General features: G+C 65.4%; 48 protein-coding genes and 1 tRNA gene (1 of these 49 cut by a window edge). 17 read left to right on the top strand and 32 right to left on the bottom strand.

Annotated elements, in window-relative coordinates:
• The 6 genes from J1M81_RS23430 to ssd all read right to left on the bottom strand — a co-directional run.
• On the bottom strand, positions 1–91 hold the 5' end (the start) of the coding sequence (locus J1M81_RS23430) for a TadE family type IV pilus minor pilin (protein ID WP_032392769.1). It extends 221 nt beyond the left edge of the window; the window shows 91 of its 312 coding nt (coding positions 1–91); the start codon lies at positions 89–91; its stop codon lies off the left edge, out of view.
• A 23-nt stretch (positions 92–114) separates the two neighbouring features.
• Positions 115–318 carry a DUF4244 domain-containing protein gene (locus J1M81_RS23425; RefSeq protein WP_176456762.1) on the bottom strand — a complete coding sequence of 68 codons (204 nt, stop codon included), beginning with the start codon at positions 316–318 and terminating at the stop codon, positions 115–117.
• Between the two features lie 63 nt (positions 319–381).
• Positions 382–954 (bottom strand): type II secretion system F family protein, encoded by a 573-nt coding sequence (locus J1M81_RS23420; RefSeq protein ID WP_206498944.1) that lies wholly within the window; start codon positions 952–954, stop codon positions 382–384.
• On the bottom strand, positions 951–1,730 hold the full coding sequence (locus J1M81_RS23415; RefSeq protein ID WP_206498943.1) for a type II secretion system F family protein: 780 nt from the start codon (positions 1,728–1,730) through the stop codon (positions 951–953). The genes J1M81_RS23420 and J1M81_RS23415 overlap by 4 nt, the downstream gene beginning before the upstream one ends.
• Positions 1,727–2,911: a TadA family conjugal transfer-associated ATPase gene (locus J1M81_RS23410; RefSeq protein ID WP_241258401.1), complete on the bottom strand. Its 1,185-nt coding sequence runs from the start codon at positions 2,909–2,911 to the stop codon at positions 1,727–1,729. Before J1M81_RS23410 ends, J1M81_RS23415 begins: the two co-directional genes overlap by 4 nt.
• On the bottom strand, positions 2,908–4,023 hold the full coding sequence (ssd, locus tag J1M81_RS23405; RefSeq protein ID WP_081701518.1) for a septum site-determining protein Ssd: 1,116 nt from the start codon (positions 4,021–4,023) through the stop codon (positions 2,908–2,910). The genes J1M81_RS23410 and ssd overlap by 4 nt, the downstream gene beginning before the upstream one ends.
• A 335-nt stretch (positions 4,024–4,358) precedes the next feature.
• Here ssd and J1M81_RS23400 point away from each other — a divergent pair, with 335 nt between their 5' ends.
• Positions 4,359–5,204 carry an HAD-IB family hydrolase gene (locus J1M81_RS23400; RefSeq protein ID WP_205914341.1) on the top strand — a complete coding sequence of 282 codons (846 nt, stop codon included), beginning with the start codon at positions 4,359–4,361 and terminating at the stop codon, positions 5,202–5,204.
• Between the two features lie 365 nt (positions 5,205–5,569).
• Here J1M81_RS23400 and J1M81_RS23395 read toward each other — a convergent pair whose 3' ends face one another.
• The 5 genes from J1M81_RS23395 to J1M81_RS23375 all read right to left on the bottom strand — a co-directional run bounded on the left by J1M81_RS23395 (position 5,570) and on the right by J1M81_RS23375 (position 11,647).
• Positions 5,570–6,316 (bottom strand): hypothetical protein, encoded by a 747-nt coding sequence (locus J1M81_RS23395; protein ID WP_032364740.1) that lies wholly within the window; start codon positions 6,314–6,316, stop codon positions 5,570–5,572.
• A gap of 31 nt (positions 6,317–6,347) precedes the next feature.
• Positions 6,348–8,021, bottom strand: coding sequence for an ABC transporter ATP-binding protein (locus tag J1M81_RS23390; protein WP_032369309.1), 1,674 nt, complete (start codon positions 8,019–8,021; stop codon positions 6,348–6,350).
• Position 8,022: 1 nt separating this feature from the next.
• A complete protein-coding gene (locus J1M81_RS23385) occupies positions 8,023–8,961 on the bottom strand; it encodes an ABC transporter permease (protein WP_032369308.1) in 939 nt (312 codons plus the stop codon).
• On the bottom strand, positions 8,954–9,877 hold the full coding sequence (locus J1M81_RS23380) for an ABC transporter permease (protein WP_032369307.1): 924 nt from the start codon (positions 9,875–9,877) through the stop codon (positions 8,954–8,956). Before J1M81_RS23380 ends, J1M81_RS23385 begins: the two co-directional genes overlap by 8 nt.
• 147 nt (positions 9,878–10,024) lie before the next feature.
• Positions 10,025–11,647 carry an ABC transporter substrate-binding protein gene (locus tag J1M81_RS23375; RefSeq protein ID WP_032369306.1) on the bottom strand — a complete coding sequence of 541 codons (1,623 nt, stop codon included), beginning with the start codon at positions 11,645–11,647 and terminating at the stop codon, positions 10,025–10,027.
• 444 nt (positions 11,648–12,091) lie between these two features.
• Here J1M81_RS23375 and acs point away from each other — a divergent pair, with 444 nt between their 5' ends.
• The gene (acs, locus tag J1M81_RS23370; RefSeq protein WP_206498941.1) at positions 12,092–14,035 is read left to right on the top strand and encodes an acetate--CoA ligase; all 1,944 of its coding nucleotides are present in this window, start codon (positions 12,092–12,094) and stop codon (positions 14,033–14,035) included.
• A gap of 64 nt (positions 14,036–14,099) precedes the next feature.
• Here acs and J1M81_RS23365 read toward each other — a convergent pair whose 3' ends face one another.
• Positions 14,100–15,470 (bottom strand): MFS transporter, encoded by a 1,371-nt coding sequence (locus J1M81_RS23365; RefSeq protein ID WP_027494486.1) that lies wholly within the window; start codon positions 15,468–15,470, stop codon positions 14,100–14,102.
• Between the two features lie 267 nt (positions 15,471–15,737).
• Between J1M81_RS23365 and J1M81_RS23360 the strand changes: the two genes are divergently transcribed.
• Positions 15,738–16,232: a phage holin family protein gene (locus tag J1M81_RS23360; RefSeq protein WP_032373800.1), complete on the top strand. Its 495-nt coding sequence runs from the start codon at positions 15,738–15,740 to the stop codon at positions 16,230–16,232.
• Positions 16,233–16,256: 24 nt separating this feature from the next.
• On the top strand, positions 16,257–17,189 hold the full coding sequence (locus J1M81_RS23355; RefSeq protein WP_206498940.1) for an alpha/beta fold hydrolase: 933 nt from the start codon (positions 16,257–16,259) through the stop codon (positions 17,187–17,189).
• Positions 17,190–17,199: 10 nt separating this feature from the next.
• On the opposite strand, the gene marP is transcribed toward J1M81_RS23355, so the two are convergent.
• The 4 genes from marP to nth are packed head-to-tail and all read right to left on the bottom strand — an operon-like array spanning position 17,200 to position 20,523.
• Positions 17,200–18,390 (bottom strand): acid resistance serine protease MarP, encoded by a 1,191-nt coding sequence (marP, locus tag J1M81_RS23350; RefSeq protein ID WP_032386009.1) that lies wholly within the window; start codon positions 18,388–18,390, stop codon positions 17,200–17,202.
• Entirely contained in the window at positions 18,387–19,073 is a 687-nt protein-coding gene (locus J1M81_RS23345) for a CoA pyrophosphatase (protein ID WP_032364742.1), read from the bottom strand. The genes marP and J1M81_RS23345 overlap by 4 nt, the downstream gene beginning before the upstream one ends.
• Positions 19,074–19,096: 23 nt before the next feature.
• Complete coding sequence (locus J1M81_RS23340; RefSeq protein WP_051365293.1) at positions 19,097–19,705, bottom strand: TlpA disulfide reductase family protein; 609 nt, start codon at positions 19,703–19,705, stop codon at positions 19,097–19,099.
• Positions 19,706–19,755: 50 nt separating this feature from the next.
• Positions 19,756–20,523 (bottom strand): endonuclease III, encoded by a 768-nt coding sequence (nth, locus tag J1M81_RS23335; protein ID WP_027494492.1) that lies wholly within the window; start codon positions 20,521–20,523, stop codon positions 19,756–19,758.
• A gap of 92 nt (positions 20,524–20,615) precedes the next feature.
• Between nth and J1M81_RS23330 the strand changes: the two genes are divergently transcribed.
• Both J1M81_RS23330 and J1M81_RS23325 read left to right on the top strand, forming a co-directional pair.
• Positions 20,616–20,885, top strand: coding sequence for a hypothetical protein (locus J1M81_RS23330; RefSeq protein ID WP_032364550.1), 270 nt, complete (start codon positions 20,616–20,618; stop codon positions 20,883–20,885).
• Positions 20,886–21,141: 256 nt separating this feature from the next.
• On the top strand, positions 21,142–21,816 hold the full coding sequence (locus J1M81_RS23325) for a Crp/Fnr family transcriptional regulator (protein WP_027494494.1): 675 nt from the start codon (positions 21,142–21,144) through the stop codon (positions 21,814–21,816).
• Between the two features lie 27 nt (positions 21,817–21,843).
• Here the strand turns inward: J1M81_RS23325 and J1M81_RS23320 are convergent, their stop codons facing one another.
• A complete protein-coding gene (locus tag J1M81_RS23320) occupies positions 21,844–22,635 on the bottom strand; it encodes an MBL fold metallo-hydrolase (RefSeq protein ID WP_032392776.1) in 792 nt (263 codons plus the stop codon).
• A 71-nt stretch (positions 22,636–22,706) separates the two neighbouring features.
• On the opposite strand from J1M81_RS23320, the gene J1M81_RS23315 reads away from it, so the two are divergent.
• Together J1M81_RS23315 and J1M81_RS23310 are read left to right on the top strand one after the other, a co-directional pair.
• Positions 22,707–23,567 carry a Gfo/Idh/MocA family protein gene (locus tag J1M81_RS23315; protein ID WP_206498939.1) on the top strand — a complete coding sequence of 287 codons (861 nt, stop codon included), beginning with the start codon at positions 22,707–22,709 and terminating at the stop codon, positions 23,565–23,567.
• A gap of 13 nt (positions 23,568–23,580) precedes the next feature.
• Positions 23,581–24,969: a wax ester/triacylglycerol synthase domain-containing protein gene (locus tag J1M81_RS23310; protein ID WP_241258414.1), complete on the top strand. Its 1,389-nt coding sequence runs from the start codon at positions 23,581–23,583 to the stop codon at positions 24,967–24,969.
• Here the strand turns inward: J1M81_RS23310 and J1M81_RS23305 are convergent.
• Both J1M81_RS23305 and J1M81_RS23300 read right to left on the bottom strand, forming a co-directional pair.
• Positions 24,950–25,408 (bottom strand): RidA family protein, encoded by a 459-nt coding sequence (locus J1M81_RS23305; protein ID WP_027494498.1) that lies wholly within the window; start codon positions 25,406–25,408, stop codon positions 24,950–24,952. The two genes, J1M81_RS23310 and J1M81_RS23305, sit on opposite strands and share 20 nt — an antisense overlap.
• A gap of 4 nt (positions 25,409–25,412) precedes the next feature.
• Positions 25,413–25,580 (bottom strand): DUF4177 domain-containing protein, encoded by a 168-nt coding sequence (locus J1M81_RS23300; protein ID WP_072691993.1) that lies wholly within the window; start codon positions 25,578–25,580, stop codon positions 25,413–25,415.
• 105 nt (positions 25,581–25,685) lie between these two features.
• Here J1M81_RS23300 and J1M81_RS23295 point away from each other — a divergent pair, with 105 nt between their 5' ends.
• Both J1M81_RS23295 and J1M81_RS23290 read left to right on the top strand, forming a co-directional pair.
• Positions 25,686–26,693, top strand: coding sequence for an ArsA-related P-loop ATPase (locus tag J1M81_RS23295; protein WP_027494499.1), 1,008 nt, complete (start codon positions 25,686–25,688; stop codon positions 26,691–26,693).
• Positions 26,690–27,820, top strand: a complete 1,131-nt coding sequence (locus J1M81_RS23290; RefSeq protein ID WP_027494500.1) for an ArsA family ATPase — start codon at positions 26,690–26,692, stop codon at positions 27,818–27,820. The genes J1M81_RS23295 and J1M81_RS23290 overlap by 4 nt, the downstream gene beginning before the upstream one ends.
• 20 nt (positions 27,821–27,840) lie before the next feature.
• On the opposite strand, the gene J1M81_RS23285 is transcribed toward J1M81_RS23290, so the two are convergent.
• Positions 27,841–28,164: a WhiB family transcriptional regulator gene (locus tag J1M81_RS23285; RefSeq protein WP_008712729.1), complete on the bottom strand. Its 324-nt coding sequence runs from the start codon at positions 28,162–28,164 to the stop codon at positions 27,841–27,843.
• 293 nt (positions 28,165–28,457) lie between these two features.
• Between J1M81_RS23285 and J1M81_RS23280 the strand changes: the two genes are divergently transcribed.
• Complete coding sequence (locus J1M81_RS23280; RefSeq protein ID WP_308051307.1) at positions 28,458–30,809, top strand: penicillin-binding protein; 2,352 nt, start codon at positions 28,458–28,460, stop codon at positions 30,807–30,809.
• A gap of 66 nt (positions 30,810–30,875) precedes the next feature.
• Here J1M81_RS23280 and J1M81_RS23275 read toward each other — a convergent pair whose 3' ends face one another.
• Positions 30,876–31,340, bottom strand: a complete 465-nt coding sequence (locus J1M81_RS23275) for a GatB/YqeY domain-containing protein (RefSeq protein ID WP_027494503.1) — start codon at positions 31,338–31,340, stop codon at positions 30,876–30,878.
• Between the two features lie 197 nt (positions 31,341–31,537).
• On the opposite strand from J1M81_RS23275, the gene J1M81_RS23270 reads away from it, so the two are divergent.
• The 3 genes from J1M81_RS23270 (at position 31,538) to J1M81_RS23260 (ending at position 33,061) form a co-directional block, all read left to right on the top strand.
• Complete coding sequence (locus J1M81_RS23270; RefSeq protein ID WP_308051306.1) at positions 31,538–32,464, top strand: metallophosphoesterase; 927 nt, start codon at positions 31,538–31,540, stop codon at positions 32,462–32,464.
• A 17-nt stretch (positions 32,465–32,481) separates the two neighbouring features.
• A tRNA-Pro gene (locus tag J1M81_RS23265) sits at positions 32,482–32,555 on the top strand.
• A gap of 80 nt (positions 32,556–32,635) precedes the next feature.
• Positions 32,636–33,061: an SRPBCC family protein gene (locus J1M81_RS23260; RefSeq protein WP_206498935.1), complete on the top strand. Its 426-nt coding sequence runs from the start codon at positions 32,636–32,638 to the stop codon at positions 33,059–33,061.
• 61 nt (positions 33,062–33,122) lie between these two features.
• Here the strand turns inward: J1M81_RS23260 and J1M81_RS23255 are convergent, their stop codons facing one another.
• The 11 genes from J1M81_RS23255 to J1M81_RS23205 form a co-directional block, all read right to left on the bottom strand.
• Positions 33,123–34,094 carry an LLM class F420-dependent oxidoreductase gene (locus tag J1M81_RS23255; protein WP_206498934.1) on the bottom strand — a complete coding sequence of 324 codons (972 nt, stop codon included), beginning with the start codon at positions 34,092–34,094 and terminating at the stop codon, positions 33,123–33,125.
• Between the two features lie 9 nt (positions 34,095–34,103).
• Positions 34,104–34,904: an SDR family NAD(P)-dependent oxidoreductase gene (locus tag J1M81_RS23250; RefSeq protein WP_027494507.1), complete on the bottom strand. Its 801-nt coding sequence runs from the start codon at positions 34,902–34,904 to the stop codon at positions 34,104–34,106.
• Between the two features lie 30 nt (positions 34,905–34,934).
• Positions 34,935–36,734 carry a glycoside hydrolase family 15 protein gene (locus tag J1M81_RS23245; protein ID WP_206498933.1) on the bottom strand — a complete coding sequence of 600 codons (1,800 nt, stop codon included), beginning with the start codon at positions 36,732–36,734 and terminating at the stop codon, positions 34,935–34,937.
• Entirely contained in the window at positions 36,731–37,420 is a 690-nt protein-coding gene (locus tag J1M81_RS23240; RefSeq protein WP_206498932.1) for an HAD family hydrolase, read from the bottom strand. Before J1M81_RS23240 ends, J1M81_RS23245 begins: the two co-directional genes overlap by 4 nt.
• Before the next feature lie 83 nt (positions 37,421–37,503).
• Positions 37,504–37,977: a Dps family protein gene (locus J1M81_RS23235; protein ID WP_027494510.1), complete on the bottom strand. Its 474-nt coding sequence runs from the start codon at positions 37,975–37,977 to the stop codon at positions 37,504–37,506.
• A gap of 139 nt (positions 37,978–38,116) precedes the next feature.
• On the bottom strand, positions 38,117–39,649 hold the full coding sequence (locus tag J1M81_RS23230; protein WP_027494511.1) for a catalase: 1,533 nt from the start codon (positions 39,647–39,649) through the stop codon (positions 38,117–38,119).
• Positions 39,650–39,823: 174 nt separating this feature from the next.
• Positions 39,824–40,459: a hypothetical protein gene (locus J1M81_RS23225; protein WP_032400321.1), complete on the bottom strand. Its 636-nt coding sequence runs from the start codon at positions 40,457–40,459 to the stop codon at positions 39,824–39,826.
• Positions 40,459–42,150, bottom strand: a complete 1,692-nt coding sequence (locus J1M81_RS23220; protein ID WP_032364560.1) for a GMC oxidoreductase — start codon at positions 42,148–42,150, stop codon at positions 40,459–40,461. Before J1M81_RS23220 ends, J1M81_RS23225 begins: the two co-directional genes overlap by 1 nt.
• A complete protein-coding gene (locus tag J1M81_RS23215; RefSeq protein WP_308051304.1) occupies positions 42,147–43,655 on the bottom strand; it encodes an NAD(P)/FAD-dependent oxidoreductase in 1,509 nt (502 codons plus the stop codon). Before J1M81_RS23215 ends, J1M81_RS23220 begins: the two co-directional genes overlap by 4 nt.
• The gene (locus tag J1M81_RS23210; protein WP_057472567.1) at positions 43,652–44,248 is read right to left on the bottom strand and encodes a TetR/AcrR family transcriptional regulator; all 597 of its coding nucleotides are present in this window, start codon (positions 44,246–44,248) and stop codon (positions 43,652–43,654) included. The genes J1M81_RS23215 and J1M81_RS23210 overlap by 4 nt, the downstream gene beginning before the upstream one ends.
• A gap of 44 nt (positions 44,249–44,292) precedes the next feature.
• Positions 44,293–45,471: an epoxide hydrolase family protein gene (locus J1M81_RS23205; RefSeq protein ID WP_057472897.1), complete on the bottom strand. Its 1,179-nt coding sequence runs from the start codon at positions 45,469–45,471 to the stop codon at positions 44,293–44,295.
• 84 nt (positions 45,472–45,555) lie between these two features.
• On the opposite strand from J1M81_RS23205, the gene J1M81_RS23200 reads away from it, so the two are divergent.
• From J1M81_RS23200 to J1M81_RS23190, 3 genes are read left to right on the top strand one after another with little or no spacing between them, the layout of a single operon-like run.
• Positions 45,556–46,125, top strand: a complete 570-nt coding sequence (locus tag J1M81_RS23200) for an ABATE domain-containing protein (RefSeq protein ID WP_206498931.1) — start codon at positions 45,556–45,558, stop codon at positions 46,123–46,125.
• Between the two features lie 49 nt (positions 46,126–46,174).
• Complete coding sequence (locus tag J1M81_RS23195; RefSeq protein WP_094693706.1) at positions 46,175–46,453, top strand: hypothetical protein; 279 nt, start codon at positions 46,175–46,177, stop codon at positions 46,451–46,453.
• A gap of 41 nt (positions 46,454–46,494) precedes the next feature.
• On the top strand, positions 46,495–47,382 hold the full coding sequence (locus tag J1M81_RS23190; RefSeq protein ID WP_206498930.1) for a polysaccharide deacetylase family protein: 888 nt from the start codon (positions 46,495–46,497) through the stop codon (positions 47,380–47,382).
• Positions 47,383–47,500: the final 118 nt, after the last annotated feature.

Below are 47,500 nucleotides of genomic sequence, written 5' to 3'. Positions count from 1 at the left end.
CGATGTGCATCGTCACCGACACGATCGCACCGATGCACACCACGATCACTGCGACGATGGACGCGACGGCGATCGCCGCCTCCACCGTCACAGCCCCGTCCTCACCGCCCGGAATCAGACGGCTGTGTTGAGCGCTCGATCGATGATCCCCGTCAGCGCGGTCACAATGCTGTCCCCGGTCACCACCGTGTAGAGCACCGCGCCGAATGCCGCGGCGGCGATGGTGCCGATTGCGTACTCCGCGGTCGACATACCGTCGTCCTCCACACCGAACAATGCGATTCGAGTCTTGATCTCCTGCAGTGCATTTCCCATCATGACGCTTCCCCTCCCAGTATTCCGGCGCGGCGTGTCCGCACCGGACGATTCGTTGTTCGGCGGTCACATCAGACCGCCGCCCAGAACATTGCCCGCAAGGCCGATCACCACGGGGACGATGCCCAGGCAAATGAAGGCGGGCAGAAAACACAGACCCAGCGGTCCGCTGATCAGCACACCGGCCCGTTCGGCCGCAGCCGCCGACGCGTCCTCGGCCCGAGTTCGTTGGGTGGCAGCCAGTTCCGTCATCGCCGACGCCATGGACGACCCGGCCCGGGCGGATCGTCGCGCCATCCGTGCCAGCGCCTCGGTCTCCGGATCCTTTGCCACTGCATCCCACGCCGTCGCTGCATCGGCCCCCAGCTCGAGCAGATCGGCAGCCTTGCGTAGAGCGACACCGAATGCGGGCGGAGCGGAGTGGGCTGCGGCCGCCGCGGCAGTCGAGATCGGGAGTCCGGAACGCAGACACGCTGCGAGAAGGTCGAAGGTCGTCGCCACGGCGAGCGGATCGGGTCCGGAGTCGTCGACGGCTTCTGCCGTCGAAAGCCCTGCAACCTCTACTCGCGCCAAACCGCCACGGGCAGCGGGGACGACGACCAAAGCCATTGCCAGACAGAGCGTGATCGCCCACGTCATGTCGTCACCTTGCCGGTGATCGCATCGGTCCACAGCAGACCTGCGCAGCCGAGAGCGGTGCCGATGAGGAGCAGAATTCCGCCCAATCCGCCGCCCAGCAGTATGCGCAGCGGATCTGCCCCCATCAGTTGCCCGAGCGCGACCCCGAGGACGGGCAGTCCAGCCAACACCAATGCAGTAGCGCGGGCCCCTGCGAGCGACGCCTCGGTTCGTTCCCGGAATCGCCGACGTCCGAGCAGATCCTCGCGCACGGCGTCGAGCAACTCGGCGAGTGCGAGGCCGTGTTCGTCGGCCACCCGCCATGCCGCGGCCAAGCGGTCCAGTTCGGGGTTCAACAGCGCATCCGACGCGGCTATCCCGTCGGCAGCGCGTCCACCGAGCCGCGATCTGGACGCAGCACCGCGCAGCGCCTCCGAGGCGATCCCGCCGCACTCGTCGGCAGCCACCTCGCCGGCCGTCGCCGGGTGCGCACCGACCCGCAGTTCACCGATGACCACTTCGACTCCGGTTGCCAACCAATCCAATTCGGCCGTCCGACGGGCGCGTACGGTGCGACGGCCATGTCGGTACCATCCGGTACCGGCCGCCACGAACAGAGCCGCCGCGCCCCACGGACCGCCGATCCAGAACATGCCCACGGCCAACACCGACGCTACAGCCACAGGGAACGCCCACCCAGGAACCCCGACGGCACTTCGACCGCTGCGCGGTAGTCGGCGAGAGCGGCTGGGCCACAGCATGAATGCAGCGGCCAGGACACACAGTGCCGCCGTCATCGCATCTCGCCACAGCGCCGAGCGAGCAGTTCGTGCAGCCCGCGCTGACCGGGCACGGCGTCGGAATCAGCGGACCACGCCGGCACGATATGAACACGACCCGTCGAATCCACCTCCACCAATCCGATCTCCCGCAATCGCCGCGTACCGTCGGCGCTCCGGTGGACGTGCAGGACGACCTGGACGGCCGCCGCGAGTTGACTGTGCAAGGCGTCGCGACCCATTCCGCCCAGTGCGGCAAGGGCTTCGAGGCGAGCGGGGACTTCCGAGGGCGAATTGGCGTGAATAGTTCCGGCACCGCCGTCGTGCCCGGTGTTGAGAGCCGTCATCAGGTCGATCACCTCGGCCCCGCGCACCTCACCGACGACGAGCCGATCGGGTCGCATCCGCAGTGCCTGGCGAACCAATTGCCGAACCGACACCTCGCCCACACCTTCGACGTTCGGAGCACGGGCCACCAGACGCACCACATGAGGATGAGCCGGTGCCAACTCGGCCGCGTCCTCCACGCAGACGATTCGTTCGGCCGGGTCGACCTCGCCCAGCAGAGCAGCCAGAAGCGTAGTCTTTCCAGCGCCGGTACCTCCGACGACCAGAAACGCCAAGCGCGCGAGCACAATCCGCGCGAGCAGATCGTAGCCCTCCTCGGTCACCGCACCGGACGCCCGGAGCGCGGCGAGCCCCTGGGTAGCAGGGCGGAGCACTCGCAACGACAGGCAGGTTCCACCGCTCGCCACCGGTGCCAGCACCGCGTGCAGACGGACCCCGAACGCTCCCTGTCCGACGCCGGGTAATCGGCCGTCGACCCACGGCTGCGCATCGTCCAATCGCCGACCGGCCGAGAGCGCGAGCCGCTGCGCCAGCCGCCTGACCGCGGCTTCGTCGACGAACTGAACTCCGGTGCGTTCCAGTCCTCTACCGCGATCGATCCACACCTGATCCGGCGCCGTAACCAGAACATCGGTCACCCCTGGCTCGGACAGAAGCGGCTCCAACGGGCCTGCGCCGGTGAGCTCGGTCTGCAGAATACGCAGTGCCGCAAGCATATCGGTGTCACCGATGACTCCCCCTGCCTCGGTGCGGATGGCCGCGGCAACGGTCGCCGGCATTGGAGACTGCGCCGAGGCAGCCAGCCGATCTCGTACGCGGTCGAGCAGATCGGCGGTGACGACTGCGCTCATGCGGCCCACCGCTGACCACCGGGCTTGTGCGCGAACGTATCCAGTACCACGGTTGCCGCCGCCGCCAGCGGTGACCGGCGGCCGAGAGCAAGCCCGCCACGCTCGAGACGCTCGGCCAATCCAGGCTCGGCCCGCATCGACGTCAGCAGCGACAGGTCGAGGGCGGCCGCGATGTCCGCGGCCCGCAGTCCCCCGGGGGCGGGGCCACGAACGACCAATCCGACGTTCGCATTTCGACTCGAGATCTCGTCCGCTACTGCTTCTGCCGACGTCACGGCCCGCAATTCCGCAGGCAGCACCAGTACGACGAGGTCGGCCGCGGCGTACAGGGCGTCCGAGAGGTCATCGGAGTGGCGCGGGGCGTCGCACACCACGAGATCGCCTCCAGCGCGCCCTGCGTCGAGCACAGCCGCCGCGGAAACGGCCGAGAGTCCGGTTCGCCGGTCGTCGGTTCGCCCGAGTGCCAGCACCGACAATCCGTTCTTCGACGGCAGCGCGCCGTGGAGTGCGTCGCCGGATACTCGCCCGCCCTCGACGACGAGGCCGGACCATCGCAAACCTGGGGCGTTCTCCCAGCCGAGCAGCAGATCGAGGCCGCTGCCGTACCGGTCGGCTTCGACCATGAGTGTGCGTTGCCCCGTGCGACTGCTGCACAGGCCCAGCGCCGCCGCAAACGTGGAGGCACCCGCACCTCCGCGGGCACCGACGACCACGATGACGCCACCGCCGCCCGGCGATGTGGCGACGGGTTCACCGAGGATGCGAACGAGCGTGTCCTCGTCCGAGGGTAACGAGACGACGTGTTCGGCACCGAGCGCTGTGGCCGTCCGCCAATCGTCGAGTGTCGGCGAGGCGGCCGTGACCAGAACGACGCCGGGCCGCCGCGGAAATCCGCCTGCGAGCGCCGACTCGGCAGAAGAAAAATCGATCAAAATAATTCCTTGGAATTCCCAAATCGGGCGCGCCGATCCGATACCGACCAGTAAGTTCTGCTCTTCCACAACACAATCCGCGGCTGCGGCGATTCGATACACGTCCTGACGCAGTCCGTGATGGTCGATCGACATCGACGCGTTCGCATTCGTCCGCCGTGAAATCGGATCCGTTTTCATGGACCCAAGCGTGCGCGAGAATCCGCTCGCGCGGCGCGCGACTTGGGGAAATGTGGATAGATCGGCCCCTGTGGATGAATACCGGTACCGCGGTACCAGTTTTCGGCCTACCCCGAAAAAGAGGACGACCCTCGCCAGGGGGGGAGGAGGCGAGGGTCGTCTGGTTCAGCCCCGGGGGGTCGGGCTGAACACCGCCCGGAATGAACCGGGCTCGTGGAAAATACTACACCCGTGGACGTCCTTGTTTGCAAGTTCAACCGTCTCAATTTGTGGACATGTTCGGAGCGAGTCGAGAAGAGAAGTTGCGCGACATCCACCGGTCACCACCGGCCACTATGGTGACAATCGTGACCCTCAGCGCAGACACCGACGACGCCCCCGCCGGCCGACGCGCAGCGCGCGTCGCCGCCTTCTTCGACCTCGACAAAACGATCATCGCGAAGTCCAGCACTCTGGCCTTCAGCAAGCCGTTCTTCGACCAAGGTCTGATCAACCGGCGAGCGGTACTCAAGAGCAGCTATGCGCAGTTCTTGTTCCTGCTCTCCGGTGCCGATCACGACCAGATGGAACGCATGCGCGCACACATCGCCGGTATGACCGCCGGGTGGGACGTCGAACAGGTGCGAGCAGTGGTGGCCGAAACCCTGCACGACATCGTCGATCCCCTCGTCTTCGCCGAAGCGGCCGATCTGATCGCGGACCACAAGCTCCGCGGACACGACGTGGTGGTCGTCTCAGCGTCGGGCGACGAGATCGTGCATCCCATCGCCGAACTGCTGGGTGCCGACCACAGCATGGCCACGACGATGGTGACTGTCGACGGCAAGTACATCGGCGAGGTCGACTTCTACTGCTACGGCGAGGGCAAGGTCGACGCCATGAAGTCCCTGGCGGCACAACATGATTACGACCTGTCCAAGAGCTACGCCTACTCGGATTCGATCACCGACGTGCCGATGCTGCGGGCGGTCGGGCACCCCACCGCCGTCAATCCAGACCGCGCGCTCCGCAAAGAGGCCTCGTCCCTCGGCTGGCCGATTCTGACATTCTCGAACCCCGTTTCGCTGCGCTCCCGCATTCCGAATCCGTCCGGGAAGACCGTAGTAGCCAGTGCTGCAGCAGGTTTCAGCGCAATAGCGGCCGGCGCGATCACCTACGGACTACTCCGCAGAAAACGATGAGCCCAAACCCTTGATGTGAGCGGCGTCACGGGGTACAAATGACGTACGGAAGAACGGAAGGCCAAGAACGAACCGGAAGAGAAGGTTCGCTTCTCCCGACCGCGATTCCCAGCACGGACACCGGCACCCACGCGGAGCTTGCCACCTAATGGCAGAAGCGCTGTGGGCCTGCGATATTCGTGGGTGATCAGCAAGAACCCTGCACCGGTTGCAGGGATGACCTCATCACCGTCGAGTTCTCGCCGAGGCCACGTGGTAGTCCATCACAGCCCACCTGTGCACGCTTGGTAACCAGGCGCTCCGTGCTAACGGGCGGCGACGTCGACGCAAGTCGGCATCGCCGCCCTTTTACGTGTGCACAACTCCTACTGTGCAGCTTCGGCAATCGAAGTCGCTTCTGCCGCACCAGCTTCGAATGCTCCTAGGCAGAGGATCACCCAACTGCCGACTCCCGTCGCCGTACCCTCGGCGAACCCGGCGGCTCCATCCCGGTACGCGTTCGCTCGACGCATCCAGCTCACCTCGGGCACGCCCAGGTTGTGCGGATCGAATCCCGACGATGCGGCCACCAACCTCGATGCAGCACGCGCCACGATGCCGTCGGCAGTTCCGAAAGGCCGCAGCGTCAACAGTTCACCGTGCACGACTGCCGCGATCACCGGAGCCGGCGCGGAAGTTCCACCCGTCACCAACTGCGCAAGCAGATCGAGCCGCTCGCCGATGCCCGCGTCCGTGCGCGGCCGACCGAGCGAGGAAGCGTCGTCGACGAGATCCGCGGCGGCCAACAGATGTAGGCGGGCCAGCGTCTGCAGTGGGGCGCGCTTCCACGTCGACAACGTGTTCTGCAGGGCGTCACCGTCGAGAGCAGCGGCCACTCGCAGCGCACCCGCCAGAATCGGGTCGCCCTCCTCGCCTTCGCGAGGGAAATCCATCGAACCGCCCTCCAGCGCAGAGGACGAACGAGCCGCCCGAACAGCGGCCTCGGCCGCGGTCGCCGGCCACCCACGACGATTGGCCTTGTGCCGATGCACGGCACCGAGGGCATCGCGTGCCCGTTCGGCGGAATCGACAACTCCGGGCAATTCCAGCAGCGGGGCGAGGGGGTCCGTCACGACAGACGACGGTACCCCCTCACCTCACGCTCTACTTCGCCCCTGCCGCCAACAACTCGGCGCGGGCCTGACGACGCTTGGCCTGTTCGGCCGGGTCGGGCACCGGGACGGCTGCGAGCAGCCGCTTGGTGTATTCGTTGGTCGGACGACGCAGAATCTGGTCCGTCGTACCGAACTCGGCCAACTTGCCCTTGTTCAGCACCGCGATGCGCTTGGCCAGCACCTCCACGACAGCGAGGTCGTGACTGATGAACAAGCACGCGAACCCGTACTCACGCTGCAGCTCTTTGAACAGCTCGAGTACCTTCGCCTGCACCGATACATCGAGTGCCGACGTCGGTTCGTCGGCCACCAGCAACGTCGGCTCCAAGGCGAGCGCCCGCGCGATACCGACTCGCTGACGCTGACCGCCGGACAGCTGGTGCGGATAGCGGTTACGCATGGTCCGCGACAGGTGGACCCGGTCGAGAAGCTCCTCGACCTTTCGATTTCGATCTGCCGCACTGTGCTCGGTGTGCAACAGCATCGGTTCGGCGATCGACTGTCCAATCGGCCAGCGTGGGTTCAGCGAAGAACCCGGGTCCTGAAACACGATGCCGACCTTGCTGCGCACCGACCGCAGTTCGCGATTCGACATGTTCGTGATATCGACACCACCGATCGACAACGAGCCGCCGGTGAGCTTGTTGAGCCCCACCACGGCCTTGCCGATCGTGGACTTACCCGAGCCGGATTCACCGACCAGACCGACGACCTCACCCATCTCGATATCGAGGCTGACGCCGTCGACAGCCCGGAACACGGTACGGCCCGGGTACTCGATGACACCGTCGACGATGCTCAGTGCGCGAGTGTCCTCGGCCGCCTTCGGTGCGGCGACGGTCCCCGCGGCCACGGACTCGATGCTGCTGCCGAGGTGCGGAACCGACGCGAGCAACTGCTGTGTGTACGGATGCGACGCGTTCTTGAATATTGTTTGCGCCGCATCGGTTTCGACGATGACGCCGTCCTTCATCACCGCGATGCGGTCGGCCATGTCGGCCACCACACCCATGTCGTGGGTGATCAACACGATCGACGCGTCGATGCGGTTCCGGAGATCGCGCATCAGGTCGAGAATCTCGGCCTGCACCGTGACGTCCAGGGCCGTGGTCGGCTCGTCCGCTATCAGTAGCGACGGATCCGAGGACAGCGCCTGTGCGATCATGGCGCGCTGACGCTGACCACCGGAGAGCTGGTGCGGGTAGTAGTCCACCCGAGTCTCCGGATCAGGCATCTCGACAAGCTTGAGGAGCTCGACGGCCCGTGCCTTCGCTTCCTTCTTCGACAAAGAAGTGTGCGCCCGGATGGCCTCGGTGATCTGCCAGCCGATCGAGTAGACCGGATTGAGCGCCGTCATGGGCTCCTGGAAAATCACCGCGACGTTCTTGCCGCGGATGGGTGCGAGCTGCTTCTCGGGCAGCCCGACCAGTTCTTTCTCGCCCAGCACGATGCTGCCCGACACCCGCGAATTATCCGCCAGCAGACCGGGAATGGCCATCGCCGTCGTCGACTTACCCGATCCGGACTCACCGACGATGGCGAGAACTTCGCCTGCGGCGACCGTGAACGAAACGGTGTCGACGGCCTTGCGCCACACCTTTTCGACCTCGAACTCGACCGTCAGATCGGTGACGGTCAGGACCGTGTCCTTCTCAATACTCATGTCAGTTCCGTTTCGGATCGAGTGCGTCACGGAGTGCGTCGCCGAGCATGATGAATGCGAGCACCGTGACCGAGAGGAACGCGGCCGGGAACAGCACCAGGTGCGGCGACGTGAGGAACCTAGCCTGACCGAGGTTGATCTGTAGGCCCCAGGAGATCTCGGGCGCCTGCAATCCGATTCCGAGGAACGTCAGCGTCGCCTCGGCCGCGATGAACGTACCCACCGAGATGGTGGCGTAGATGATCACCGGAGCCAGCGCGTTGGGAAGGATGTGTCGCACCAGAATGCGGTAGGTCGACGCTCCCAATGCCTGTGCCGCCTGGACGTATTCACTGTTCTTGATCGAGATCACCGACGATCGCACCAGGCGCATCGCCGTCATCCAACCGAAGGCCACCAGGGCCAACGACACGGTGAAGATCGTGCGCTGGGCGGTGACGGTGAGCAGGATCAGGGCACCGAGCAGCAGCGGAATTCCGAAGAACACGTCCGTGAAGCGCGCCAGGACGCTGTCGATCGCACCGCCGAAGTAGCCGGCGAGAGCACCGATCAGAACGCCGATGATCAGCACGCCGATCACCGAGAGCACACCGATGGACAGCGAGATCCGCGCACCGTAGATGACGTTGGCGTAGTAGTCGCAGCCCTGGATGTCGGTGCCGAACCAGTGTGCTGCACTGGGTTTTTGACCGGAATTCGACAGCGAACACACTCGCGGGTCGATGCCGCGGGCGAACAGTTGCGGGAACACCGCCATGACCAACAGCACCAGCAGCAGGAACGTGCCGATGATGAAGAACGGGCTCTTACGCAAGAACTTCCACGCGTTACCCCAGAGGCTTGCCTGACCGACAAGATCGACGGCCTCCCCGGTGGCGACATTTCCGGGCTGACCCTCCTCAGCGAGGTGGCGAGCTGCGCTCGAATCTTCCTTATTCATAACGAATCCTTGGATCGAGTACCGCGTAGAGAACATCCACCACGAGGTTGAAGAAGATGTAGAAGAACACGAAGAGCGTCACGATGCCGACGACGACGGCCCCCTCCTGGCGAGCCAGCCCGTCGTAGATCGCGCGACCGAGCCCGGGGAGGTTGAACACCGTCTCGGTCACGATCGCACCGCCGAGCAATCCGCCGACATCGGCACCGATGAAGGTGACCACAGGAATGAGCGAATTCCGCAGTGCATGGCGAACGATGATGCGACGGTTGCTGATTCCCTTGGACTTGGCGGTGCGGATGTAATCGGCAGCCATGGATTCGGCCACCGACGTACGCGTCAGACGAGCGACGTAGGCCATCGACAGCGACGCGAGCACCAGGCCGGGAAGCAGGTAACTGGACCACCCGTCGTTGATGCCGGAGATGGGAAAGATACCCAGCTTGAGCCCCAGCGTGAACTGCGCGATGAAGCCGAGTACGAACACGGGCACCGAGACCAGCAGCGTCGTCGAGATGAGCACCAGGTTGTCGAAGAAAGATCCGCGCTTCAGTGCGGCCAGCACGCCTGCCGCGATACCCATGACGGTCTCGATGACGACGGCGACGATGGTCAACCGGACCGTCACCGGAAGTGCCCGCTCGATGGTGTCGAGGACGGGACGGCCGGAGAAGTCGGTTCCGAAGTCGCCCTGGAAGAAGCCTGCGATGTACTTGAAGTATTGGACGAACAGATTGTCGTCGAGGTTGAACTCGTCTCGCAGCTGGGCGACGACGCCGGGTGCGAGGGGACGGTCTCCAGCAAGGGCGCGGATGGGATCACCCGGCAGCGCGTAGACCATCGCGAAGATCAAGAACGAGGAGCCGATCAGGACGGGAATCGTCAGCAGTAATCGGCGAGTGATGTAGCGACCCACTGTGTGTCTTCTCCTTGAACAAGGGACGAACCTGCGCCTCGGGTCTTGCCGGCGCAGGTCGGTGTGGGACGGTTACGCCCCACGGTTGAACGAGACCCGGTGGGTGACAACCGATTACGCCTGGTTGCCACCCACCTGGGCGCGCCGTCAGCTGACTACGACGTCTTCGAGGATGATGTTGCCTCGGTTGTCGATCTTGACGTCGGAGACGCGGTCGGACCACACGGCCTGGTTCAGGCCGTAGAACAGCGGGGTCGCGGGCATCTGGTCGATCAGGATGTCCTCGGCCTTCTGGTAATCCGCCGCTGCAGCGTCGATGTCCTCCGCGTTGTTGCCCTCGGCCAACGCGGCGTCGAATGCCGGGTCGTTGAAGAAGACGTAGTTGCTACCGGCCGGCGGGGTTGCCGCAGCCGAGTAGAGCGGGGACAGGAAGTTGTAGATCGACGGGTAATCCATGATCCAACCCGAACGGAACGGGCCGGTCATGCCCTTGGCGTCCTGCAGCGGCAGGTACTGCGCGAACTGGAGGTCACCGCGCAGTGCGTAGTTCACGCCCAGGTTGTCACGCAGCTGGTTGCCCACCGCGGTCATCCACGAATCGTGGCCCGCACCTGCGTTGAACCACAGGTCCACCGGCTGGCTGCGGTCGAACCCGGCCTCGTCGAGCAGACGGTTGGCCTCGTCGGGGTTGAGTTCGCAGTTGGCACCACAAGCGTCCTCGCGGTAACCGTCCACGACGGGCGAGGCGAAAGAACCTGCCGGAGTACGGGTATCGGTGAAGATAGCGGTTGCGATGGCCTGACGATCGATGGCCATCGAGAATGCCTTACGCACGTTCGGATCCTGGAAGCGCGGATCGTACGTCGGGAACCCGAGAGAGGTGATGTCGGGACGTGCACGCTCGCCGTACCGGTCACCGAACTGATCCCGCGCAGTGGCCCACGCGTCCTCGGGCAGATCGAGCATGACGTCGAGTCCGCCGCCCTGAACATCGTTGTAGCCGGTGTTCAGCTCGGTGTAGACCTTGAAGTTGACGCCTGCGGACTTGGCGGCGTTGTCACCTGCGTAGTCGTCGTACTTCGTGACGGTGAATCCCTGTCCCGGAACGAAGTCCGAGTCGGCCTTGAACGGGCCGTTACCGATCGGGCGAGCACCGAAAGCGTCGGGGTCGGCGTAGAACGCCTCCGGCAGCGGATCGAATGCGGTGTAGCCCAGCGTCAGTGGGAAGATAGCGAACGGTCCGTTGAGCTTGACGGTGAAGGTCGTGTTGTCGACGACGTTCAGTCCACTCAATTCGGTTGCAACAGGTTCTGCGGTGTCACTGCCCTGCAGATCTGCGTAGCCCTCGATGTTCTCGAAGAAGTACGACGCACCGAATGCGTTGGTGCTGAGCGCGTTGTAGCTCCACGCCTTGGTGTAGGACTCGGCGGTGACCGGCGTGCCGTCGTGGAAGGTCCAGCCATCCTTGAGCTTGATGGTCCACGTCGTGTTGTCCTCGGACTCGACGGACTCGGCAACGCCGTTGTACTCGACGCTGTTGTCGTCGTCGTTGAACGTCACCAGTGGAGTGAACAGCGCCTCGAGAACCTGGCTGCCCTCGCTCTCGGTGGTGTTACCGGGAATCAGCGGGTTCTCCGGCTCGCCGATGTAGATGCTGTAGACCCCATCGGCACTGCCGCCGGAGCTCGAGCCCCCACCGCCACAAGCGGCGAGCAAGCTCGCACTCATCAGCACAGCCGTGGTGACTACCGCGGCACGTTTGATACGCAAGGAAATCCTCCATCCAGATGTGAACACGGGGTCGTCCGTGCTCAGTTCCTCGGGCGCGACGCCCGGGGATTCGTGGGCGACCGCAAGACACGGCCTGTGAGCCGTACCAACGATCTGATGGAACGAACTTTAGACACATCCTGAAACGAACATGTGAACTCCCCCGGGTTTTGTTGACCGGCGAGTAAGCCGGAAACATGATCGAAACGTTTCGGCAAGTCGATTTCTCACAGTGCGGGCAGAGCCGCCGAGACAGCCTCCCGTCGACGACGGCGATGACCGTCCATCGTGCGGAAACAACCGATCACCGCAGATCAAGGGGTTGCAGCCGATTGCAACGGTGCGATCGCCATCACATGTGACTACCCTCACTAGGGGCTCGAGACCGGCCTGTAAGTGCCGTTTCATGGGCGAAAAGCATCGGACGAAAGAGAGCTATTCGAGATGACGACCAGTACCTCCGGCAGCGACGAGACCGCGGTTGCCTCCTACGCACCCTCGGCCGAGTTCGCGGCGCAGGCGAACGCTCAGGCAGATCTGTACGCCGCCGCGGAGAAGGACCGGCTCGCCTTCTGGGCGGAGCAAGCCCGCCGGCTGCACTGGCACACCCCGTTCACCGAGGTACTCGACTGGTCCGACGCCCCCGTCGCGAAATGGTTCGCCGACGGCGAGCTCAACGTCGCCTACAACTGCGTCGACCGCCACGTCCTCGACGGCCACGGCGACCAGGTCGCCATCCACTGGGAAGGTGAACCCGGCGACAGCCGCGACATCACCTACTCCGATCTGCTCGCCGAGGTCAGCCAGGCCGCCAACACCCTGACCGAACTCGGCCTCGTCTCCGGCGACCGCGTCGCGATCTACATGCCGATGATCCCCGAGGCCATCGTCTCGATCCTCGCCTGTGCACGCCTCGGCCTGACCCACTCGGTCGTCTTCGCCGGGTTCTCCGCCACCGCACTGCGCTCGCGCATCGACGACGCCGAAGCCAAACTCGTCATCACCACCGACGGCCAGTGGCGACGCGGCAAGCCCGCCCCCATCAAGGACACCGTCGACGAAGCCGTGGACGGAGCTGCCTCCATCCGGAACGTTCTGGTCGTCAAGCGCACCGACTCCGACGTCGCCTGGACCGAGGGACGCGACCTGTGGTGGCACGAGACCGTCGCGAAAGCGTCGAAAGAGCATGAGGCGCAGCCGTTCCCGGCCGAGCACCCCCTGTTCATCCTCTACACCTCGGGTACGACGGGTAAGCCCAAGGGCATCATCCACACCTCCGGCGGCTACCTGACGCAGACCTCGTACACCCACCACAACGTCTTCGACCACAAGGCCGGCACGGACGTCTACTGGTGCACCGCCGACATCGGCTGGGTCACCGGGCACTCCTACATCGTCTACGGACCGCTCTCCAACCGCGCCACGCAGGTGGTCTACGAGGGCACCCCCAATTCGCCCGACGAGCATCGGCACTGGAACGTCATCGAGAAGTACAAGGTGTCGATCTACTACACCTCCCCCACCCTAGTTCGTACATTCATGAAGTGGGGCAAGGAGATTCCCGAGGCTCACGATCTGTCCTCGATCCGCCTGCTCGGGTCCGTCGGCGAGCCCATCAACCCCGAGGCGTGGCGCTGGTTCCGCGACGTCGTCGGCGGCGGCAGCGCACCGATCGTCGACACCTGGTGGCAGACCGAGACCGGCGCGATCATGATTTCTCCGCTCCCCGGCGTCACATCCACCAAGCCCGGCTCGGCCATGACTCCGCTGCCCGGTATCTCGGCCAAGATCGTCGACGACGACGCCAAGCCACTGGGCAACGGCGGCAACGGATACCTCGTTCTCTCCGAGCCGTGGCCGGCGATGCTCCGCGGGATCTGGGGCGACATGGACCGCTACAAGGACACCTACTGGTCCCGCTACGCCGAGGAAGGCTGGTACTTCGCCGGTGACGGTGCCAAGTACGACGAGGACGGCGCCCTGTGGGTCCTCGGCCGCGTCGACGACGTCATGAACGTCTCGGGCCACCGCATCTCCACGTCGGAAGTGGAGTCGGCATTGGTGAGTCATCACAGTGTCGCCGAGGCTGCCGTCGTCGGTGCCGCCGACGAGACCACCGGTCAGGGCATCGTCGCGTTCGTAATCCTGCGCGGCGGCGAGGAGAACACCGGCGACGCATTGATCGCCGAACTCAAAGCTCAGGTTTCCAAGGAGATTTCGCCGATCGCCCGGCCACGGGAAATCTCCATCGTGCCGGAGTTGCCGAAGACCAGGTCCGGCAAGATCATGCGCCGCCTGCTCCGTGACGTGGCCGAGGGCCGCGAACTCGGCGACGTCTCCACCCTCGTCGACCCGAAGGTGTTCGAGGCGATCAAGAAGGGCCGCTAGCGCTCCCATGTGAGTGGAACCTCGTAGCCCACTACGAGGTTCCACTCACATGCGGCGCAGCCGCTCAGACGCTGTCGAGCGACTGGTCTCGCGTTTCCTTCATGATGATCAGCGAGATCAGGGTCAGCGCAGCCGCGATGGCGAGATAGACGCCCACCCAGCCGACGCCGTAGGAACTCACCAGCCAGGTTGCGATGAACGGAGCCACTGCAGCTCCGAGGATCGACGCGGTGTTGTACGAGATTCCCGAGCCCGTGTAGCGCACGTTCGTCGGAAACAGTTCCGGCAGAACGGCACTCATGGGCCCGAACGTCAGACCCATCAGTCCCAGGCCGACGCACATGAACACCAGCATCTTGCCTGCCGACGCGGACGACGGGTCGGCGAACCAGTGGAACGACAGACCGAACAGCACGATCGCCGCGGTGATGACGATGAGCGTGGGGCGGCGGCCGTACTTGTCGGCGAGCAGCCCGGCAACCGGGATCAGCGCCGCGAAGAACAGCACCGCGATGAGCTGGAGCTCCAGGAAGTCCGTGTACGGGATCGCGAGCTTGGGCCCGTTGACGTCGGCCACCTTGCCTGTTCCGTAACTGACCACCCACGTCGTCATGATGTAGAAGAGCGTGTACGTGGCGAGCATGACGAACGTGCCGATGATCAGTTGACGCCAGCTCGTCTTGAACACCTGGGCCAACGGGGTCTTTACCTTCTGGCCGCGCTCGACTGCCAGCTTGAACACCGGCGTCTCCTCGAGCTTGAGGCGGACGTACAGGCCGATGATCACCATGATCGCGCTGAGCAGGAACGGGATGCGCCAGCCCCACGTGAGGAACGCATGGTCGGTGCCGGAGTTCGCGGAGTCGTAGCCGGTCGCGATGACGATGAGCAGGAAGATGCCGTTGGCGAAGAAGAAGCCGATCGGCGCGCCCAGCTGCGGGTACATCGCCGCCCAGGCTCGCTTGCCCGGCTTCGCGGTTTCGGTGGCCAGCAACGCCGCACCACTCCATTCGCCGCCGAGGCCGACGCCCTGAGTGAAGCGCATGAGCGCCAGCAGAGCCGGTGCCCACAGACCCGCCGCGGCGTACGTCGGCAGCAGGCCGATCGCGAACGTCGCGACACCCATCGTCAGCAGGGACCCGACGAGGGTGGCCTTGCGTCCGATGCGATCACCGAAGTGGCCGAACAGAATCGAGCCGATGGGCCGCGCGACGAACGCCAAACCGAACGTCGCGAACGACGCCAGCAGCGCGGTCGTGTCGTTGCCTGCGGGGAAGAACAGGCGGGGAAAGACGAGCACTGCGGCCGTTGCATAGATATAGAAGTCGAAGAACTCGATGGACGTACCGACCATCGAGGCGATGACGATTCGGGACCGAGGCACCTGAGGTGCGGGAATTGCGCCGTCGTCCGTGACGGCGTGTGGTGAACTCACGAGTGCTCCTGAAGGGGAAAGTTCCCTGAAAATTACCTGATGAACACCTGAGAATTTCACGCCCCCGGGCCGTTCGTTGCCGATTCGTGCAACATTCCCGTGTTTGTCGCGACGGGCGGAGAGGTAACCGACGACGGGCCGAGCGTCGCTCGGCCGCCGCGGGACAGATAATCTGCTACTTAGGCACTACTGTCGATACGATCTTCCGCAACACCGAGCAGAGCGATCACCGCAATACCGAGCACAGCGATTACAAGGGGTCGAGAGTTGAGCGTCAGCAATGACAAGGGATACGGCAACGGCGTCCCGAACACGATTTCGTCGATACCTCTCACCGATGTCGATGCCCGCACACCCGGTAGCGCGAGCATCGGAAACCTGGTCAAGGACGCCACGACTCAGGTCTCGACCCTCGTGCGTGCCGAGGTGGCCCTCGCCAAGGCCGAGGTCACCGGCGAGGTCAAGAAGGGTCTGCAGGGCAGCGTCTTCTTCATCGTCGCGCTGACGGTGCTGCTGTTCAGCTCGTTCTTCTTCTTCTTCTTCGCCGCCGAGCTCCTCGACGTGTGGCTCTATCGATGGGCCTCGTTCCTCATCGTCTTCGTGTTCATGGTGCTGGTTGCCGGCCTGTTCGGGTTCCTCGGCTACCGCAGGGTCAAGAAACTGCGCAAGCCCGAGAAGACCATCGACTCCCTCAAGCAGGCGTCGACCGTGCTGCCGAACCAGCACGAGAGCATTCCCGGAATCCCCGGCTACAAGAAGTAGACGACGCCCGGCGAGTCGAGCAGTATGAATCATCCCGATCCGTCCACGGTCCGTTACCCGGGACAGTGGATCCATCGCGACATCCATGCCAACGGAATCCGGTTCCATACCGTGGAGGTCGGCGAGCATGCTCCCGACGCCCCGCTGGTGGTGTTGCTGCACGGCTTCGCCGACTTCTGGTACTCCTGGCGTCACCAGCTCGACGCGCTCGCGCGTTCCGGAGTGCGAGCGGTCGCAGTCGACCTCCGCGGCTACGGCGACTCCGACAAGCCCCCACGTGGTTACGACGGATGGACCCTGGCCGGCGACATCGTCGGTCTCGTTCGCGCGCTGGGTTACCCGCACGCGACGTTCGTCGGTCATGCCGACGGCGGCCTGGTGTGCTGGGCGAGCTCGGCTCTGCATCCGCGAATGGTCCGCTCGATGGTCCTGATCAATGCACCGCACCCGATCTCGCTGCGCCGCGCCGTGCTGAAGGATTCCGAACAGCGCGGTGCTCTGCTGCCACACTTCGTTCGGTATCAAGTTCCGCTGCGCCCCGAGAAGCTGCTCACGCGCCGAGGGGGTGCGGCAGTGGAGGAATTGATGCGGAGCCGCGCCGGGTCGCAGTGGCAGCGCACCGACGATTTCGCCGATACCGCAGGCAAGATGCGCTCGGCCATCCGAATTCCCGGGGCCGCGCACAGCGCACTCGAATATCAGCGCTGGGCGTTCCGTAGCCAGTTCCGCGCCGAGGGCCGACGCTTCATGGACGCCGTCGACGTGAAGACCTCGGTCCCCGTCGCGCAGATCAGCGGTGACCTCGATCCGTACGTCCTACCCACCACCCTCGATCGCGATCGGCACTGGGCACCGGGGCTGACCCGTCGAACAGTGCGGGACGTCGGGCACTACGTGCACCAGGAAGCCCCCGACGTCGTGTCCGAGGAAATCCTGCGCGTCGCGCTCGAGAGCTGACGTCCCGCCGTCAGACGATGCAGTCGCCGGTCCCCACACTGACCGGCGCATCGAAGCTGCGGGCGAGCTCGTCCGAGATCTCGGTTGCGGTCAAAACGAATCCGGTATCGGGGTCGTCGACGGCAGCACCGAACACCACACCGAGTACCTCACCGTTCGAATTGACCAGTGGCCCACCGGAATTGCCCTGCCGCACCGATCCGCGAACTGTGTAGACCTCACGTTGAACAGTTCCGGTGCGGTAGATGTCCGGTCCGCTGAGGTTGATGATCTCGCGAATGCGCGCTGGGCTCGCCGTGTACGGACCGCCGCCCGGGTAGCCCAACACGATGGCGTCGGATCCGGATTCGGCCGGGTTCGGCGCGAACGGCAACACCGGAGCTTGCAGCTGCGAAACACGAAGCACTGCAACATCTTCTTCGGGATCGAACAGGACGACGTCGGCGTCGAGAGGGCCGTCCGGAGAATCGACGGTCACCTCGGAGGTACCGGCCACCACGTGGGCGTTGGTCATCACCAGATCCGGCCCGACGACGAAACCCGAACCCTCGAGCGCCTTCTGGCAACTCGGGGCAATTCCGTTGATCTTGATGACGCTCGCCTGCAACGCCACCGGGACGGGGCCTGCGGCGATCCCGGAGTCGGGAACGGCGACGTCGGCGACCGGAGTGCGTCCGAACGGACCGATGACGTCCGGCAGCCCGGACGTGTCGAGCAGCGCCGAGAATTCCTTGGGCACCTGACGCAGCCACTCGGGTGCCACCTCGTCGACCTTGCCCAGGACCGTCGAGCCACGCACGGCACTGGCCACCTCGGGCTGCGACGAGGACGTCAGCGGAATGGCGAGCAACCATGCGGCAGCGAGCACGGCCGCGGCCTGCAGACCTGCCCCGATCGTGCTGTCGACCGATCTTGCTGAGCGCGAATGTATTCCGCTGCGCAACGCACGACCCAGAACCATGCCGGCCACCTCACCGACGATCACCAACACCACGATCAACGCGATACCGACGAACACCCTCGTGCGTGATCCGTCGACGTGTTCGAGCACGTGCGGTGCCACCAGAATCCCGGCGACCGCACCCAGAACGACTCCCAGAAACGCCAGCGCCGACGCCACCGCCCCCTGTCGCCATCCCGACGTCGCCGCCAGCAGCGCGACGGCGAGCACCGCGATATCGACCCACCCTGAACCCGTCACCGATCGAGCCTCGCTCCTACCGCAGTCAAGCTGGCCTCCAGATCGCGTATATCCCCCGTGTCCCATTCGGACTCCCAGCCCGACACAGCGAGCAGGCCCGCCAGAATACCGCCCGTGAATCCCCACACCAGCATTCCCTGCACCGAGAAGGCTGGGCCCTGGTAGCCGGCGGGGTGACGCACCTGGAATCGGTTGGCCGGATCGAGCAACTCGCGCAGGGGAACTCGCACCACGCGCTCGGTTTCGCCGGCGTCGACGACGCGGACCGGGGTTGGACTCCGCCAGTACGAGAGCACGGGAACCACGTCGAATCGGGACGGCGGCACGTAGATGCCGGGCATCGTCGCGAGCGGTACGACGCCGGCCGGGTCGAGACCGGTCTCTTCCTGGGCCTCGCGCAGCGCCGTTCCGATGGGCCCGTCGTCACCCGGGTCGGTGGCACCGCCGGGGAAGGCGATCTGCCCACTGTGGTCGCGCAAGGTCGACGCCCGCTGGGTCAGCAGAACGTCGGCCTCGGCGGGTAGCCCACCGGGCGCGGTCGGATCGGCGGCAGCCGGACCGCCGAACAGCACCAACACCGCCGCCGAGCGGGTTCGATCTGCCGGCTGCGCCTGTCGTTGCAGTACCGGGTTGATGCCGGTGGTGTCGGTCAGTCCGTTTTCGCTGCCGGCGACGTCGAGCATGCGCCCGAGCCACTCGGGTGCGCTCACGACGCGACTCCGAGGTTCTCGCGGACTGCGTCGGCGATGTCGTCGACGCTTGTGAAGGGTTCGGTCAGCACCTTGGCGACAGTGCCATCCGCAGATATCAAAACGGATACGGGCAACACGTTCGGCGCTTCCGCCGCCGCGGCGACACGTCCGGCACCGTCCTGAACGCCGGGCAGCGTGACGCCGTACTCGGCCAGACGGGTCAGCCCGTTGGACTCGTTGGCATCGTTGTGGACGGTCAACACCGTCACTGCATCACCCGCCCGCTGCGCGTATTGCTGCAGGTAAGGCAACTCCTTCGCGCACGGGCCGCACCAATAGGCCCAGATGTTGAGCAGTGCGGGTCGCCCGGCCAGAGCCTGGCCGAGGTCGATCGACGAGCCGTCGCCGATGCATTCGAGGGTGATGCCCGTCAACGGGCCTGCTGCAGCGCCCGACGGCGTCGGACATGCGTCGAGACCGGCGGTCTGCCGCAGCGGTGCCAGAGCCTCGGGAGTATCGGCGGCCCGACGCTCGGCCGTCGACGGTCCTTGCTGCCCCAGACCGGGACCATCGGCGCGCTGCGTTGCCGGAGATTCATTGCGTGGCCAGAGGGCATAGACCATCCCGACGACGAGAATGAGCGCGACCAGAGACCAGCGGAGTGCGGCCCTGTTCACGACACGATTCCGGCGAGAGCGAGCAAATGATCGGTCTCGGGACCTCTCACCAGGGCGGCAGCGGTCGCCGGATCGGTCGGGCCGAGGCCGAACGACGGGCAGTCCTTGGCCAGGACGCACACCCCGCACGCCGGCGTGCGGGAGTGGCAGACGCGTCGACCGTGAAAGATGACGCGATGGGAGAGCACGGTCCACTCCTTCCGCTCGATCAACGCGCCGACGGCGTGCTCCACCTTGACCGGGTCCTCTTCTTCGGTCCACTGCCAGCGCCGTACCAGCCGACCGAAGTGGGTGTCGACGGTGATGCCGGGGACGTCGAACGCATTGCCGAGCACAACGTTGGCCGTCTTGCGGCCGATGCCGGGCAACGTCACCAGATCCTTCAACGATGCGGGGACTTCGCCGTCGAAGTTCTCGAGTAACTTCTGCCCGAGCCCGATCAGCGAGTTGGCCTTGTTGCGGTAGAAGCCGGTGGTTCGGATGAACTCTTCGAGTTCGGTTCGGTCGGCTTCGGCGTAGTCGCGAGCTGTGCGGTATCTCACGAACAGGGCCGGAGTCACCATGTTGACGCGCTTGTCGGTGCACTGCGCGGACAGGATGGTCGCGACGGCGAGTTCGAGGGGCGTGGTGAAGTCGAGTTCGCAGTAGACGTGCGGAAACGCGACCCCGAGCGTTCGGTTCATCCGCCGGGCCCGCCGCACGAGGCCGAGTCGCGTCTCCTCGCGTTTGCGCACGTCGGGGCGTTTCGGGGCTGTCGATTCCACGCCACAACTGTACGGACAAGAATGCGTAACGAACTACGCGAGCGCGCCGAGCTGTGTTTGTATCGAGACCTTTTCGGTGTTAACTGGCCGGTATGCAAGGACTCGCCGTGGTGCTCTTTCCGGTACTACTCATGCTCTTCGCACTCGCGATGGAGCGCGTCGAGTTCCGGCTCAGCAAGCTCGGCGTCCGGGAGCACGAAGTAGAGGAATTCCTCGATCAGGCAAGTAAGTCCGAGGTCGCCACACTGGCGAACGAGGGCTTCCCCCACGCCCTGGCTCGGTTCAACTCCCGCAAGCGTCACCAGACTCCTCCGCGCACGATCGACACGCGCGACGGCATGGTCGACCAACGGGCCAGTTGAGCACCCATTTGTCCGCATTCGGATGAATTTGCGGTGAACGCGAACAGACGTACCGTTCCTCTGGCAACCTGTGGTGGCGTCGATCACTCGGTTTCGGCCGAGTCGAAGTAGACTCCCCTGAGGTAATTGTTGTGTTTGAACATTGCATCGGCATCGACGCCTGAATCGCAGTGCGATTCGGTGGGTGTGACGAGTGTGTACAGACGCCTTCGGGGGTGCGGGTCACCGCATCACCGACATCCCAAAAGGAGCGCAAGTGGACGACGTCCTGGCACGGGCCGGCATCTTCCAAGGAGTCGAACCCTCTGCGGTTGCGGCACTGACGAAGCAGCTGCAGCCTGTCGATTTCCCCCGGGGACACGTGGTGTTCAACGAGGGTGAGCCCGGAGACCGGCTCTACATCATCGTTTCCGGCAAGATCAAGCTCGGGCGACGCTCCCCCGACGGCCGCGAGAACCTGCTGACGATCATGGGACCGTCGGACATGTTCGGCGAGCTCTCCATCTTCGACCCCGGCCCTCGCACGTCCTCGGCCACCACGGTCACCGAGGTGCGCGCGGTCAGCATGGACCGCGCGGCCCTCAAGGACTGGATCGATCAGCGCCCCGAGATCGCCGAGCAGCTACTGCGCGTGCTGGCTCGCCGGTTGCGTCGCACCAACAACAACTTGGCCGACCTCATCTTCACCGACGTCCCCGGACGTGTGGCCAAGGCGCTGTTGCAGCTCGCCCAGCGCTTCGGCACCCAGGAAGCGGGATCGCTGCGCGTCACCCACGACCTGACGCAGGAAGAGATCGCTCAGCTCGTCGGAGCGTCGCGCGAGACCGTCAACAAGGCACTGGCCGACTTCGCACACCGCGGATGGCTGCGCCTCGAAGGCAAGTCCGTACTGATCTCGGACTCCGAGCGCCTGGCCCGCCGAGCTCGCTAGGCCGAGTTCCTTCGAGACAGCAGCTCGCTAGTTCTCCCTGAGGTAGGCCAGCTGCGTCTTGACCGACATCCGCGCAGCCGGCCACAACTTCTTGTCCACGTCCGAATAGACGTGGCGCACCACCTGCATCGGTTTGGCGTCGTCTCCGATCTCGGCCAACGCCGCCCGCACCTGATCCAGCCGCTGCCGACGGTGAGCGCGATACAGTCGCGCCACCTCGGCGGTGTCCGGTAGATCGGCCCCGTGCCCCGGCAACACCGTCTTGCCCGCACCGGCGGCCTCGAGTCGATCGAGCGAATTCAGATAGTCCGCGAGCGAGCCGTCCTTCGGGTCGAGCACCGTGGTGCCGCGGCCGAGGATCGTATCTCCCGTCAGGACCGCGTCGTCGAGCACGAAGCTCACCGAATCCGCCGTGTGGCCGGGCGTGTGGAGCACCCGGATCCGTAGACCCGCCGCATCGATGACTTCGCCGTCGGCCAACCGCTCGCCGCCGCCGTGCAGGAACTTCTCCCCCACCGCCCGCACCGGTGCCCCTGTCTTGCGGTGAAACCGCTTCAACCCCGCCGTGTGATCGGCATGGCGATGGGTCACCAGGGTCAGCACCACCGTGCCCGACGCGGCGACGGCGTCGAGATGGGCCTTGTCCTTCGGACCCGGGTCGACGACGATGCATTCCTCCGAACCCGGTGCCCGCAGAATCCACGTGTTCGTTCCGTCGAGCGTCATCTTGCCCGGGTTCTCCGCGAGCAGAACCGACGCCGTGGGCGTCACGTGCCGGACCAGTCCGTAGGCGGGATGCGTCAAGTTCGAGTCGGCCATTGAAACACTGTAGGACGCCCACTGTTCTCGAGGTGGAACAGGACCGGTGACGACGACTAACGTCGACGCATATGAAGATCGGACTCGTCGGAGCCGGCCCCTGGGCCCGCAAGACTCAGGCCCCCTCGCTGCTCGCTCATCCGGGAGTGGACTTCACCGGAGCGTGGGCCCGCAGACCGGACGCCGCGGCCGATTTGGGTGCACCCGTCTACGAGTCCTTCGACGCCCTGCTCGATGCCGTCGACGCGGTGGCGTTCGCGGTTCCACCGGCTGTGCAAGCCGGGTTCGCGCTCCGCGCCGCGCGAGCAGGCAAACATGTGTTGCTGGACAAGCCCATTGCCGCCACCGTGGCAGAGGCCGAGGAACTGGCCGAGGCCGTCACCACCGCCGGAGTTCGTTCGATGGTGACTCTGACACTCCGATTCGCCCCGGAGACAAGGCAATTCCTCACCTCGACAGCGGGCCGTCCCTGGGCAGCCGGCTCCGGAACCTGGTTCTCCGGTGCCACCCTCGGCGGGGCGTACTCGGAATCGCAGTGGCGACACGACGACGGGGCGATCCTCGACATCGGGCCCCACGTCTTCGATCTCCTCGACGCGGCACTGGGAACCATTGCGCGCGTTGCCTACTCGCACCGCGACGTGGCGTCGGACAGTTGGACCGTTCTGCTCGAACACGAGGGCGGCGCGCGTAGCACCGTCCAATTGTCGCTGCGGACACCGGTCATGCCGTCGCTCATGCGGATCGAGCTGTCCGGACCCACCGGAGTCGACACCTTCACCGACCGATCCACGTCGTCGACCGACTGCTACGCCGTACTGCTGGACGAGTTCCTCGAGTCGGTGGAATCGGGTGTCGACCACGAATGCTCGGTACACCGAGGACTGCACTTGCAGAGGGTGATTGATCGGGGGCGGGAGTGGGCACCCTGATCGTGTGACCACCATGGACGTCAAAGATGCGATGTTCCACTACACCTCGGCCCCGCATCGCTCGATGGACCAGTACACGACGTTCGTCTTCGACTCGGGGGACCACGAGCCACCGACGTTCGACGACGTCGTGGCCCACGTCGAGAAACGCGCTCGATTGGTTCCGAGACTGCAGATTCGCATCGGCGATGCGGTGGGTCTGTTGGAGTACCCACGTTGGATCAGGGACCCGACGCCGCCTCGTGACCACGTGGTCGACCACGATCTCTCCGACGGTCGTCACACACTGAATTCGTTTCTGGCCGAACGCGCGTGCGTTCCGGTCGATGCGACGACGCGGGCATGGACCGTGCACGTCGGCAGGGGCCTGTCGGGCGTCGACGGTATCCGCGGTGCGGCCACTGTCGTGATCGTTCAGGTCAGCCACGCATTGTCCGACGGGTCGGTCGGTACCCGCATCGTTCGCGCTCTCTTCGGACCGGACGAGCCGACCGACAACGTCACGTTCCCCGACGACCCTGCCGTCTCGCGTCCACGTCGAGTGCGAGATGCGGTCGTTGCGACGGCGCTTCTGCCCTACCGATGGGCGCGGTCGCAGCGGCGGATGGGGCGGGCACAGCAGACGTATCTCGACGCAGTGCGGACCGGGGAGCTGGTTGCCCCCGCACCGGTCGAACCCACGCGCGTCAACGCCCATCCCGACGAAACGAGAGCGGTGCACGTCCTGCAGTTCCCGAAGTCGCAGTGGACGGGCGGGCCGGCCACCGTCACGGCTACCGCACTCACCGCCGTCGGAGCGGCGTTGTCGACGTATCTCGCTGCGCACGGAGAGAGGGACGGCACCCGCATCCGCGCCACGGTGCCCACCGCGATCGGAACGTCGGCGGCCTGGCCTGCCGTCAACCGAACCGTCCCCGCTGCCGTCGATCTGCATCCCGAGCTCACCGACGCGTCCGACCGAGCATCGGCAGTGGCACACGCGCTGAACCTGCAGCGTGAACGCGTGAACGATCGCCGCCACATCGACGCCACCCGATCGGCCGAGCTCTACCCCGCCGCTCTACTGCTCGGCTTCGGTCGCCGCGCCCGGCTCGTCGCCCCTCGCAGCGGAACGCCCGAGCGTGTCACCAGCCATACCGTGGTGACGAGCGTCAACCGAACCGGTCTGGACCTCGAGTTGGGGTCGAGCCGGGCCACCCTGTGCGCGGGGGTCGCGTCGCTGAGCCCGGGCTGCAGCATCACCCACGCCGTGTACGGATACGGGGACGTCGTCACCGTCTGTGTGACGGCCTGCCCGACGACGGTCCCCGATCACGCCGTGTATGCCGACCTGCTGCGTTCCGCAGTCGACGAGACCTGCGGTGCACTTCATGGGACGTCGACTACTGCAGTTCGACGATGAGCTCCACTTCCACCGACGCACCGAGCGGAAGTTCCGCGACGCCGACGGCCGAGCGGGCGTGCTTGCCTGCGTCACCGAAAATCTCGCCGATGACGTTCGAGGCTCCGTTGACGACACCCGGCTGACCGGTGAAGCCCTCCGCGGAAGCGACGAAGCCGACGGCCTTGATCACGCGTGCGACCGAGTCGATACCGACCAACGCATGCACCGCGGCCAGCGCGTTCAACGCACAGATCCGCGCAGCTGCCGTGGCGTCCTCGGCCGACACGTCGGCACCCACCTTGCCGACGGAGGTCAGGTTTCCGTCCACGATCGGCAGTTGACCGGAGGTGTAGACGAGCGAACCCACCTGTACAGCGGGGACGTACGCGGCCAGCGGCGGAACGACGTCGGGCAGCTCGATGCCCAGCTCGGAGAGGCGTTCGCTCCAGTTCGCCACGGCGTCAGCCCTTCGGACGCTTGAAGTACGCGACCAGTGTGTCGCCGCCGTTCGGTCCCGCCATGATCGTCACGAGCTCCCAGCCCTCGGAGCCGTAGTTGTCGAGAATCTGCTTGGTGGCGTGAATCAGCACCGGTGCGGTGAAGTACTCCCAGATGATCTTTTCGCTCATGACTCGAAGCCTATCGCCCACCGGAGTACGAGGGGTGCGTCACTGCGATCGGGTGATTATCGGTTCTGTCGGACGACCGGCATCGCGTCTCTATATGGTCGAGGCGTGGGTACATCGAAGCAAGAGGGATGGCCGGCGAAGGCGGATGCCGCGCGGCTGCATTTCGTGTCCGGCAAGGGCGGTACCGGTAAGTCGACGGTCGCTGCCGCGCTGGCGTTGGCGCTGGCCGCGGGCGGCCGGCGAGTGTTGTTGGTGGAGGTCGAGGGCAGGCAGGGCATCGCGCAGCTGTTCGACGTGCCGCAGCTACCGCCGGTGGAGACCCGCGTCGCCTCGGCGGACGGCGGCGGCGAGGTCTACGCGCTGGCGATCGACATCGAGACCGCGTTCCTCGAGTATCTCGACATGTTCTACAACCTCGGTTTCGCCGGCCGCGCGATGCGCAAGATCGGTGCCATCGAGTTCGCGACGACCATCGCGCCCGGCCTGCGTGACGTACTGCTGACCGGAAAGGTCAAGGAGTGCGTGGTGCGGACCGACAAGAAGGGCAACCGCGCGTACGACGAGGTGGTCGTCGACTCGCCGCCCACCGGCCGCATCGGAAACTTCCTCGACGTCACCAAGGCCATGGCCGACCTGGCCAAGGGCGGCCCGGTCCGCTCGCAGAGCGAGGGCGTGGTGCGGTTGCTGCATTCGTCGGACACCGTCGTGCACCTGGTCACCCTGCTCGAAGCATTGCCGGTGCAGGAGACGGCAGATGCGGTACGCGAGCTCGAAGCAGCCGACCTCCGCCTGGGCACGGTGATCGTCAACCGCACCGAGCCGACGTACCTGCCTGCCGACTCTCTCGAACCCATCGCCGAGGGCGAGATCGATGCCGTCGCAATTCAGGAGGGTCTGGCCAAGACCGGAATCACGTTGTCCGAGGCCGACTTCGCCGGTCTCCTGACCGAATCGATCGAGCACGCGTCGACGCTGTCCGCTCAGGTGGAGAGCGCAACACAACTCGACGAACTCGACGTCGCACGCATGACGCTGCCGATGTTGGCCGACGGCGTCGACCTCGGCGGCTTGTACGAGCTCGCCGCCACGCTCGCAGAACAGGGTGTCCGATGACTCGACCAGCAGCAACCGAACTCGACGTCGACCGCATCCTCACCGACCCCGCGTCACGAATCGTCGTGGTCTGCGGCGCAGGCGGTGTCGGGAAGACCACCACCGCAGCGGCGATGGCTCTGCGTGCCGCCGAACAGGGCAGGCGTGTCGTCGTGCTGACCATCGATCCGGCTCGCCGGCTGGCCCAGGCCCTCGGGCTCGGCGACCTCGACAACAGCCCGCAGCCGGTGAAATTGGGTGCCGACGCCAAGGGCGAACTGCACGCGATGATGCTGAACATGCGGCGCACGTTCGACGAGATGGTCATCGAACATTCGACGCCGGAAAAGGCGGCGCAGGTTCTGGCCAACCCGTTCTATCAGACTGTGGCGTCGTCCTTTTCGGGCACGCAGGAGTACATGGCGATGGAGAAGCTGGGCCAGCTGTCCCTCGACGCGTCGTGGGATCTGATCGTGGTGGACACTCCGCCGTCGCGCAACGCGTTGGATTTCCTCGACGCTCCGCAACGGCTCGGGTCGTTTCTCGACGGGCGTTTCATCCGGCTGTTGACCGCTCCCGGACGAGGAATCACCCGCGTCGTCACCAGCGCGATGAGCCTGGCGATGCGCGGCGTCTCGACCGTCATCGGCAGCCAAATGCTGTCCGACGCTTCGGCTTTCGTGCAATCGCTGGATTCGATGTTCGGCGGGTTCCGCGAACGCGCCACGCGCACATACCAATTGCTCCGCGAGGACGGCACCAGTTTCCTCGTTGTCGCTGCCGCCGAGCCCGACGCATTGCGCGAGGCCGCGTTCTTCGTCGAGCGACTCTCCGCCGAGAACATGCCGCTGGCCGGACTGGTGGTGAACCGGACGCATCCGACGCTGTCGTCGGTGCAGGCCGATCACGCCGCCACTGCCGCCGATCTCCTGGACCGAATCGACGACCCCGGTGCCGAACTGACTGCTGCGGTGCTGCGTATCCACGCTCAACGCGCAGTGACCGCGGCGCGCGAGGTGCGGTTGCTCAAACGCTTCACCGGCGCGCACCCCCGCGTACCCATCGTCGGTGTTCCGTCCCTGCCGTTCGAGGTCTCCGACCTCGCCGCACTACGCGCGGTGGCCGACCAGCTGACCCGCAGAGGCTGATCGGCCGTACCGGCAGGCGGTCAGATCGCCGCCTGCTGCTGACGCTGGGTCTCGAAGAATTCGGACCAGGAGTCGACCTCGGGGTGCTGCTTGAGCAGTGCCCTGCGCTGACGCTCCGTCATGCCACCCCACACACCGAACTCGACGCGATTGTCGAGAGCATCCGCGCCGCACTGCATCAGAACCGGGCAGTGCCGGCAGATGGTCGCGGCCTTGCGCTGCGCTGCACCCCGGACGAACAGCTGGTCCGGATCCGTGCCCTTGCACCGAGCGTGTGACACCCAAGCGATACGTGCTTCTGCTTCCTCTACATCGAGTCGCGTCGGCGCGGTTGTCGTGTGCATGGCGGATCCCCTTTACGTCTCGGTCGCCCTCACTGGGCGTCCTGGAGGCTCCGAGCAGTTTGTACCTCGGTGTCGAAGCACAAATTCTAGGAGCTGCCCCACATTCATTATCAAGTGTTATGCGAATCACACTGTGCTCATAATTTAGGTAAACCCGGCCCCGAATGCAAGACGGTGAGGTCACATTTCTGGTACGGGCGTCCCGAGCAGGGGCGCAGCGCACAACGCATGCGGGGCACTGCCGATCCGAACGAGGCACACGTACGCTGTGCTCTGTGTCAGTTGGAAAAACCGTGGCGAAGCTCGCCGGATGTTCAGCACTCGCCGGTGCATTGCTCGCCGGCGTGATGTTCCCCTTGGCCGGTGGGTTCGGGTTCGCGTCCAACCGCGCCGCCGATACCGTCGACAACGTCTCGGCCGAGTTGGTCGAGGGTGCCGTACCTGCTGTTTCGACGATGACCGACGTCAACGGCAACCCGATCGCGTGGCTGTACGAGCAGCGCCGCTTCGAGGTACCGAGCGACAAGATCTCCAACGAGATGAAGCTGGCCATCGTCTCCATCGAGGACCGGCGCTTCGCGGAGCACCAGGGCGTCGACTGGCAGGGCACGCTGCGCGCGTTCCTGACCAACACCACCAGCGGCCAGGTCCAGCAGGGTGCATCGACCATCGACCAGCAGTACGTGAAGAACTACCAGCTGCTGGTCGTGGCGAAGACCGACGCCGAGCGACGCGCCGCCATCGAGACGACGCCCGCCCGCAAGATCCGTGAGATCCGGATGGCGTTGACGCTCGACAAGGAACTGACCAAGGACGAGATCCTCACCCGCTACCTCAACCTGGTGCCGTTCGGTAATGCCTCCTTCGGCATTCAGGACGCGGCTCAGACGTACTTCGGCATCGATGCCAGCCAGCTCAGCGCCGTCCAGGCCGCGATGCTCGCCGGCATGGTCCAGTCCAGCTCGGCCCTCAACCCGTACACCAACGAAGAGGGTGTGATCGAGCGCAGGAACACCGTGCTCGACACGATGATCCAGAACCTCCCCGAGCGTGCGGCCGAGCTCACCGCACTCAAGGCCGAGCCCCTCGGCGTGCTGCCCGTCCCCCAGACCCTGCCCCGCGGCTGCATCGCGGCAGGCGACCGAGGATTCTTCTGCGACTACGCGTTGCAGTACCTCGCACAGGCCGGAATCAGCCAAGAGCAGATCGACAAGGGCGGATACCTCATCCGCACGACGCTCGACCCCGCGGTCCAGAACTCCACCAAGGCCGCCCTGGTCAGCAACACCAGCCCCTCGCTCGACGGCGTGGCGACGGTGATGAACGTCGTCACCCCGGGCCAGGACCAGCACCGCGTCCTGGCCATGGGCAGCAGCCGCACCTACGGCCTCAACGCCGACGCCGACGAGACCGTGCAGCCCCAACCGCACTCCCTCGTGGGTAACGGAGCCGGCTCCATTTTCAAGATCTTCACCACGGCCGCCGCCATGGAACGCGGACTGGGCACCAGCGCAACGCTGCAGGTCCCCAAGCGCGTGGAGGTCAAGGGCGTCGGCGACGGTGGTGCTCGTAACTGCCCGGCCTCCACCTACTGCGTGGAGAACGCGGGCAACTACCCACCCGCGCTGTCCATCACCGACGCGCTGGCTCAGTCCCCCAACACGGCCTTCGTCAAGCTGATCGAGTCCGTCGGCGTCACGCCGACGGTCGACATGGCCGTCCGTCTCGGCCTGCGCTCGTACACGGACCCGGGTTCCTCGGGTGCCGAGCAGTCGATGGCCGATTTCCAGAAGAGTCAGAACCTCGGCTCGTTCACCCTCGGACCCACCTGGGTGAACCCGCTGGAGCTGTCCAACGTGGCCGCGACCTTGGCTTCCGGTGGCAAATGGTGCCCGCCGACCCCGATCGACTCGATCTTCGACCGCGACGGCAAGCCCGTTCCCGTCGCTCACCAGGCCTGCGAGCAGGTCGTCGAACCCGGTCTGGCGAACACCCTCGCCAACGCTATGAGCAAGGACGACCAGGCAGGTGGCACGTCCGCGTCCGCCGCTGCCTCGGCCGGCTGGAATCTGCCGATGTCCGGCAAGACCGGTACCACCGAGTCGAACCGATCCTCGGGCTTCCTCGGGTTCACCAACAATTACGCCGCCGCCGTGTACACCTACGGCGACTCACCGACGCCCAGCGAGATCTGCTCGTTCCCGCTTCGGCCCTGCGGTTCGGGAAACCTGTACGGCGGTAACGAACCCGCGAGAACCTGGTTCGACGCGATGAGCCCGATCGCCACCAACTTCGGGCCCGTCCAACTTCCACCGGTCGATCAGAAGTACGTCCGCGGTTCGGCCAACGGACAGGTACCCGACGTCACCGGCCAGAGCCAGTCGTCCGCGACGTCCACGCTGCAGGGTGCGGGCTTCCAGGTGACAGCGGTGACGACGGCCGATCAGGCTGCGCGCGGAACCGTGGTGTCGACGTCACCGTCGGGCAGTGCGGTTCCCGGATCGAACATCACGATCTACGTCAGTGACGGATCGGTTCGCCCGGCACCGGCTCCGGCCCCTGCCCTGCCGCCGGGTATCCAGATACCGGACCTGCCGCCGGGTATCCAGATACCGGCGATCCCGGGGCTCACCGCTCCTCGCTAGTGCCTGCGGCAGTGGTGTGGTTACGGCCCTCCTGGGGCACATAACCGCACCACTGCGCGGAGCGCACTACAGGCGGTCTTTGACGGCCTTCGACAGGCGGGATCCATCGGCCTTACCGGCGGCGAGTCCCGACGCGATCTTCATGACCTGGCCCATCTGCTTCATGGCCGGTCGCTCGCCCAATTCCTCGGCAACCTGGGCGATGGCGGTGTCGACGATGGTGGCCAGTTCCTCGTCGGTCAGCGGAGTGGGCAGGTACTCGTTGATGATCTGCGCCTCGGCGTGCTCGTTGGCGGCGAGTTCACCGCGACCGTTCTGCGTGTAGATCTCGGCCGATTCGCCGCGCTTCTTCGATTCCTTCGCCAGCACCTTCAGGACGTCGTCGTCGGTCAGTTCGTGGGCCTCCTTGCCGGAGACCTCCTCGGTCTGAATGGCGGCTAGGATCATGCGCAGCGTTGCCAGCCGGAGCTTGTCCTTCGCTTTCATCGCTGTGGTCAGGTCGGTTCGGATACGGGCCTTGAGTTCGGACATGGCAGAAACGCTACGCGGCCCAGCCGTCGGCTCGCGCGTCCATATCGGCTTGCTGCCGTATCGTGGACTGGGTGGCCGTTCACTTCAGTTCCTCGTTACTGCCCACCTCGGCGCAACTGCGCAGCGCTTCGACGCAGCTGCGGTCGGTTGCCGAGCACACGCGCGACGTCGTCAGAGCGGCACCGCTCAAGAGCTCGGTGATCGGGACGGCGGGTGCTGCGGCCTTGGGCATCGGCTACGCCACCCTCGTCGAGCGCAACGCGTTCACGCTCCGTGAGACGTCGATGGCGGTGCTCGAACCCGGCTCCGCGACGCTGCGAGTACTGCACATCAGCGACCTGCACATGATGCCGGGCCAGCGGATGAAGCAGAACTGGCTCCGCGAACTGGACCGCCTCGAACCCGACCTCGTGGTCAACACCGGCGACAATCTGTCGCACCAACGCGCTGTCCCCAGCGTCGTGCAGGCTCTCGGGCCGCTGCTGTCGCGTCCAGGGCTGTTCGTGTTCGGCAGCAACGACTACTTCGCGCCCAAGCCGAAGAACCCCTTCAAGTACTTCGACAAGAACCACAAGCGCACGACGGGCGAGTCGCTGCCGTGGCGTGACCTGCGGGCTGCGTTCTCCGAACGCGGTTGGCTCGACGTGACGCATGTCCGCCGCGAACTCGAGGTCGCCCGAGTCCGGATCGCATCGGCGGGCGTCGACGATCCGCACCTGAAGCGCGATCGCTACGACACCATCGCCGGCCAGCCGAACCCGTTGGCAGACTTGCGCCTCGGCATCACCCACTCCCCGGAGCCCCGGGTATTGGACAAGTTCGCGCAGGACGGTTACGACCTCGTCCTCGCCGGGCACACCCACGGCGGCCAGCTGTGCCTGCCGTTCTACGGTGCGCTGGTGACGAACTGCGAGATCGATCGCTCCCGGGTCAAGGGTCCGTCCAAGTGGGGCGCGCACACGCAGCTCCACGTGTCGGCCGGTCTCGGGACGTCGCCGTACGCGCCTGCCCGCTTCTGCTGCCGCCCCGAAGCAACCCTGATCACGCTCACTCCTGCCCCCAGAAAGGGCCCGAAGGACGTCTCCGACGAGGGCGTTTCGCGTTCTGAGGCAGTCGTGAGTTAGACTTCTCCAGCGGTACACGGGGTGTGGCGCAGCTTGGTAGCGCGCTTCGTTCGGGACGAAGAGGTCGTGGGTTCGAATCCCGCCACCCCGACAGTTGGACCACGAAAAGGGACCCACTCGATTCAATCGAGCGGGTCCCTTTTCTTTGCCTGATCGGCGCTACTGTGAGGCATGCCGACCCCCACCCGCGTTCATGTCACCCATCGGTTCGCTTCGTCTCCCGACGCCGTCTTCGCGGCGCTGTCCGAACACGAGAACCTCGGCCCGTTGTTCCTGGCCAAGATCCGCCGGGTGCGCGACGGAGACACCTCCCGCAACGGCGTCGGATCGGCTCGTAGCCTGAAGCTGGGGCCACTCCCCGCGTTCGAGGAGACCACCACCGTCTCCGAGCCGAACACCCTCATCGAGTACCGCATCACCAAAGGTGGCCCGCTACGCGGTCATTGGGGTGTGCAGAAGCTGACCCCCACCACTGACGGCGGTACCGAACTCGACTACACAATCGGATTCGACGCCCCGATCCCCGGTCTCGCCGCGATCGTCGGCAAGGCGTTGACGTCGAACATCTCGAAGAACCTGCCGCGCTTGGCTCGGTAGCACAGCCGCAAAACGACAAGACCCCGATCGATGGTCTCGATCGGGGTCTTCTCGTGTGTGCTCAGCTGGACGCAGCGCGCAGCTTCTCCAACAGTGGGCCGGCCGCCTCGGCCAGGAAGCGCTCCTGAGTTTCGTCGCCCACCTGGACCAGCGCGATGTCGGTGTAACCGGCCTCCCAGTACGGCTTCACGGCCTCGACGATGTCGTCCAGGTCCGGTCCACACGGGATCGTGTCGGCCACATCCTCTTTCCTGACGAACTTCGTCGCACCGGCGAAACCGGCCGTCGTCGGCAGATCCGCGTTGACGGCCCAGCCGCCGGCGAACCAGCGGAAGCGGTCGTGTGCGCGATCGATGGCAGCGTCCTTGTCGGGATCCCACGAAATGGGGATCTGGCCGATGGACCGCGCCGGTCCGTCGTGGTTGTCCGACCACGCCTTGACGAGATCCGCATCCGGCTCGGTGGCGATGAGGTGATCGCCGTACTCGGCGAACCGCGCCACGGCCTTCTCGCCGCCGGCGGCGATGCCGATCGGGACGCCGCCCTCGGGCAGGTCCCAGATCCGAGCGGAGTCGACGCGAAAGTGCTTGCCCTCGTGGGTGACCAGGCCACCGGCGTGCAGTGCGCGGATGATCTCGAGCGCCTCGACGAACATGTCCTGACGCTTGTCGATGGAGGGCCAGCCTTCACCCACGACGTGCTCGTTGAGGTTCTCGCCGCTGCCCAGGCCCAGAGTGAAACGTCCGTCGGCCAGAATCTGCAACGTCGCGGCCTTCTGGGCGACGACGGCCGGGTGGTACCGGATGATCGGGCACGTCACGTACGTCATCAGCTCGACGCGCTCGGTGGCCTGCGCGACCGCACCCAAAGTGGTCCACGCGTAAGGAGAGTGCCCCATGGACGAGAGCCACGGCGAGTAGTGGTCACTGCTGACCTCGAAGTCGAAGCCGACCTTCTCGGCTCCGACGGCGTACTTCACCAGCTCTTTGGGACCGCTCTGCTCGGTCATCAACGTGTATCCGAAATTGGTCATGCTGTTCTCCTAAATTGTTGCGACGGAACCGGCGTCGACTCGGTAGTTGGATCCGTTGACGAAGGACGCGCGATCCGAGCACAGGAACGTGATCACCGAGGCCACTTCCTCGGGTTCGCCGCGGCGTCCCAGTTCCATGTACGGGCGCTCCTCGTCGAGGAAGCTCTCGATGGCACCGTCTCTGTCGGTGCCCTTCTCCTCGGCTCGCTTGTCCATCATCGCGTCGGTCATCGGGGTGTGAATGAATGCCGGGGAGACCGCGTTGACGAGTAGGCCCTCCGACGCGTAGCTGCGCGAAAGCCCCTTGGCCAGAGCCAGTACTCCGGCTTTGGCCGAGCAGTAGGGCAATTCGTCGTCGTACGGCTGCACGGCGTCCTCGGACGTCAACAGCACGATGCGCCCCCATCCACCGCGCCGGAGGGCGGGGAGAAACGCGCGCAGTAGGCGGACCGGGCCCATGAGGTCGATGTCGAGGGTGGAGCGCCACCCTTCCTCGTCGATCTCGTGGAACAGCCCCTGAGCGCCGGTGACGCCGGAGGACTGCACCAGAATGTCGATGTCGCCCACGGCCTGCTGTGTGCGCACTGCCAGGTTCTCGACGGCCTCGGTGTCGGTCACGTCCGCGGCGAACGCGAACAGCTGTCCCTCTGCTGCACCGAGTTTCGCGGCGGCCTCGTCCAACGAACTCTGGTCCTTGTCGCTGACGACCACACGGACGCCCTCGGCCAGCAGCAGCTTCGCAGTGTGCCACCCGATGCCGGAGTCGGCTCCGGTCACCAGTGCGGCTCTACCGTCGATTCCCAAATCCATTCGATCCCACTTTGCGCTAGAGGTCGGTTGTCAGGCTGTGGCGTCGTGCGAACGCGCGATGGTCAACGCCGCATTCACCAGGGCCAGGTGGCTCAAGCCCTGCGGGAAGTTACCCAGAAACGACCCATCCGAAGCATCGATCATCTCGCTGTACAGCCCGACGTCGTTGGACATTTCCACCAATTGGTCCATCAGGGCCGTGGCCTCGTCGTCTCGGCCGACGCACGACAGCGCCGATACTCGCCAGAACGCGCAGGCCACGAACGTGACCTCTTCCTCGGACACTCCGCTGTAGCGGTACATCAACGGCCCGGCACCGAGCTCTTCGCCGAGCGCATCGATCGTGGCCGAAATACGTTCTCCGCGATCGAAGTTCATCTCGGCTGCCAACAGGACCGACGCGTCGAGCCCGTCGGCACCCGGGTACGCGAGGTAGGCCTGCCGCTCCTCGGACCAGCACTCGGTTTCGATGTACCGCCGTATGCACTCCTTCTCGGCTTTCCACCGATCCGGTATGCCCGGGATCTCCCCGGCTTCGGCCAGGTGCACCGCGCAGTCCAGTGCCTGCCAGCACCCGAGCTTGGAGCTCGTGTAGTGCTGCTCCACCTCGAGCTCCCAGATACCGGCATCCTTGCGCTGCCACGAGTCGCAGGCCTCGTCCGCGATGGTCGCCAACAGCCGACCGGTCTGTGCGTCGAGGATGTTGCCCGCGTCCACGTACTGCCGAATGATCGAGAACAGGTCTCCGAAGATCATGAGCTGGAGCTGGTCCGCCGCGGCGTTGCCGTTGACCACCGGTCCGATGCCGCGCCAGCCGGGCACGTCGGGCTGCTCTGTGCCGCCCGGCAATTCGCCGCCGAGGGTGTAGAACACGTTCACCAACGGATCGTTGACTCGAATGACCTTCAGCAGCCACGCGACCGCCGCATGGATTTCCTCACGCAGACCGAACCGTTGCAGCGCCCGAATGGTGTACGCGGCGTCGCGAACCCAGGCGTACCGGTAGTCCCAGTTCTTGCCACCGGTGCGATTCTCGGGCAGTGACGTGGTCGCTGCCGCCGCGATAGCACCGGATGGGCTGTGCAGCAACAACTTCAACGCCAACGCGCTGCGAGCGACGTGCTTCGCCCACGGGCCCTCGTACGAGAACTCGTCCGACCAGACGCGCCAATTGTCGATGGTCCGGTCGATGCCCTCGTCGAGGTGTTGAGGATCCGGCAGCGGCAGTGGCTCGTTCTCGGTTCCGACCACACCGATGACGTGACGCGAACCCGAGCGCGTGGTGAAGACGCCGCTGATGTCGCGATCCGCGAGCTGCACGTCTTCGATCCCCAAAGTCCGGACTGCCAGCGTCAATCCGTCGACGCGCAAGACGGTTCCGTGCTCGGTGTCGTACGCCCACGGCGACGCGATACCGAGCATCGTGCCCGGTGCGACGGACCACGTCATGTCGACTGTCCCGTCGAGTCCGTCGATACGGCGCGCCAACTCCACCCACGGCAATCGCCCGGCCACACCGGTGTTGAGCGAGTCGGTGATTCGGACGGTACCGCTGTCGGTGCGGAACGTGGTGGTCAGAACGTTTGTGCCGGGCACGAATTCGCGCTCGACGGTGAACTCGCCTCTGGGCGTCAGTTCGATGTACCCACCGTGCGGGGCGTCGAGCAGCGAGGCGAACGGCGGTGGCGAATCGAGGTTGGGTACCGGGAACCAATCGATGCGGCCGTCGTCGGCGATCATCGCGACGGTCCGGCCGTCACCGATCGCGCCGTAACTTTCGATGGGGACGTACCCGTCGACCCTCGGACAAGGCTTTCGGAAGTTGCTCAAGCACTTGCCTTGTCGGCAAGGATCGGGCTCTCGGCGAGGTGTTCCAGCAGATCGGCCGGGTCGTCGAACACTGCCACCGCACCCGCGTCGAGCAGCTCTGCGCGTGAGATACCGCCGCTCAACACGCCGATGGCCCGCACCGCTGCCCGGCCCGCGGACTCGATGTCCCACACGCTGTCTCCCACCATGATCGCGTGTTCGGCGTCGACGCCGGCGCGCTCGAGCGCAGCACCGATGATGTCGGGCTCCGGCTTTGCCACCTCGGCGTCCTCGCCGGATGTCACCACCGCTACCGAATCCTCGACCTCGAGCAGATCACGCAACGTCGACAGCTCGGACTCCGGAGCGGACGTCGCGAGCACCACGGTGACCTCGCGAGTGTTCAGCTCTGCCAACAGCTCCCGTGCACCCGGCAGGATTTCCAAGGTCTTCGACGCCGCCGCGTAATACTCCCCGTGCAGGGTTTTTGCTTCCTGCGCGAGCGCGCTGTCGGACGAACCGACCAACGCCTCCAGCAACTTCGACCCGTCCATCCCGATACTGCGATGAATGCGCCACGACGACACCTCGTGCCCGGCATCGCGGAACGCGCGGGACCACGCGTCGACATGGACGTAATTGGAATCGACGAGCGTGCCGTCGATATCGAACAACACCGCGTCGACCTTCGGAGCACTTTCAGACATGGGTGTACGAATACCCATGGGCTGTACACGCAAACAAAACGGGCCCCTCACCACCGGTGAGGGGCCCGCATCGAATTCAGGTTTCAGCTGGCCTGGGCCTGCCACATCCAGTGCAGCTGCTCGAGCCGAGCAGTGATGGCGATGAGCAGGTCCTGCGTCACCGGGTCGGCTTCCGCGGTATCGGCGACGCGTCCACGCAGCCGGTCGACGACGGCAGCGATGTTGTCGACGATGGCCGGCACCACTTCGCTGTCCTGGGTCCACCCGGCACCGAAGCCTTTGGTTCCTGCCGTCGAGGAGACGGTGGCTGCCCGGCCGTCCGGGCTGACACCGATCGCGGTGGCGCGCTCGGCCGCCTGATCGGTGAATTCACGTGCAGCAGTGACCAATTCGTCGAGCTCGAGGTGCACGGACCGGAAGTTCTTGCCGATCACGTTCCAGTGCGCCTGCTTCGCGATGAGCGAGAGATCGATCAGGTCGACGACGGTGCCCTGCAGAGCGTCGCCCGCGATCTTCTGCTGACCTGCGTCGAGGGTGCTGGTGATGGGGTTCGTCATGATGTGGCCTCCCTGCCGTTGTGCGACGGTGTGCATCGCACGCCATTATTGTGCTTCCGTCTGTATTGCACAACGGCGGCGCCGCGCCGGTTGTTCCGGGATCGGCGTCGTTGTGACGCCGATCCCAGGAACGTCCGGATCAGACCTTGGCGGCCTCGTCGGCAGGATCGTCGATCGCGCCGGCACCGGTGGTGGGAGCGGTCTCGTTCTGCTGCGACCGAACACCTTCCTCGACCTTCTTGCCGAGCTCGGGGTCGACGTTGGTCCAATACTCGAACACCCGGCTCAGAACCGGCTCGCTGACGCCGTTGAGGACGTGTCCGACGATGTTTCCGACCAGACGCTCGCGCTGCGCGTCGTCCATGACCTCACGGACCAGGGCTCCCGCTTGCACGAAGTCGCCGTCCTCGGGGTGCTCGATGTAGCCGGTGCGGACGAAGCGAGGCTCGAAGTCCCACGCTCCGTCGTCGCCGTACTTGTTCGTGTCCGCCGACGGACCGCCGAAGGAGTTCGGCGCGTAGACGGGCGTCTCCGGAGAGTTGAACGAGTACCGCATGTTGCCGTCCTTGGAGTACGAGTTGACCTCGGACTTCGGGGCGTTGACCGGCAGCTGCGCGTAGTTCGCTCCGATGCGGTACCGATGCGCGTCCGCGTAGGAGAACACACGGCCGAGCAGCATCTTGTCGGGGCTGAAGCCGATGCCGGGCACGGTGTTGGACGGCTCGAACGAGCTCTGCTCGATCTGCGCGAAGAAGTTCTCCGGGTTGCGGTTCAAGGTCATCTTGCCGACCTCGATGAGCGGGTAATCCTTCTGCGACCAGACCTTCGTGAGGTCGAACGGGTTGTACTTGTAGTTCTCCGCCTCGTCGTACGGCATGAGCTGGACCTTGAGGGTCCAACTGGGGAAGTCGCCGTTCTTGATGGACCCGAACAGATCCTGACGGTGGTGGTCGGGTGACGTACCCGCAACCTCGTCGGCCTTGTCCTGCGTCAGGAAGTCGATGCCCTGATCGGTCTTGAAGTGGAACTTCACCCAGGTCTTCGTGCCGTCCTCGGCGATGAGCTGGTAGGTGTGCGAACCGAAACCGTCCATGTGGCGGAACGACTTCGGGATGCCGCGGTCACCCATGAGCCACGTGACCTGGTGCGCCGACTCGGGCGAGAGGGTCCAGAAGTCCCATTGCATGTTGTTGTCACGCAGACCGGAGTCGGGCATGCGCTTCTGGCTGCGAATGAAGTCCTGGAACTTGATCGGATCCTTGACGAAGAAGATCGGCGTGTTGTTGCCGACGAGGTCCCAGTTGCCTTCCTCGGTGTAGAACTTCAGCGAGAAGCCGCGCGGATCACGCCAGGTGTCGGGGCTACCCTGCTCGCCGGCGACGGTGGAGAACCGTGCCAGCATCTCGGTCTTCGCGCCGGGCTGCAACGCCTTCGCCTTGGTGTACTTGCTGATGTCACCGGTGATCTCGAGCTCGCCGAACGCGCCCGCGCCCTTGGCATGCACGACGCGCTCCGGGACCCGCTCGCGGTTGAACTGCGCCATCTTCTCGATCAGGTAGTGATCGTGCAACAGGATCGGGCCCTGTGCGCCGGCGGTGAGCGACTGATCGTCGCTGGCTACGGGGATTCCCGAATTGCTGGTGGTGGGCTTGCTGGTGGTCGGCTTGGTCATACGAAGCCTCCTGATGGCTGTATCGAGTCCGAGAGGGCTGTCCCGGACGAAATCTGTGCGGCCGAGGGCGCGGCCGGATTCTCACGGGGAATGCCCGTACTCACGCGGCATAAACCCTCGAGCTCGACCACCAGCATGCCATCAATCTGTACTAAGTCAAGAAAAGGGTTGCCGTCAGGGCACCAGCCGCGCCTCACCCGTCCGCATCGAACCCGACACGATCTGCAACCCGAAATACGTGCCCGACGGCATCCAGCGATCGAGCGTCGGCCCCGACGCATCCACCTCCACCCGGGCCAACCTGGCTTTCCCCTTCAAGCTCGCGACGCCCAGAGCCGATCCGCCGGGCACCGGCTGCGCGAACCCGATCGATCCACGCATCGGAAATATGGGCCCGAAGCCGCGGGAGCCGGTCCGCACCGACCAGTCCCCACCGCTGACCCCGGCCTTGTTCAGCACGTCGCCGTCGAACTCGGCCAGCACCTTGGGCAGATGCCAGTTGGTCCTGCCGCCGTGCACCGACGTCGCGGAATCGACGGCGATGAACGGCACCGACATCCGCGGGATCTTTCCGACGTCCCGGCGCAACACCGGGCTCGCCAGTATCTCGCGGTAGGGACCGACGGGTGACGTCATGTAGTCGACGACCATGCACATCGTGATCGGCAACGTCTTCGCGCCGGCAGGCGCGAAATCCGACGACCGGGCGCGATGCCACCAGATCGTGGCTCGGACGTTCGCCGGCCACGGCGCAGCGGGGCTGACCGGCCAATCGGTGCGCTCGGTCTCGGACTCGGCGACGCTCCACATCAGGAGTCCCTCCCCACGACGGTCAGCGGCAGGCGCAGCGCGCCCGGCGCGGTCACCGGCACCACCGGGTTGGACGGTTGAACCGGTGCCACCTCGACATAACCCGAGCCGACGGCAGGCCTACGGTCCGGCTCACCCTTGTTGGGCCACAATGCCATTGCCCGCTCGGCCTGCGCGGTGATGGTCAGAGACGGATTGACACCGAGGTTGGCGCTGACGGCAGACCCGTCGAGCACATGCAGGCCCTCGTACCCGTACACCCGCTGGTAGCCGTCGATCACACCGGTGTTCGGTGAATCACCGATGGCGCAGCCGCCGAGGAAGTGCGCGGTCATCGGAATGTTGACGATCTCGGCGATCGACCCGCCCGGATCGCCGCCGATCTTGTCGGCGAGCAACCTGATGGCCGTGTGCCCCTGCGGAATCCACTGCGGCGGCGGATCGCCCGCCCCGGGCCGACTCGTCAGACGACGCCCGAACGGCCCCTTCTTCGAGCCGAGTTCGAGGGAGTTGTCGTCGGTCTGCATCACCAGAGCGATGACAGTGCGTTCGGACCACCGATGGACCGACAGACTGCGGGCCGCCGCGCCGGGGTGGCGCAGCGCCACTCCGAGCGTCTTGAGAATCCGAGGCACCTTGCCGCCGCCGTCGCTGAGAACGGTCTGCAGCAGCCCGATTGCGTTGCTGCCCTTGCCGTATCGCACGGGTTCGATGTGCGTGTGATCGTCCGGGTGGAACGAGGAGGTGATCGCCACTCCCTCGTGGTAGTCGACCTCGCGTCCGCGCGCCGTTGCGGCCAGCACGGCCTCGGAGTTGGTACGTACCAACGAACCGATCTTGTTCGACAGCCGCGGCAACGAGCCCTTCTCCTTCGCGGCGAGCATGAGCTTCTGCGTTCCATAGGTGCCCGCCGAGAAGACCACCTGATCGGCGGTGATCGTCTTCTCCTTGCGGCGCAACTTGCCGCCGGTGCGCCGCGTCACCACGTCGTAGCCGCTGCCGTTCGGGCGGACGTCCACGACGGTCGTCAGCGGAAGGATGTGTGCGCCTGCACGTTCAGCGAGGTAGAGGTAATTCTTGACGAGGGTGTTCTTCGCGCCGACGCGGCAACCCGTCATGCACGAACCACACTCGGTGCACCCGGTCCGCTCGGGGCCGGCACCACCGAAGAACGGGTCGGGTGCGGTCTTGCCACGGTCACCGAAGTAGACGCCCACCGGAGTCGAGGTGAACGTGTCGCCCACGCCCATGTCCTCGGCGACCTCCTTCATGACCTTGTCCGAGGCAGTGATCGTCGGGTTCGTCTCGACCCCGAGCATCCGACGCGCCTGGTCGTAGTACGGATTCAGTTCACGCTTCCAGTCCGTGATGGCACCCCACTGCGGATCCTCGAAGAACTTGGTCGGCGGCTGGTACAGCGTGTTGGCGTAGTTGAGCGAGCCTCCGCCGACGCCTGCCCCCGCCATCACGAGCACGTCGGGCAACAGGTGTATACGTTGGACGCCGTAGCAGCCGATCGCCGGAGCCCACAGGTACTTACGCAAACGCCAACTGGTCTTGGGCAATTCGTGATCGGCGAACCGTCGGCCGGATTCCAACACCGCCACCCGGTAGCCCTTCTCGACGGCCCGCAGCGCGGCGACGCTCCCGCCGAACCCGGAGCCGATGATCAGTACGTCGTAGTCGCTCATGCGGAAACCGCCTTCTTGTCTGATTCACGGGTGTCGGAGACGAGTCGGTAATTCGAGGTGTCGAACGTTCGCGTCTTGTTGCGGAACCGGAATGTGTACGTGGGCCACATCGTCGAGTTGCGTCCGTTGGCGTCGAGGTACCAGCTCGAGCAGCCGCCGGCATTCCAGACTGTGCCGTCGAGAGAAGAGTCGACCCACGAGTTGTGCTGCTGCTGTGCGGATTCGGACACCTCGACGGCGGTTGCATGATGGTCCCGCATCTCGCTGAGCGCCGAGACGACGTAATTGGCCTGCGACTCGAGCATGTAGACGATCGAACTGTGCCCGAGATTGGTGTTGGGGCCGTACATCAGGAAGAGGTTCGGGAACCCGGCGACGGTGGTGCCCAGGTGGGCCTGCGGGCTACCGCCCCAGCGCTCCGCGAGCGTACGACCATCGCTGCCGCGCAACAGATGCGACACCGGCGGTTCGGTCGGGGTGAACCCCGTCGCGAAGATGATGGTGTCCACCTCGTAGTTGCGGCCCGACGCGTCGACGACGCCGTTCTCGGTCACCGACGTCAGGCCCGATGTCACCAGGTCGACGTCGGGTCGATCCAGCGTCCGCAGCCAATCATTGGACAGCAGAAGACGTTTGCAGCCGGGTGCGTAGTCGGGGGTCAGAGCCGCCCTCTTCGTCGGGTTCTTGACCTGACGCTTCAGATTGGCCTTCGCGAATGCCTTGACGGCGGGCAACATCCACGGATTGTCGGCCAGAACGGTCACGTATGCCTCGCGGTACCCGTAGATGAGGCCGCGAACCGCGCGATGAGCCGCGGGCACCTTCTCGTACAGAGTCCGCTCGACCCGGCCGATGGTGCGGTCCAGACGTGGGATCACCCAGGCCGGTGTGCGCTGAAAGACGGTGAGCCGCTGGGCCTTGTCGACGATCTCGGGCACGAACTGCACCGCCGACGCTCCGGTGCCGATCACGGCGACGCGCTCCCCGGTGAGATCGTGCTCGTGGTTCCACGTCGCGGAGTGGAACACCGTTCCCTGGAATGTGTCGATGCCCGGGACGTCCGGGATCTTCGGCGTCGACAGTGCGCCGGTGGCAGCTATGAGAACTCTGACGCTCGCCGCGCCCTTCGAGGTCTGCACGGTCCACCGCTGGTCCGTGTCACTCCAATCGGCCGACAGCAGTTCGCAATCGGTGACGATGCGATCCCGCAGGTTCAGCCGCTCGACCACCGATTGGAGGTAGTCGAACAGCTCCGGTTGGCGCGCGAAGGTGTGACTCCACTTCGGGCTCGGCGCGAACGAGAACGAGTACAACGACGTCGGGACATCGCACGCACACCCGGGGTAGGTGTTGTCCCGCCATGTGCCGCCCACCTCCGACGCTCGCTCGATGACGGTCACGTCGGCACTCGGATCGGCGGCGAGGATCTTCGCCACCGCGGCGAGGCCGGCGAAACCGGCTCCGACGACGAGCACGTCGACTTGTTGGGGCAGTGCAGAATTCACGAGTCCATCACCTTTTCGGACCAGACGGGGAGGAGCCGTCCGCGCAGCTGCGCGTCGGCTTCGGGGGTACGGAACAGAGCCGATACAGCGAGCCCGCGTGCCAGCTCGACGCTGAGCTCGATGGACTCGGTGGACATGCGGCTACCCATGACGATCTGAGCGCCGCTCTGGATGGCCTCGGCGACGCGGCGCTCGAGCGGAACCATTGCCTCGTGCAGAGCCGGATCGGTACGTGCCGCGACCCACAGCTCGAGCGCGGCATAGAACAGCGGGCCCGAGAACGCGTCGACGAGGATCTCGGGTCCGCGTTCCGGATCGGGCTCGGCTTCCAGAATCTCGGACAGGCGGCGGTCGACGAGATGCTCGACGGCAGCGGTCACCAACGTCTCCTTGGTCGGGAAGTGGTGCAGCTGCGCTCCACGGGATACTCCGGCACGCCGCGCGATCTCCTGCGTGCTGGTCTTCGAGAAACCCAGCTCGACGAGGCACTCGATGGCTGCATCGAGCAACTTGGCGCGGGTCCCCGCGGTGCGTTCGGCCTGCGTGCGGCGCGGGGTAGGCGCGCCGTCGCTGACCTCTGTGTCGGTAGTCACACTTTGCACAGTAGCGTCAAAACAACAAACAGTCCAGCCTGACTTTAAGTTTTGTCACAACTGAGTTCATCCGCCTCCAGGACCGCCGACAGACCCGCGCGAAGGTCCCGGACGAAGTAGTCGCGCCGTTCGAGTGAAGGGAAGTGACCGCCGGCGTCGGGTGCCCGCCATCGAACGATGCGCCGGTACCTCTGCTGGGCCCATGGCAGCGGGCACTTCGCAATGTCCCGGGGATATGTCGTGATCGCGGCCGGGACATCGACGCGGAGGTCCGGGTCGAGTGAGTGGTGGCTTTCGTAGTAGATGCGGGCCGACGACGCCCCGCTACGTGTCAACCAGTACAGGGTGACGTTGTCGAAAAACGCCGTGCGAGAGATCGTCTCGAACGGACTGCCCTCGGTGTCCGTCCACTCCGCGAACTTGTCGAGAATCCAGGCCAACAGCCCGGCCGGGGAATCGACGAGTGAATACCCGATCGTCTGCGGCTGCGTCGCCTGCAGTGTCGCGTAGGCGATGCGATCACGGTCGAACTCTCGGGTGTGCTGAACCCAGCCGAGCTCCTCGGCCGTCAGTCCGTCCGTCGACAACCCGGGCGGCGCTTCGGCGTAGGTCGTGTGGATTCCGATGACCTGCTCGGGGAATCGGCCGCCCAGGATCGTGGTGACGACACCTCCCCAATCACCCCCGTGGGCGAGGAACCGCTCGTAGCCGAGGCGACCCATGAGCTCGACCCACGCGGCCGCGATCTTCTCGGTGCCCCACCCGGTCGTCGCAGGTTTGTCGCTGAACCCGAAGCCCGGAAGAGACGGGACCACGACGTGGAATGCACGTGCCGAGAGGTCCGACGGATCGGCCAGTTCGTCGATGATGTCGAGGAATTCGACAACACTGCCCGGCCAGCCGTGCGTCACGATCAACGGCGCTGCGTCACTCCGCGGTGAACGACGGTGCAGGAAATGAATCCCCACGCCGTCGATCGTCGTGCAGAACTGCCCGACTCGGTCGAGCCTCGACTCGAGCGATCGCCAGTCGTATTCGGTGCGCCAGAACTCGATCGCGTCCGTGAGCTCCGTGAGCGGTACCCCCTGCTCCCATCTGCGCGCGCCGGCCACGGTCTCGGATTCGGGCAGGCGAGCCGCGTCGAGCCGTGCGACCAGATCGGCGAGGTCGGCGTCGGTTGCGCGCCACTCGAACGGGCGGACATCGGGCTTGTCGACGCGCATCATGAAGGCTCCTTTGTTTACTTGAACCGGCAAAGGCAGTTCTAACAGCGCAGACGGCCTGTCGCAACCGGCTAAGGTGGTTCTATGGCAAGGAGCTTCCCCGATTTCCGACCTGGCAATGTCCTGTCGACGGCATTCACCGGAACCCTCACCGAGCGTCGCGGCGATACCGTCGAACGAATCCCTGTGCCGGAACGGCTCGCCGACTGGTTGACTCTCCACGGACTCGCCGTCGAATCCTGCACCGACTCACAGCTCGACGCGGCTCGGGAGCTACGGGAAGCGATCCACCTCTGCGCTACTGCAGCCGCGACTGGAGATCGACTGCCCACTTCCCCCGTTCGCATTTTGAACGACCACAGCCTTCGGGGTCGGGCGTCGGCAATCCTGTCGCCGTCGGGCGTCCGGCAGTGGAAGTTGACGGCTACGACGGGGGTCGAGGACGCCCTCGGTGTCATCGCAGCCGACGCAATCGACATCGTCGCCGGTGAGCGAGACGGCACGTTGGCGTTGTGCGCATCGCCTACGTGCCGCGCAGCGTTCTTCGACACCAGCCAGAGCCGCAGCCGCAAATGGTGCGACATGAATACGTGCGGAAACCGTCAGAAGAAGGCACGCATGGCGGCCAACCGTGGCACCACATCGTCGCGCTGACATCGGCCACACTGGCATTCGTACGCTGCTTCGACGGAAGGAATACACGATGACCGGTCATTCCGTGCGCCCCGAGGACATACTTCCCGACGGAGCCGAAAGAGCGTCGTTCGACGGGCTCCCGATACGGAAAGGCACCGTGGCGGCGTTCGTCGCGAATGCGCGCGCGCTCCGCGACGTGGAACCCGGGACCGAGGCTCACGACGAACTGATCGCGACGCTGAAAGAGCTGGCACCGCAGCTGGCGGCAATCGGAGTGTTCGAGGTGTTCGAGCCACGGGACCCGCAGATCGCCCACCTGGTGGACGTCGCGACTCACACCGACTGACCGACAGTTTGTGCCGACTCGCCGCGGGCAATACCCCGGCCATGGCTCTCCCCTCGCACGGCCGCTTCGAGTACTCCCCCATCGTCGATCGGCCTCGGTTCGAGTGGCCCGGCGGCGCGCGTCTCGCGGTGTATGTCGCGGTCAACTGCGAGCACTTTCCGTACGACGACGGGCAGCCCGGCCTCGGTTACACGCCTGCGATGGACCAACCCAACACGTACAACTGGGGCTGGCGTGAATACGGCAATCGCGTCGGCGGCTTCCGCATCGCAGAGACATTGCAGCAGTGCGGAATTCGGCCGACACTGCTGGTCAACACCGAGGTGTACGAGCACGCTCCGCAGCTGACCGCAGCGTTCCGAGCACTCGACGCCGAGGTCGTCGCACACGGCCGAACGAACGCGGTGCAACCGAACGATCAAGACGAGGACACCGAACGTCGCTCCATCGAGGATGTCACCGCCGCGATCGAACGACACGAGGGAGCACCGCCCAGAGGATGGATGAGCCCAGGTGCCAACCCGAGCCGCGACACCGAGGACCTCCTCGCGGAGCGCGGTTACCAGTACACCTTGGACTGGCCCGTCGACGACCAACCGGTGTGGCTACAGACCCGCGGCGGCCCGCTGCTGAGCGTCCCGTATCCCCATGAGATCAACGACCTGCCGATGTTCGTCCATCACCATCAGACCGCAGAAGCATTCGAGCACAACATCATCGGAAGCTTCGACGAACTGAAGGAGAACTCGGCAAGGCAACCGGTGGTGCTCGCGATTTCCGTGCACACCTTCCTGACGGGACAGCCCTACCGACTGCGACGGTTCCGTGCTGCACTCGAGCACCTGACCGCCAACAACGACGGCGTCTGGTTCACCACCCCCGGCGACATCGCGGCGCACTACCGCACGGTTGCACCTCCCGTCCGATAGATCGGCAGGATCACAGCCGGCGTGGAGTCAGGCGGCTCGCTGTTTTCGTCGGTGGTAGCTGGGAAGGGGTTGCTGTCCGGGGTCGATGGATTCGGGTGGGAGCGGGTAGGGGCTGTCT

This window comes from Rhodococcus sp. KRD175, assembly GCF_017168275.1.
In the GTDB taxonomy this organism is placed as follows: domain Bacteria; phylum Actinomycetota; class Actinomycetes; order Mycobacteriales; family Mycobacteriaceae; genus Rhodococcoides; species Rhodococcoides fascians.
The sequence above is the reverse complement of the archived record's forward strand: the minus strand, read 5'-3'. Positions and strand labels throughout refer to the sequence as shown.

Bases quoted from the DNA above. Each gene is read 5' to 3' on its own strand.
- J1M81_RS23290 (WP_027494500.1), top strand. From the start codon at position 26,690: ATGACTCGACCAGCAGCAACCGAACTCGACGTCGACCGCATCCTCACC.
- J1M81_RS23400 (WP_205914341.1), top strand. From the start codon at position 4,359: ATGGTGACAATCGTGACCCTCAGCGCAGACACCGACGACGCCCCCGCC.
- J1M81_RS23340 (WP_051365293.1), bottom strand. From the start codon at position 19,705: ATGGTCTATGCCCTCTGGCCACGCAATGAATCTCCGGCAACGCAGCGC.
- J1M81_RS23415 (WP_206498943.1), bottom strand. From the start codon at position 1,730: ATGACGGCGGCACTGTGTGTCCTGGCCGCTGCATTCATGCTGTGGCCC.
- J1M81_RS23410 (WP_241258401.1), bottom strand. From the start codon at position 2,911: ATGAGCGCAGTCGTCACCGCCGATCTGCTCGACCGCGTACGAGATCGG.
- J1M81_RS23190 (WP_206498930.1), top strand. From the start codon at position 46,495: ATGGCTCTCCCCTCGCACGGCCGCTTCGAGTACTCCCCCATCGTCGAT.
- J1M81_RS23320 (WP_032392776.1), bottom strand. From the start codon at position 22,635: ATGGCCGACTCGAACTTGACGCATCCCGCCTACGGACTGGTCCGGCAC.
- J1M81_RS23200 (WP_206498931.1), top strand. From the start codon at position 45,556: ATGGCAAGGAGCTTCCCCGATTTCCGACCTGGCAATGTCCTGTCGACG.
- J1M81_RS23260 (WP_206498935.1), top strand. From the start codon at position 32,636: ATGCCGACCCCCACCCGCGTTCATGTCACCCATCGGTTCGCTTCGTCT.
- J1M81_RS23235 (WP_027494510.1), bottom strand. From the start codon at position 37,977: ATGACGAACCCCATCACCAGCACCCTCGACGCAGGTCAGCAGAAGATC.
- J1M81_RS23355 (WP_206498940.1), top strand. From the start codon at position 16,257: ATGAATCATCCCGATCCGTCCACGGTCCGTTACCCGGGACAGTGGATC.
- J1M81_RS23250 (WP_027494507.1), bottom strand. From the start codon at position 34,904: ATGGATTTGGGAATCGACGGTAGAGCCGCACTGGTGACCGGAGCCGAC.
- J1M81_RS23345 (WP_032364742.1), bottom strand. From the start codon at position 19,073: ATGCTCGACGTCGCCGGCAGCGAAAACGGACTGACCGACACCACCGGC.
- J1M81_RS23385 (WP_032369308.1), bottom strand. From the start codon at position 8,961: ATGAATAAGGAAGATTCGAGCGCAGCTCGCCACCTCGCTGAGGAGGGT.
- J1M81_RS23420 (WP_206498944.1), bottom strand. From the start codon at position 954: ATGACGTGGGCGATCACGCTCTGTCTGGCAATGGCTTTGGTCGTCGTC.
- J1M81_RS23330 (WP_032364550.1), top strand. From the start codon at position 20,616: ATGCAAGGACTCGCCGTGGTGCTCTTTCCGGTACTACTCATGCTCTTC.
- J1M81_RS23425 (WP_176456762.1), bottom strand. From the start codon at position 318: ATGATGGGAAATGCACTGCAGGAGATCAAGACTCGAATCGCATTGTTC.
- ssd (WP_081701518.1), bottom strand. From the start codon at position 4,023: ATGAAAACGGATCCGATTTCACGGCGGACGAATGCGAACGCGTCGATG.
- acs (WP_206498941.1), top strand. From the start codon at position 12,092: ATGACGACCAGTACCTCCGGCAGCGACGAGACCGCGGTTGCCTCCTAC.
- J1M81_RS23220 (WP_032364560.1), bottom strand. From the start codon at position 42,150: ATGAGCGACTACGACGTACTGATCATCGGCTCCGGGTTCGGCGGGAGC.
- J1M81_RS23310 (WP_241258414.1), top strand. From the start codon at position 23,581: ATGGACGTCAAAGATGCGATGTTCCACTACACCTCGGCCCCGCATCGC.
- J1M81_RS23195 (WP_094693706.1), top strand. From the start codon at position 46,175: ATGACCGGTCATTCCGTGCGCCCCGAGGACATACTTCCCGACGGAGCC.
- J1M81_RS23315 (WP_206498939.1), top strand. From the start codon at position 22,707: ATGAAGATCGGACTCGTCGGAGCCGGCCCCTGGGCCCGCAAGACTCAG.
- J1M81_RS23285 (WP_008712729.1), bottom strand. From the start codon at position 28,164: ATGCACACGACAACCGCGCCGACGCGACTCGATGTAGAGGAAGCAGAA.
- J1M81_RS23225 (WP_032400321.1), bottom strand. From the start codon at position 40,459: ATGTGGAGCGTCGCCGAGTCCGAGACCGAGCGCACCGATTGGCCGGTC.
- J1M81_RS23230 (WP_027494511.1), bottom strand. From the start codon at position 39,649: ATGACCAAGCCGACCACCAGCAAGCCCACCACCAGCAATTCGGGAATC.
- J1M81_RS23255 (WP_206498934.1), bottom strand. From the start codon at position 34,094: ATGACCAATTTCGGATACACGTTGATGACCGAGCAGAGCGGTCCCAAA.
- J1M81_RS23275 (WP_027494503.1), bottom strand. From the start codon at position 31,340: ATGTCCGAACTCAAGGCCCGTATCCGAACCGACCTGACCACAGCGATG.
- J1M81_RS23205 (WP_057472897.1), bottom strand. From the start codon at position 45,471: ATGCGCGTCGACAAGCCCGATGTCCGCCCGTTCGAGTGGCGCGCAACC.
- J1M81_RS23300 (WP_072691993.1), bottom strand. From the start codon at position 25,580: ATGAGCGAAAAGATCATCTGGGAGTACTTCACCGCACCGGTGCTGATT.
- J1M81_RS23390 (WP_032369309.1), bottom strand. From the start codon at position 8,021: ATGAGTATTGAGAAGGACACGGTCCTGACCGTCACCGATCTGACGGTC.
- J1M81_RS23240 (WP_206498932.1), bottom strand. From the start codon at position 37,420: ATGTCTGAAAGTGCTCCGAAGGTCGACGCGGTGTTGTTCGATATCGAC.